The organism is Hydrogenophaga taeniospiralis (assembly GCF_020510445.1).
GTDB lineage: Bacteria > Pseudomonadota > Gammaproteobacteria > Burkholderiales > Burkholderiaceae_C > Hydrogenophaga.
In genome coordinates, this window is record NZ_JAHBAG010000001.1 from 3,295,241 (window position 1) to 3,352,911 (window position 57,671).

Annotated in this window: 44 protein-coding genes and 1 tRNA gene (1 of these 45 cut by a window edge); 28 read left to right on the forward strand and 17 right to left on the reverse strand. The window is 67.4% G+C overall.

All coding sequences use genetic code 11. The features are described 5' to 3' along the window. Positions 1–157: 157 nt before the first annotated feature. On the forward strand, positions 158–514 hold the full coding sequence (gene clpS, locus KIH07_RS15775; RefSeq protein ID WP_068169315.1) for an ATP-dependent Clp protease adapter ClpS: 357 nt from the start codon (positions 158–160) through the stop codon (positions 512–514). 94 nt (positions 515–608) lie between these two features. Beyond that, positions 609–2,945: an ATP-dependent Clp protease ATP-binding subunit ClpA gene (gene clpA, locus KIH07_RS15780; RefSeq protein ID WP_226492877.1), complete on the forward strand. Its 2,337-nt coding sequence runs from the start codon at positions 609–611 to the stop codon at positions 2,943–2,945. 73 nt (positions 2,946–3,018) lie between these two features. On the opposite strand, the gene KIH07_RS15785 is transcribed toward clpA, so the two are convergent. The 3 genes from KIH07_RS15785 to KIH07_RS15795 form a co-directional block, all read right to left on the reverse strand. Continuing rightward, on the reverse strand, positions 3,019–3,792 hold the full coding sequence (locus tag KIH07_RS15785) for an SGNH/GDSL hydrolase family protein (protein WP_226492878.1): 774 nt from the start codon (positions 3,790–3,792) through the stop codon (positions 3,019–3,021). Positions 3,793–3,853: 61 nt separating this feature from the next. Further along, a complete protein-coding gene (locus KIH07_RS15790; protein ID WP_226492879.1) occupies positions 3,854–4,345 on the reverse strand; it encodes a DUF1499 domain-containing protein in 492 nt (163 codons plus the stop codon). A gap of 44 nt (positions 4,346–4,389) precedes the next feature. Then, positions 4,390–5,937 (reverse strand): helicase HerA-like C-terminal domain-containing protein, encoded by a 1,548-nt coding sequence (locus tag KIH07_RS15795; RefSeq protein ID WP_226492880.1) that lies wholly within the window; start codon positions 5,935–5,937, stop codon positions 4,390–4,392. 92 nt (positions 5,938–6,029) lie between these two features. On the opposite strand from KIH07_RS15795, the gene KIH07_RS15800 reads away from it, so the two are divergent. The 9 genes from KIH07_RS15800 (at position 6,030) to KIH07_RS15840 (ending at position 14,613) form a co-directional block, all read left to right on the forward strand. Then, positions 6,030–6,749, forward strand: a complete 720-nt coding sequence (locus tag KIH07_RS15800; RefSeq protein WP_226492881.1) for a YebC/PmpR family DNA-binding transcriptional regulator — start codon at positions 6,030–6,032, stop codon at positions 6,747–6,749. 131 nt (positions 6,750–6,880) lie between these two features. Then, complete coding sequence (gene purD / locus KIH07_RS15805; protein ID WP_226492882.1) at positions 6,881–8,155, forward strand: phosphoribosylamine--glycine ligase; 1,275 nt, start codon at positions 6,881–6,883, stop codon at positions 8,153–8,155. A 49-nt stretch (positions 8,156–8,204) separates the two neighbouring features. Further along, positions 8,205–9,119, forward strand: a complete 915-nt coding sequence (gene hemF / locus KIH07_RS15810; RefSeq protein ID WP_226492883.1) for an oxygen-dependent coproporphyrinogen oxidase — start codon at positions 8,205–8,207, stop codon at positions 9,117–9,119. Positions 9,120–9,136: 17 nt separating this feature from the next. After that, positions 9,137–9,775 carry a nicotinate (nicotinamide) nucleotide adenylyltransferase gene (gene nadD, locus KIH07_RS15815; protein ID WP_226492884.1) on the forward strand — a complete coding sequence of 213 codons (639 nt, stop codon included), beginning with the start codon at positions 9,137–9,139 and terminating at the stop codon, positions 9,773–9,775. Beyond that, entirely contained in the window at positions 9,772–10,530 is a 759-nt protein-coding gene (rsfS, locus tag KIH07_RS15820) for a ribosome silencing factor (protein ID WP_226492885.1), read from the forward strand. Before nadD ends, rsfS begins: the two co-directional genes overlap by 4 nt. Then, the gene (gene rlmH, locus KIH07_RS15825) at positions 10,527–10,994 is read left to right on the forward strand and encodes a 23S rRNA (pseudouridine(1915)-N(3))-methyltransferase RlmH (RefSeq protein ID WP_226492886.1); all 468 of its coding nucleotides are present in this window, start codon (positions 10,527–10,529) and stop codon (positions 10,992–10,994) included. The genes rsfS and rlmH overlap by 4 nt, the downstream gene beginning before the upstream one ends. A 107-nt stretch (positions 10,995–11,101) precedes the next feature. Continuing rightward, entirely contained in the window at positions 11,102–11,719 is a 618-nt protein-coding gene (locus tag KIH07_RS15830) for a Maf family protein (RefSeq protein WP_226492887.1), read from the forward strand. 36 nt (positions 11,720–11,755) lie between these two features. Next, complete coding sequence (locus tag KIH07_RS15835) at positions 11,756–13,312, forward strand: Rne/Rng family ribonuclease (RefSeq protein WP_226492888.1); 1,557 nt, start codon at positions 11,756–11,758, stop codon at positions 13,310–13,312. 212 nt (positions 13,313–13,524) lie between these two features. Continuing rightward, a complete protein-coding gene (locus KIH07_RS15840) occupies positions 13,525–14,613 on the forward strand; it encodes an outer membrane protein (RefSeq protein ID WP_226492889.1) in 1,089 nt (362 codons plus the stop codon). Positions 14,614–14,671: 58 nt separating this feature from the next. Here KIH07_RS15840 and msbA read toward each other — a convergent pair whose 3' ends face one another. Further along, positions 14,672–16,486 (reverse strand): lipid A export permease/ATP-binding protein MsbA, encoded by a 1,815-nt coding sequence (msbA, locus tag KIH07_RS15845; protein ID WP_226492890.1) that lies wholly within the window; start codon positions 16,484–16,486, stop codon positions 14,672–14,674. A 243-nt stretch (positions 16,487–16,729) separates the two neighbouring features. Here msbA and tolB point away from each other — a divergent pair, with 243 nt between their 5' ends. The 6 genes from tolB to KIH07_RS15875 all read left to right on the forward strand — a co-directional run bounded on the left by tolB (position 16,730) and on the right by KIH07_RS15875 (position 21,550). Continuing rightward, positions 16,730–17,995 carry a Tol-Pal system beta propeller repeat protein TolB gene (tolB, locus tag KIH07_RS15850; RefSeq protein WP_226494727.1) on the forward strand — a complete coding sequence of 422 codons (1,266 nt, stop codon included), beginning with the start codon at positions 16,730–16,732 and terminating at the stop codon, positions 17,993–17,995. A gap of 65 nt (positions 17,996–18,060) precedes the next feature. Then, positions 18,061–18,642 (forward strand): peptidoglycan-associated lipoprotein Pal, encoded by a 582-nt coding sequence (pal, locus tag KIH07_RS15855; protein ID WP_226492891.1) that lies wholly within the window; start codon positions 18,061–18,063, stop codon positions 18,640–18,642. Between the two features lie 5 nt (positions 18,643–18,647). After that, positions 18,648–19,415: a tol-pal system protein YbgF gene (gene ybgF / locus KIH07_RS15860; protein ID WP_226492892.1), complete on the forward strand. Its 768-nt coding sequence runs from the start codon at positions 18,648–18,650 to the stop codon at positions 19,413–19,415. Positions 19,416–19,488: 73 nt separating this feature from the next. After that, the gene (locus tag KIH07_RS15865; protein ID WP_226492893.1) at positions 19,489–20,601 is read left to right on the forward strand and encodes a YeeE/YedE family protein; all 1,113 of its coding nucleotides are present in this window, start codon (positions 19,489–19,491) and stop codon (positions 20,599–20,601) included. 6 nt (positions 20,602–20,607) lie between these two features. Next, positions 20,608–21,429, forward strand: coding sequence for a ThiF family adenylyltransferase (locus KIH07_RS15870; RefSeq protein WP_226492894.1), 822 nt, complete (start codon positions 20,608–20,610; stop codon positions 21,427–21,429). Positions 21,430–21,474: 45 nt separating this feature from the next. Beyond that, positions 21,475–21,550, forward strand: a tRNA-Lys gene (locus KIH07_RS15875). Positions 21,551–21,624: 74 nt separating this feature from the next. Here the strand turns inward: KIH07_RS15875 and KIH07_RS15880 are convergent. The 8 genes from KIH07_RS15880 to dapC form a co-directional block, all read right to left on the reverse strand. Continuing rightward, positions 21,625–21,864, reverse strand: coding sequence for a hypothetical protein (locus KIH07_RS15880; RefSeq protein ID WP_226492895.1), 240 nt, complete (start codon positions 21,862–21,864; stop codon positions 21,625–21,627). Between the two features lie 118 nt (positions 21,865–21,982). Beyond that, complete coding sequence (locus tag KIH07_RS15885; protein WP_226492896.1) at positions 21,983–22,231, reverse strand: GlsB/YeaQ/YmgE family stress response membrane protein; 249 nt, start codon at positions 22,229–22,231, stop codon at positions 21,983–21,985. 159 nt (positions 22,232–22,390) lie between these two features. After that, positions 22,391–24,427, reverse strand: a complete 2,037-nt coding sequence (locus KIH07_RS15890; protein ID WP_226492897.1) for an ABC-F family ATP-binding cassette domain-containing protein — start codon at positions 24,425–24,427, stop codon at positions 22,391–22,393. Further along, complete coding sequence (gene prmB / locus KIH07_RS15895) at positions 24,424–25,317, reverse strand: 50S ribosomal protein L3 N(5)-glutamine methyltransferase (protein WP_226492898.1); 894 nt, start codon at positions 25,315–25,317, stop codon at positions 24,424–24,426. Before prmB ends, KIH07_RS15890 begins: the two co-directional genes overlap by 4 nt. 8 nt (positions 25,318–25,325) lie before the next feature. Next, positions 25,326–26,498: a succinyl-diaminopimelate desuccinylase gene (gene dapE / locus KIH07_RS15900; RefSeq protein WP_226492899.1), complete on the reverse strand. Its 1,173-nt coding sequence runs from the start codon at positions 26,496–26,498 to the stop codon at positions 25,326–25,328. Then, positions 26,498–27,658: a PilT/PilU family type 4a pilus ATPase gene (locus tag KIH07_RS15905; RefSeq protein WP_226492900.1), complete on the reverse strand. Its 1,161-nt coding sequence runs from the start codon at positions 27,656–27,658 to the stop codon at positions 26,498–26,500. The genes dapE and KIH07_RS15905 overlap by 1 nt, the downstream gene beginning before the upstream one ends. A 138-nt stretch (positions 27,659–27,796) precedes the next feature. After that, positions 27,797–28,630: a 2,3,4,5-tetrahydropyridine-2,6-dicarboxylate N-succinyltransferase gene (gene dapD, locus KIH07_RS15910; RefSeq protein WP_226492901.1), complete on the reverse strand. Its 834-nt coding sequence runs from the start codon at positions 28,628–28,630 to the stop codon at positions 27,797–27,799. A 51-nt stretch (positions 28,631–28,681) separates the two neighbouring features. Beyond that, the gene (gene dapC / locus KIH07_RS15915; RefSeq protein ID WP_226492902.1) at positions 28,682–29,905 is read right to left on the reverse strand and encodes a succinyldiaminopimelate transaminase; all 1,224 of its coding nucleotides are present in this window, start codon (positions 29,903–29,905) and stop codon (positions 28,682–28,684) included. A gap of 161 nt (positions 29,906–30,066) precedes the next feature. On the opposite strand from dapC, the gene smc reads away from it, so the two are divergent. From smc to ligA, 3 genes are all read left to right on the forward strand, one after another. Continuing rightward, entirely contained in the window at positions 30,067–33,588 is a 3,522-nt protein-coding gene (smc, locus tag KIH07_RS15920; RefSeq protein WP_226492903.1) for a chromosome segregation protein SMC, read from the forward strand. 35 nt (positions 33,589–33,623) lie between these two features. Next, on the forward strand, positions 33,624–34,814 hold the full coding sequence (locus KIH07_RS15925; RefSeq protein WP_226492904.1) for a cell division protein ZipA C-terminal FtsZ-binding domain-containing protein: 1,191 nt from the start codon (positions 33,624–33,626) through the stop codon (positions 34,812–34,814). Between the two features lie 115 nt (positions 34,815–34,929). Further along, a complete protein-coding gene (ligA, locus tag KIH07_RS15930; RefSeq protein WP_226492905.1) occupies positions 34,930–37,035 on the forward strand; it encodes an NAD-dependent DNA ligase LigA in 2,106 nt (701 codons plus the stop codon). Between the two features lie 112 nt (positions 37,036–37,147). Here ligA and KIH07_RS15935 read toward each other — a convergent pair whose 3' ends face one another. From KIH07_RS15935 to KIH07_RS15945, 3 genes are all read right to left on the reverse strand, one after another. Then, positions 37,148–38,116 carry an FHA domain-containing protein gene (locus tag KIH07_RS15935; RefSeq protein ID WP_226492906.1) on the reverse strand — a complete coding sequence of 323 codons (969 nt, stop codon included), beginning with the start codon at positions 38,114–38,116 and terminating at the stop codon, positions 37,148–37,150. Next, positions 38,113–39,513 (reverse strand): S1 family peptidase, encoded by a 1,401-nt coding sequence (locus KIH07_RS15940; protein ID WP_226492907.1) that lies wholly within the window; start codon positions 39,511–39,513, stop codon positions 38,113–38,115. Before KIH07_RS15940 ends, KIH07_RS15935 begins: the two co-directional genes overlap by 4 nt. Positions 39,514–39,606: 93 nt before the next feature. After that, entirely contained in the window at positions 39,607–39,993 is a 387-nt protein-coding gene (locus KIH07_RS15945; RefSeq protein WP_226492908.1) for a hypothetical protein, read from the reverse strand. A gap of 118 nt (positions 39,994–40,111) precedes the next feature. Here KIH07_RS15945 and def point away from each other — a divergent pair, with 118 nt between their 5' ends. The 4 genes from def to KIH07_RS15965 all read left to right on the forward strand — a co-directional run bounded on the left by def (position 40,112) and on the right by KIH07_RS15965 (position 46,501). Further along, complete coding sequence (gene def / locus KIH07_RS15950) at positions 40,112–40,648, forward strand: peptide deformylase (protein ID WP_226492909.1); 537 nt, start codon at positions 40,112–40,114, stop codon at positions 40,646–40,648. A gap of 123 nt (positions 40,649–40,771) precedes the next feature. Next, on the forward strand, positions 40,772–42,193 hold the full coding sequence (locus tag KIH07_RS15955; protein WP_226492910.1) for an efflux transporter outer membrane subunit: 1,422 nt from the start codon (positions 40,772–40,774) through the stop codon (positions 42,191–42,193). Then, complete coding sequence (locus tag KIH07_RS15960; protein ID WP_226492911.1) at positions 42,190–43,323, forward strand: efflux RND transporter periplasmic adaptor subunit; 1,134 nt, start codon at positions 42,190–42,192, stop codon at positions 43,321–43,323. Before KIH07_RS15955 ends, KIH07_RS15960 begins: the two co-directional genes overlap by 4 nt. 10 nt (positions 43,324–43,333) lie before the next feature. Then, entirely contained in the window at positions 43,334–46,501 is a 3,168-nt protein-coding gene (locus tag KIH07_RS15965) for an efflux RND transporter permease subunit (RefSeq protein WP_226492912.1), read from the forward strand. Positions 46,502–46,795: 294 nt separating this feature from the next. Here KIH07_RS15965 and KIH07_RS15970 read toward each other — a convergent pair whose 3' ends face one another. After that, entirely contained in the window at positions 46,796–49,492 is a 2,697-nt protein-coding gene (locus KIH07_RS15970) for a [protein-PII] uridylyltransferase (protein ID WP_226494728.1), read from the reverse strand. Between the two features lie 28 nt (positions 49,493–49,520). Continuing rightward, positions 49,521–50,351: a type I methionyl aminopeptidase gene (gene map, locus KIH07_RS15975; RefSeq protein ID WP_226492913.1), complete on the reverse strand. Its 831-nt coding sequence runs from the start codon at positions 50,349–50,351 to the stop codon at positions 49,521–49,523. Positions 50,352–50,485: 134 nt separating this feature from the next. On the opposite strand from map, the gene purL reads away from it, so the two are divergent. The 4 genes from purL to KIH07_RS15995 all read left to right on the forward strand — a co-directional run. Then, positions 50,486–54,493, forward strand: a complete 4,008-nt coding sequence (gene purL, locus KIH07_RS15980; RefSeq protein WP_226492914.1) for a phosphoribosylformylglycinamidine synthase — start codon at positions 50,486–50,488, stop codon at positions 54,491–54,493. Between the two features lie 35 nt (positions 54,494–54,528). Next, complete coding sequence (locus tag KIH07_RS15985) at positions 54,529–55,509, forward strand: DUF808 domain-containing protein (protein WP_226492915.1); 981 nt, start codon at positions 54,529–54,531, stop codon at positions 55,507–55,509. Between the two features lie 208 nt (positions 55,510–55,717). Then, positions 55,718–57,496 carry a toll/interleukin-1 receptor domain-containing protein gene (locus tag KIH07_RS15990; RefSeq protein ID WP_226492916.1) on the forward strand — a complete coding sequence of 593 codons (1,779 nt, stop codon included), beginning with the start codon at positions 55,718–55,720 and terminating at the stop codon, positions 57,494–57,496. 134 nt (positions 57,497–57,630) lie between these two features. Beyond that, positions 57,631–57,671, forward strand: the 5' portion of a protein-coding gene (locus tag KIH07_RS15995; RefSeq protein WP_226492917.1) for a hemerythrin domain-containing protein. 499 nt of this gene lie beyond the right edge of the window; 41 of the gene's 540 nt are visible here — the first part of the coding sequence; it begins with the start codon at positions 57,631–57,633; its stop codon lies off the right edge, out of view.

Here is a 57,671-nt window from a genome sequence, read left to right on the forward strand (position 1 = left end):
GGCGGTCGGCTCACAATGGGGGCATGCCCAACAGCACCCTCCAGCGCCAGCCAGGCGCCCCCATGCCGGGCCCCTTGGCGGGGGCGGCGAGCGGGCACGGGGATTTCATTTGCCTTCGGATCACAGGGGAAGGGTGTGCACCGCTAGAATCAATTTCATGGCCACCCAGAACCCCAGAAAACCACCCAATCCCGTTGCCCCGCCCAGTGTGGGCAGCGATGATTCCGTGGTGCTCGAGCGCCGCACCCAGCGTGTCAAACCGCCCCAGATGTTCCAGGTGGTGCTGCTCAATGACGACTTCACGCCCATGGAGTTTGTTGTCCACGTCATCCAGGAGTTCTTCAGCAAGGACCGCGAAACCGCGACCCAGATCATGCTCAAGATCCATCTGGAGGGCAAAGGCATCTGCGGCGTGTACACCCGGGACGTGGCCAGCACCAAGGTCGACCAAGTGCTGCAGGCCGCCCGCTCGGCCGGCCACCCGCTGCAGTGCTTGAGTGAACCGGTTGAATAAATAACAACACGCCCCACCTGATGGTCTCCTTCCGCGTAATCTCTAACCCTGAAATCCGCGTTTCCTATCACCCACAGCCCTAAAGGAAGTGACCATGATTGCCCAGGAACTTGAAGTCAGCTTGCACATGGCCTTCGTCGAGGCTCGGCAACAGCGACACGAATTCATCACCGTCGAGCACCTGCTGCTCGCGTTGCTCGACAACCCCAGCGCGGCCGAGGTGCTTCGCGCCTGCTCGGCCAACGTCGACGACTTGCGCAAGTCGCTGGCCAATTTCATCAAGGACAACACCCCGCAGGTGGCCGGCACCGACGAGGTGGACACCCAGCCCACGCTCGGTTTCCAGCGCGTGATTCAGCGCGCCATCATGCACGTGCAGTCCACCGGCAACGGCAAGAAGGAAGTCACGGGCGCCAATGTGCTGGTCGCCATCTTTGGCGAAAAGGATTCTCACGCCGTCTACTACCTGCACCAGCAGGGCGTGACGCGCCTGGACGTGGTCAACTTCATCGCTCACGGCATCCGCAAGAGCGATCCGCCCGAGCCCACCAAGTCGGGCGAGAGCGCGGCCGAGAACGAAGAAGCCGGTGAAGCCAAGAGCAACGAAAAGGCCTCGCCGCTGGAGCAGTTCACCCAGAACCTCAACCAGTTGGCGAAAGACGGCAAGATCGATCCGCTGATCGGCCGCGAGTACGAGGTCGAGCGTGTGATCCAGATCCTGTGCCGCCGCCGCAAGAACAACCCGCTGCTGGTGGGCGAGGCCGGTGTGGGCAAGACCGCGATCGCCGAGGGGCTGGCCTGGCGCATCACCCAGGGGGACGTGCCCGAAATCCTGGCTGAGTCCAACGTGTATTCGCTCGACATGGGCGCGTTGCTGGCCGGCACCAAGTACCGGGGCGACTTCGAGCAGCGCCTGAAGGGCGTTCTCAAGTCGCTCAAGGACAAGCCCAACGCGATTCTGTTCATCGACGAAATCCACACCCTGATCGGGGCCGGTGCGGCCTCGGGCGGCACGCTGGACGCGTCCAACCTGCTCAAGCCGGCGCTCTCCAGCGGGCAGATGAAGTGCATCGGTGCGACCACCTTCACCGAGTACCGCGGCATCTTCGAAAAAGACGCCGCGCTCTCGCGCCGCTTCCAGAAGGTGGACGTGGTCGAACCGACCGTGGAACAGACGGTGGACATCCTCAAGGGCCTCAAGAGCCGCTTCGAGGAACACCACAACGTCAAGTACGCTCTGGCGGCGCTGCAGGCGGCGGCCGAGCTGAGCGCCAAGTACATCAACGACCGCCACCTGCCCGACAAGGCGATCGACGTGATCGACGAGGCGGGCGCGGCGCAGCGCATCCTGCCGGCGTCCAAGCGCAAGAAAACCATCAGCAAGGCCGAGGTCGAAGAGATCGTGGCCAAGATCGCGCGCATCCCGCCGGCCAACGTGTCCAACGACGACCGCGGCAAGCTCCAGACGCTGGAGCGCGATCTCAAGAGCGTGGTGTTTGGCCAGGACAAGGCACTGGAGGTGCTGGCATCCTCGGTCAAGATGGCGCGTTCGGGCCTGGGCAAGAGCGACAAGCCGATTGGCGCCTTCCTGTTCAGCGGCCCCACCGGCGTTGGCAAGACCGAAGCGGCCAAGCAACTGGCCTACATCATGGGCATCGACCTGATCCGCTTCGACATGTCCGAGTACATGGAGCGCCATGCCGTGAGCCGCCTGATCGGTGCGCCTCCCGGCTATGTGGGCTTTGACCAGGGCGGTCTGCTGACCGAAGCCATCACCAAGAAGCCGCACTGCGTGCTGCTGCTCGACGAAATCGAAAAGGCGCACCCGGACATCTTCAACGTGCTGCTGCAGGTGATGGACCACGGCACGCTGACCGACAACAACGGGCGCAAGGCCGACTTCCGCAACGTGATCGTCATCATGACGACCAATGCGGGCGCTGAGACCATGAACAAGGCCACGATCGGGTTCACCAACCCGCGCGAAGCCGGCGACGAGATGGCCGACATCAAGCGCCTGTTCACGCCGGAGTTCCGCAACCGTCTGGACGCCATCGTGGGCTTCAAGGCGCTGGACGAGAACGTCATCATGCGCGTGGTGGACAAGTTCCTGCTGCAGCTGGAAGGCCAGCTGACCGAGAAGAAGGTGGAAGTCACCTTCACCGATGCGCTGCGCAAGCACCTCGCCAAGAAGGGCTTCGACCCGCTGATGGGTGCGCGTCCGATGCAGCGGCTGATTCAGGACACGATCCGTCGTGCCCTGGCCGACGAACTGCTGTTCGGCCGCCTGACCGAAGGTGGGCGGCTCACGGTGGACCTGGAAACCAAGACCGACGAAGCCGGCAAGGAGACCCAGGAGGTCAAGCTCGACATCCAGCCGCTGCCGAAGAAAGAAGGCAAGGCCAAGCCGGAGGAAGCCACAGCGGGTTGATGCCGGGCGCCCTGGCGTACACAAAAAAGAAGGCCCGGATGTCCGGGCCTTCTTTTTTCGGGCTATCGATGGGTCAATGCGTCCGCCACGCCAGCACGGTGTCGGCCCACTTGTTGCCGAGTTTGGCCTCACCGGTGGCGTTCGGGTGCACACCGTCGTAGTTGTCTGCGACCGAATAACCCGCCGCCTGGTTCACCACGGCGATGGGTGAAAGCGCGGTGTTGCGCGACGCCGCCAACGCATCGATGCCCCGGTTCAGGGCGGCAGTTCCCGCCGTGTCGGGGGCGGCGGGAATGATCTTGGCCAGCACGATGTGGGTGTCGGCCTTGCCGGCCCGGATGGCGTCGATCACGCCTCCCAACTCTCCGATGATGCCGGCGGCGCTTTGGCCGTCGAGCACGTCGTTGGTGCCCAGGTGGAGCAACACCACGTCGGGGCGGGCGCTGCCGACCTTGCCCGACACCAGGGGCGCGAGTTCCTGGGCCCGGTAGTCCCAGTAGCCTTCGTGGTCCTGATCGAAATCCGGATTGGGGGCGCTGGTTTGTGGGCTGTCACGGTAGCCGCTGGAGACGCCAGAGCGGCTGCCCACCAGATCCACCGAACAGCCCGCGGCGTTCAGGCGCTGCCAGAGCACCCGGCGGTAACTGTTGTGCCCGGCCTCGGCCTGGGTGATCGAGTCACCCAGGGGCATGATGCGCAGCGGGCCGCCTTCGCCGCCACAGCTCGCGACCCTGAGCGCCGACGTGCCGTCACCCGAGCCGTCGTCGGAGTCGCCGCCGCCGCAGGCGCTGAGCACCGCGGTCAGCACCAGCATGGCGGCACGGGAGGGGGCATTTTTTCGAGGCATGAAGCTTCCAGAAAGGTGGGTTGATCGGGCCCCCCGATGGGGCATCGGCTTCGCCAGGGGTTCATTGACGCAGATAGGCCGCGCGGATGTTTTCGATGCGCCGACGGTTCAGGCCGGTGTCCTCGCGACCCAGGCGGCTTGCGCTGCGCACTTCGATCACGCTCCGCGCCGGGTTGAACCAGAACTCAAGGTCGTCCACGAACCTGAGCCAGCGCGTCTGGGCCTGTGCGTAGAGGTAATCTGGCCGCTGCTCGACCAGCGTGATGCCGGGTTGGGTTTGCAGCACGGCGGCCAGCGTGCGCAGCGAGGCCGTGGCGTCGCCATGCTTGAGGGGCAGGGGCTGTATGAGCGCGTGGGCCCGCTGCGGGTGGTCCGGATACAGATCGGCCTGGCTGGAGACGCTGTTGCGCGTGAGGGACGGCGGCTTCAGGCGCCCTTGCTTCACACCGAGATCGGACGGCGGACGGCCGCTGAACCAGCCGAACTGGACCCCGACCAGCACCAGAACGGCCAAGGCGAGCAGGCCGGACAGCAGAGCCTTCAACAGATGCACGCGGGAAGCCGAAGAGGGCGCGGAATGGGAAGGGGTCCGCTGGTTCAGCGTTTGCCCCCGAACAGGCCACCCAACACCCCCCGCACGATCTGCCGACCAATCCCACTGGCCACGCTGCGCGCCGCGGTCTTGGCCATGGTCTGCACCAGACCGTCGTATTGGCCTCCGCGCGGACCCGTGCGACCGAACAGGGCTTCGTTCAACATGCCGCCGATGCCGCCACTCCCTGCGGCTTCGGCCGGCTGTTTCGCCACGCCTGGAATGCGCGGGGTCTTGGGCGCGTCGGCTGCCTCGGGCTCCGCCGGGGCGGTGCGGGCGTCCACATGGGCACGCAGGATTTCGTGAGCGCTTTCGCGGTCCAATGCCTTCTCATAGACACCGGCCACCAGCGAGCCCTGCAGCAGGCTCTGGCGCTGTTGGGGCGTGATGGGGCCGAGCTGGCTGCCCGGGGGCAGCACGTACACGCGCTCGGTTTCGCTCGGGCGGCCCTTGGAATCCAGCAGGCTCACCAGGGCCTCACCCACGGCGAGTTCTGTGATGGCGGCTTCGATGTCCAGGCCGGCCTTGGGGCGCATGGTCTCTGCCGTTGCCCGCACGGCCTTCTGGTCGCGTGGGGTGAAGGCGCGCAGCGCGTGCTGCACGCGGTTGCCGAGCTGGCCGAGCACGCTGTCGGGAATGTCCAGCGGGTTCTGCGTCACGAAATAGACGCCCACCCCTTTGGACCGCACGAGGCGCACCACCAACTCGATGCGCTCGATCAGCACCTTCGGTGCCTCGTTGAACAGCAGATGGGCCTCGTCGAAGAAGAACACCAGCTTGGGCTTTTCCGGATCGCCGATCTCGGGCAACTGCTCGAACAGCTCGGACAGCATCCACAGCAGGAAGGTGGCGTACAGGCGCGGCGCGTTCATGAGCTTGTCGGCGGCGAGGATGTTGACCACGCCCTTGCCGTCCACCGTCTGCATGAAGTCGCTGATGTCGAGCATGGGCTCGCCAAAGAACTTGTCGCCGCCTTGCTGCTCGACCTGCATCAGGCCGCGCTGGATGGCGCCGATGCTGGCCGCGCTGATGTTGCCGTATTCGGTGGTGAACTGCTTGGCGTTGTCGCCCACGTGCTGCAGCATGGTGCGCAGGTCTTTCATGTCCAGCAGCAGCAGGCCGTTGTCGTCGGCGATCTTGAACACCAGGTTGAGCACTCCGGCCTGGGTGTCGTTCAGGTTGAGCATGCGCGCCAGCAGCAGCGGCCCCATGTCGCTCACCGTGGCCCGCACCGGGTGGCCCTGTTCGCCGAACACGTCCCACAGCGTGGCGGGGCAGGCTTGGCTCGTGGGCAGGGTGATGCCGCGGTCCTTGAGCACGGCGCTGATCTTTTCGCCGAAGCTGCCCAGCTGGCTGATGCCGGTGAGGTCGCCTTTCACGTCCGCCATGAACACCGGCACACCGATGTTGGAGAACTGCTCGGCCAGGGTCTGCAGGGTCACGGTCTTGCCGGTGCCGGTGGCGCCGGTGATGAGGCCGTGTCGGTTGGCCAGACCCGGCAGCAGGTGGCACTGGGTGGTGGCGTTCTGGGCGATCAGCATCGGTTCGGCCATGGTGGAGGTGGTCCTTCAGGGGGCAAGGTGGGTGAAAACGTAAAATCGGCTGCTTATTAGATCAAACCCGAAACGGGGATAAGGAATCTTTCGTGGCCGGACACAGCAAATGGGCAAATATTCAACACCGCAAGGGTCGTCAGGACGAAAAGCGGGGAAAGATCTGGACGCGCGTCATCCGTGAGATCACGGTGGCCGCCCGCACCGGCGGCGGCGACCCTGCGATGAACCCGCGCCTGCGCCTGGCGATCGACAAGGCCAAGGCCGCGAACATGCCGGCCGACCGCATCAAATACAACGTGGACAAGGCCTCGGGCGCCCTGGAGGGCCAGGCGCTGGAAGAAATTCGCTACGAGGGCTACGGCATTGGCGGTGCCGCCATCATCGTCGACACCATGACCGACAACAAGGTGCGCACCGTGGCCGAAGTGCGCCATGCATTCAGCAAGTACGGCGGCAACCTGGGCACCGACGGTTCGGTGGCGTTCCAGTTCAAACACTGCGGCCAGATCATTTTTGCTCCCGGCACCTCGGAGGACCAGGTGATGGAAGTGGCGCTGGAGGCCGGCGCCGAAGACGTGATCACCGATGAGGACGGCGCCATCGAGGTGCTGACCGCCTACACGGATTTCGAGGCCGTGAAAAACGCGCTGGAAGCGGCGGGCCTGAAGCCCGAGGTGGCCGAGGTGACGATGCGCGCCGAGAACACCGTTCCCCTCGCCGGTGAAGACGCTGCCCGCATGCAGAAGCTGCTGGATGTGCTCGAAGACCTCGATGATGTGCAAGAGGTTTTCCACAACGCCGAGCTGTGACCCACCCCCGAGCCGCGCTGTGCGCGTCACCCCCTCAAGGTGGCAACGCGTGCGGTCCGGCAAAGCCGGTTCCGCCGCGTTCTCGATGGGGCATTGCGCTTCGACACTGTGATTGAATTTTGGAGATGGGTTTGAAAGTTCTGGTGATTGGCGGCGGTGGCCGCGAGCACGCGCTGGCGTGGAAGCTGAAACAGTCCGAGGGCGTGAGCCAGGTCTTCGTGGCGCCCGGCAACGCCGGCACGGCGCGCGACCCACAGTTGGTCAATCTGGCGATCACCGACAAGGTGGCGCTGCGCGAATGGGCGCAGGCCAACGGCGTCGCGCTCACGGTGGTCGGCCCTGAAGCCCCGCTGGCCGCGGGCGTGGTGGACGAGTTCCGTGCCCATGGCCTGTCGATCTTCGGCCCCACGAAAGCCGCCGCGCAACTGGAAAGCTCCAAGGCCTTCTCCAAGGCCTTCATGCAGCGCCACGGCATCCCCACGGCCGAGTACCAGACCTTCACCGATCCGGTGCAGGCCCATGCCTACGTGGACGCCAAGGGCGCGCCGATCGTGATCAAGGCCGATGGCCTGGCGGCGGGCAAGGGCGTGGTGGTGGCCATGTCGCTGCCCGAGGCGCACGAGGCGATCGACTTCATGCTGGTGGACAACACGCTGGGCGTGGCGCACAACGAAGGTGGCGCGCGCGTGGTGATCGAAGAGTTCCTCGAAGGCGAAGAAGCCAGCTTCATCGTCTTGTGCGACGGCGTGAATGCCCTGGCGCTGGCCACCAGCCAGGACCACAAGCGGCTGCTGGACGCGGATCAGGGCCCGAACACCGGCGGCATGGGTGCATATTCGCCCGCGCCGGTGGTCACGCCCGAGGTGCACGACCGCGCCATGAACGAGGTGATCCTGCCGACGCTGCGCGGCATGGCGGCCGACGGCATTCCCTATACCGGCTTCTTGTATGCCGGTCTGATGATCACGCCCGACGGCCGTGTGAAGACCCTGGAGTTCAACTGCCGCATGGGCGACCCGGAAACCCAGCCGATCATGATGCGCCTCAAGAGCAACCTGGCGCAGGTGTTGCTGGCCGCCACGCGCGGCGAGCTTGATCGGGTGGCTTTGGAGTGGGACCCACGCGTGGCGCTGGGCGTGGTGCTGGCGGCTGCGGGTTATCCACTGAGTCCGCGCAAGGGCGATGCCATCACCGGCCTGCCGGCGGATGCGGCCGATCTCATGGTGTTCCACGCCGGTACCAGCGCGTCCAGCGGGGAGGTGGTGACCTCGGGTGGCCGGGTGCTGTGTGTCACAGCCCTTGGCGACACCGTGGCCAGCGCCCAGCGCAAAGCCTACGACGCGATCGACCGCATCCGCTTTGACGGCATGCAGTTCCGCCGCGACATCGGTTACCGCGCGGTGTGATGCCGCGCTTGGCCGGGGCGACCCGATTTCCGCACACCCGGACACCCGCATGAGCCAACAGACGCAAGAGGTTCGCGACTACCTGACCGACCTGCAGGAGCGCATCACATCCACCGTGGCCATGATCGATGGCGGCCGTTTCCTGGTGGACAAGTGGAAGAAGGCGCCTGGTGAACCGCTGCAAGGGCAGGGCATCACGCAGATCCTGGAGGATGGCGCGGTGTTCGAACGCGCCGGCTGCGGTTTCTCGCATGTGAAAGGCCCGCGCCTGCCACCCTCGGCCACGCAACACCGGCCCGAGCTGTCGGGTGCGCCGTTCGAGGCCATGGGCGTGTCGCTGGTGTTCCACCCGCGCAACCCTTATGTGCCCACGGTGCACATGAACGTGCGCATGATCGCCGCCACTCCCCGGGGCGGCGCGCCGGTGTGCTGGTTCGGCGGCGGCATGGACCTCACGCCCTACTATGGTTTCGAGGAAGACGCGGTGCATTTCCACCGCAGCTGCAAGACCGCGCTCGACCCGTTCGGGGTGGACAAGTACCCGCGCTTCAAGACCTGGTGTGACGAGTATTTTTATCTCAAGCACCGCGATGAGCAGCGCGGCATCGGCGGCGTGTTCTACGACGATTTCTCCGAGCTGGGGTTTGCCGGCAGCTTTGCCATGACGGCCTCGGTGGGTGACGCGTTTCTCGATGCCTACCTGCCCATCGTGGACCAGCGCAAGAACATGCCTTACGGCGAGCGCGAGCGCAACTTCCAGCTGTACCGTCGCGGACGCTACGTGGAGTTCAACCTGGTCTGGGACCGAGGAACCCATTTCGGCCTGCAGTCGGGCGGGCGCAGCGAGTCCATCCTGTTGTCCATGCCACCATTGGTGAGCTGGGCCTACAACCGCAAGAGCAAAAAAGGCACACCGGAAGACCGGCTGTACAAGGAATTTCTGGTGCGCAAGGACTGGCTCTGATGGCCCCGGCAAGCGCCATGGCCACGAGGCCCCAGCGTGTGGGCATGTTCGGCGGTGCGTTCGATCCACCCCACTGGGCGCATCGGGCCTTGGCCGACGTGGCGTTGAGCCAGCTCGGGCTCGACGTGCTGCACATCCTGCCCACGGGACAGGCCTGGCACAAGGCACGCGTGCTGTCGCCGGCCCAACACCGGGTGAACATGTGTCGGCTGGCCTTTGGCGACCTGCCCAACACCCGCATCGACGAACGGGAGATCCACCGCGCCGGCCCGAGCTACACCGCCGACACCCTGAAAGAACTGGCCACCGAGTACCCGGGCGCAGAGTTGTTCCTGGTGCTGGGGGCCGACCAGTTGCTGGCCTTCAAAAGCTGGGTGCGCTGGCCCGAGGTGCTGGCGCAGGCCACGCTGGCCGTGGCCAACCGCGCCACCAACATCGGCGCCGACGCCACGCTCGACCCGCAACAGGAAACGGATCTTTCGGGCGTTGACCTGCCATTTCGGCGGCTGGACATGCCGTTGAAAAACATCAGCGCCACCGCCGTGCGTGCCCATCTGGGGCAGACCATCAGCCGCAGTGACTCGCTGCAGGTTCTGGTGCCCGAGGCCGTCGCAAGCTATATTTCACTCCATCACCTTTATCAGAATCCTTCATGACCAGCGAAACCACCGGCAAAAAAGACATCCAGAAACTCCAGCGCGCCATTGTCGATGGGCTTGAGGACGTCAAGGGTCAGGACATCGTGGTCTTCAACACGGAACATCTCTCCCCCCTGTTCGAGCGCGTGATCGTCGCCAGCGGCACATCCAACCGGCAGACCAAGGCGCTGGCCGCCAGCGTGCGCGACGCCGTGCGCGAGGCCGGCTTCGACAAACCGCGCATCGAGGGCGAAGACAACGGCGAATGGATCATCGTGGACTGCGGTGCCGCCGTGGCCCATGTGATGCAGCCCGTGATCCGGCAGTACTACCGCCTGGAAGAAATCTGGGGCTCCAAGCCGGTGCGCCTGAAGCACGGCGCTGAAAAGGCGGCCGAAGCCAAGCCAGCCACCAAGACGGCGGCCAAGACCACGAAGAAAGTCGCCGCCAAGGAAGTCAAGCCGATCGACGCCAAGTCGGTGGCGCGCAAGGCCGCCAAGGCGGCTTCTGCCGCCGTGGTCGCCGCGCCAGCCAAGGCCGGTGCAAAGACGGCCACGCGGGCGACCGGCAAAGCCGCGGTCAAGACGGCCACGAAGCCCGCGAGTCGCAAGACGGCCACCAGCGCCGCACCCGCCAAGACCCCGCTGAAGACCGTGGTGGTCAAGCCCAAGAGCGCGACGCGTCCGGCCGCCAAATCGGCCACCAAACCTGCGGTGAAGCGGGCGCCTGCCGCCAAGACCGTGGCCAAAGCGGCACCCAAGAAAAAGGCATGAAGCTGGTGATCGTCGCGGTCGGGCAGCGCATGCCCGACTGGGCCCAGACCGCCTACGACGACTACGCCAAACGCTTTCCGCCCGAACTGCGGGTGGAAATCAAGACCGTCAAGACCGAACCGCGCGGCTCCAAAACCGTGGAGACGCTGCTGGCGGCCGAGCGCGAGCGCATCCAGGCGGTCCTTCCACGCGGTTGCCGCGTGGTGGTGCTCGACGAGCGCGGCACGGCGCTCACGACCAAGGCGCTGGCCCAGCAGTTGCAGCAATGGCAGCTGGAGGGAGACGACGTGGCCCTGGTGATCGGCGGACCCGACGGCCTGGAACCGGCGTTCCGGGCGTCTGCGCACCAGCGCATTCGCCTGTCCGACCTGACCTTGCCCCACGCGATGGTGCGGGTGCTGCTGATCGAGCAGCTGTACCGGGCGTGGTCGGTCAATGCCAACCACCCTTACCACCGAGAGTGAATTCCGTTCCCTGCGCCTCATCGCCGCGCGGGTCGCGGAGGGGGCGTCCCCCTGCGATCCGGTGGCGGCACCTCCTTCTGCGTTGATCCACAGGTCTTGGTTTTCATATGTCCGATTTCATCTACCTTGCCTCCCAGAGTCCGCGACGCCTGCAACTGCTCGAACAGTGGGGCGTGCGCTGCGAACTGCTGCTGCCCGATGCCGACGAAGACGTGGAGGCACTCGAAGCGCTGCTCCCCGGCGAGGCGCCTGCGGCCTATGTGCAGCGGGTGACCGGTCTCAAACTGGAGGCTTCTCTGGCCAGGCTCCAACGCCGCGGCCTGCCGCCCGCGCCGGTGCTCTGCGCCGACACCACGGTGGCGCTGGGCCGGCGCATCCTGGGCAAGCCGGCCGATGCGGCCGAGGCCTGCCGCATGCTGGCCGATCTGGCGGGCCGTCGCCACCGGGTGCTCACGGCGGTGGCGGTGGGCAAGCCCGGTGCGCGGGGTGCGCGGCGATGGAGCGCACTGTCCACCTCGTGGGTGAGTTTCGATGCGCTCACGCCTGCGCAGATCCGGCGCTACGCCGACAGCGGCGAGCCGCTGGGCAAGGCCGGCGCGTATGCGATCCAGGGGCGCGCTGCGCTGTGGACGCACCACATCAGCGGCAGTTATTCGGGCATCATGGGCCTGCCCGCGCACGAGACGGCGCAGGTGCTGGGCGCCGCTGGCGTGCGGCTGGTCTGAGCCGCCGATCCGATCACAACCGAGACAAGCGATTCCATGAGCCAGGACATTTTGATCAATTGGGCGCCCCAGGAAACCCGTGTGGCGGTGGTGGAGCAGGGCGCGGTGCAGGAAGTGCATCTGGAGCGTACGCTGGAGCGCGGCCTGGTGGGCAACATCTACCTGGGCAAGGTCTCGCGGGTGTTGCCGGGCATGCAGTCGGCTTTCATCGACATCGGTCTGGACCGCGCCGCGTTCCTGCACGTGGCCGACCTCATGCCCAACATCGCGGCCAAACACGCCGCGCCGCGTGAGCGTGGCCAGGCCGCGCCCACGAACGAGGCGTCGGCCCAGCCTGCGCCGAACGGCGGCAACGCCCGTGTGCTCACACCCGATCCGGTGTTGCCGATCGAACGGCAGATCTTTGAAGGCCAGGCGCTCATGGTGCAGGTGCTCAAGGATCCGATCGGCACCAAGGGCGCGCGCCTGACGGCGCAGATGAGCATTGCGGGGCGGCTGCTGGTGTTCCTGCCGCAGGACAACCACATTGGCGTGTCGCAGAAGATTCCGCCGGCCCAGCGTGAAGCGCTGCGCCAACGCCTGGTGCGGCTGACCGCCACGTCCGACGGCAGCGCTGCGGGCGGCTTCATCCTGCGCACCAATGCCGAGGACGCGACCGACGAAGAGCTGATTGAAGACACAGCCTACCTGCGCAAGACCTGGTTGCGCATCAAGGAGGCGTCCACGCGCCAGCCGCCCGCCACGCTGCTGCACGAAGACCTGAACCTGATGCAGCGCGTGCTGCGCGACCTGGTGAGTGCGCAGACGCAGTCGATCCGCATCGATTCACGCGAACAGCATGGCCTGCTGAAGGCCTTCGCGGCCGAGTTCATGCCCGATACGGTGGGCAAGCTGCAGCACTACAGCGGCGAGCGCCCGATCTTTGACCTGTTCAACATCGACGAAGACATCGTGCGCGCGCTCAGTCGCCGGGTCGATCTGAAATCCGGCGGGTATCTGGTGATCGACCAGACCGAGGCGCTGACCACGGTGGACGTGAACACCGGTGGTTTTGTGGGGGCGCGCAATTTCGACGACACGGTGTTTCGCACCAATCTCGAAGCCGCCCAGACGATCGCGCGCCAGTTGCGCCTGCGCAACCTGGGAGGCATCGTCATCGTGGATTTCATCGACATGGTGCGCGAGGACCACCGCGAGGCCGTGCTCACCGAGTTCCGCAAACAGCTCGCGCGCGACCGTGTGAAGACCATGATCGGCGGTTTTTCGCAACTCGGTCTGGTGGAGATGACGCGCAAGCGCACGCGCGAGTCGCTGGCGCAGATGCTCAGCGAACCCTGCGCGGCCTGCAGTGGCAAAGGCGTGGTCAAGACCGCGCGCAGCGTCTGCTACGACATCCTGCGCGAGATCCTGCGCGAGGCGCGGGCCTTCAACCCGCGCGAGTTCCGTGTGGTGGCTGCCCCCCAGGTGGTCGAGCTGTTTCTGGACGAAGAAAGCCAGCATCTGGCCGGCCTGAGCGACTTCATCGGCAAGCCGATTTCGCTGCAGGCCGAAGGGTCCATGACGCAGGAGCAGTACGACATCGTGCTGCTGTAGCCGCGGGTTGCCGCCGCGCTCGCACCGGACGCTTCTGGCGCGACTCTGTGACCGGAATGACACAGCCAACACGCTGAACTCTTTTTTTCCCCGATTCATGGGCTTGTCGCTGCGTGTCTTCGTGACAATCGGGCGCTGTGCGCAAAACCTGGGGTTTTCCCCGAGGCGCTTGCGGACAATTTGCCGTTTTCACTCTGTTTTTGGATAACAACATGCTCAGGAATTCCCTCAAGCCACTTTTGCTCCTGTTGGGTGGCACTCTCTTTACGTTTCATGCCCACGCGGGCCAAGTCTCTGACAAGAACGGCAACGTCGGCTACGACACCGCTGCCGAGTGCGATGCGGCCGTTCAGGCGGGAACCGCCAAGTTCTACCAGCCCAGCACCAAGATGAGCCCGTTGCGCCGCAAGGGCGAGACCGCTGTGCGCACGGCACGCCTGGCCGATCTGGGACCCCAGTACCGGCTCGGCGCTTGTGATGTGGGCGTGGGCCGCAAAAATGGCCGCAACGGCGTCGCCAAACCGTTGCAGGGCAAGTTCGTGCCCTACAGCCCGGACATGCCCGTCAACCAGTACCTGAACAAGTCGGGCGAGGGCGTGCGCGCCACCATGGCCCAGTGCGACAACCGCTTCTCGGACGTCGTGCCCCGCGCGGTGCCTATGCCCGCTCCAGCACCGGTGGCCGCACCGGTAGCGGCCGCGCCCGCTCCCTCGCCTGCACCGGTCGCTGCTGCGCCGGTGGCCGCACCCGCTCAGGCCGCGTCACCCGCCGCGCGCATGACGCCGTACGTGTTTGGCACGGTCGGCTCGGTGCACGACAGCGTGATCCACCTCGAGAACAATCCGGCCCACAGCGTGGGTGCCAGTGGCACCGAAACCGGCCTCCAGCTGGGCGCGGGTCTGCAGTTCAACGACTTGCTGGGCGCCGAGGTGTTCTACCAGGGTGGCAAGAGCCTGGAGTACCCCGCGGCGAATGGCTATGTGAACGCGCTCTCCACACGGGTCTTCGGTGCACGCGTGACCGTGGGCGCGAACGTGACCGACGATCTGCGCCTGTTCGCCAAGGCCGGTGTGGCCAACGTGAAGCACAGCAGTTCCAAAGGCACGCATTGGACCCAGGCGGCTGGCGCCTCCCACTCGGACAGCCAGACCCGTCCCCTGATCGGCTTTGGCGCCACCTACGGCCTGACGGAAAATCTGTCGGTTCGTTTTGATGCCGACCACACCTTCAAGCGTCGCGTGAACAACGCCGGCTGGGGCAACCTGGACTACTTCGGCGTGGGCCTGCAATACAACTTCTGAGCCCGCTCAGAGGTCTGAACCGAAACCGGAGCCGCCTGCACAGGTGGCTCCGGTTTTTTCATTCCTGTTCGACTTCCGGTTTGAAGCCCTGCGCATGCAACCGGGCATACAGGCCGTCGGCATGCAACAGCTCACGGTGCGTGCCCTGTTCCATGATCTGTCCGTTGGCCAGCACCACCACGCGGTCGGCGTGTTCGATGGTGGACAGGCGGTGCGCGATCACCAGCGTGGTGCGGCCCTTCATGAGGCGGGCCAGCGCGTCCTGCACCAGCCGTTCGGATTCGTTGTCCAGCGCAGACGTGGCCTCGTCCAGGATCAGGACCGGCGCATCCTTGTAGATCGCCCGCGCGATCGCCAGCCGCTGGCGTTGGCCGCCGGAGAGTTCGGCGGCGTTGTGGCCCACCGTGCTGTGCACCCCTCTCGGCAGTCGCTCGACCAGATCGCCCAGGTTGGCCGAGTCGAGCGCGGCGCGCACGCGGGCCTCGTCGATCTCGTCGTCCGCGGCACCCAGCGCCACATTGGCCGCCAGCGTGTCGTTGAGCATCACCACGTCCTGGCTGACCATGGCGAACTGGCGGCGCAGGCTGCGCAGGTCCCAGTCGGGCAGCGCCACGCCATCGAGCAGCACCTCGCCACGCTCGACTTCCACGAAGCGGGGCAACAGGTTGGCCAGGGTGGTCTTGCCCGATCCCGAGGGGCCCACCAATGCCAGCACTTCACCGGGGCGGATGTGCAGATCGATGCCCCGCAACGCGGTGCGGCTGGCATCGTCGGCCTCGTTCGGAGTCGCTCCGTCCTTGGCCGGGTAGCGCACCCACACCTGCCGGAGCGAAATATCGCCCTGTGCGTGCGTGGCGGTGTGGGTGCCGCTGGTTTGCTCCGGTGTGTGGTCGATCAGGTCCAGGCCGCGCTCCAGCGCGGCCAGGCCGCGCGTGATGGGGCCGGCGATCTCAGCCAGGTGGCGGATCGGCGCGATCAGCATCAGCATGGCGGTGACGAAGGCGACGAAGTTGCCCACCGTCACCCCGCTGCTGCTGCTCTGCCACAGCGCGACCGCGATCACCGCCGACAGCGCGGCAGCCGCCAGCAGCTGCGTGAGCGGCGTCATGGCGGCCTGAGCGATGGTGGATTTCAGGGCCAGCCGCCGCAGCGCCACGCTCAGGCCATCGAAGCGGTGGGTCTGGCGCTGCTGCGCACCATGAAGCCGCACCACGCGGTGGGCCAGCGCGTTTTCCTCGACCACATAGGCCAGTTCATCGGTGGCGTCCTGGCTCGACTTGGTGAGCTTGTAGAGGCGGCGCGAGAGCACGCGCATGATCAGGACCAAGCCTGGAAACAGCAGCAGCACGATCAGGGTGAGCTTCCAGTTCAGGTACATCAGATAGCCCATCAGGGCCAGCAGGGTCAGGCTGTCCTTGGTGAGCGTGAGCAGCGCCGACACCAGCATGGTGGAGCCCGTCTGGACCTCGTAGACCAGGGTGTTGGAAAGCTTGCTCGCGCTCTGGCGGGCAAACAGCGTCATCTGCGCATGGTTGAGCTTGACGAACATGGCCCGGCGCAGATTCAGCAGGCCCAGGCTGGCGGTGTAGGACAGCGCGTACTGCGCCACGAAACCGGCCATGCCCCGGATGCCGAACAGCCCCATGAGGGCCACGGGCACCATCCACAAGGCGATGTTGCCTTCGGCGAAACCCCGGTCCAGCAGCGTCTTGAGCAGCGCTGGAATCATGGGTTCGGTGGCCGCGCCCAGCAGGGTTCCCATGGCAGCGAGCGCGATGCCGGCGCGGGCGGAGCGGAAATACGGCCACAGCCGCTTCAGGCGTTGCCGGATCGTCTCTGCCGGCAGGGAGCGCGTGGGAATCGATGGGGTCAAGGCGGTGTGGCCTGGCGGCTTTTGGGGGTGTCGAAAGATCGGTTCGGGCCAACAGGAAGTGCCCGGTCATACCGCAGGAAAGAAGGGGTGACGGCACATCTTGTCACGGGGCCCGTGCCCGGTTCCGTTATTATCCGTTGTCGGACCCGCAGGACGCGCCTGTGGCGTCGTTTTCGCCCCTCCCCAACCTTGTGACGAATGCTGGATTTGAACCCATCTGACTGGCGACTTTCCCGACGCGGCATGCTCAGCGGCGCCGCAGCCCTCCCTCTGATGGCGATGCCTTGGCAGGCAGCCCAGGCCCAGTTCCGCGTCGAAGTGTCCGGCGCGGGCATGACGCAGATACCGTTCTCTGCCGTCAGCTTTCGAGAGAATGCGCAGATCGATCAGGACATGGCCGCCATCGTGCGCGCCGATCTCGAGCGCAGCGGGCAGTTCCGTTTTGTCGAACCCGTGGCCGCACGGCTGGACGAAACCTCCCGGCCGGACCTCACGCCCTGGCGCAGCAAAGGGGCCGACTCCCTGCTCACCGGCAGCGTGACGCGCCTGGCCGATGGCCGCTACGACGTGCGGTTCCGCCTGTGGGACGTGGTTCGTGGGCAAGACCTCGGCGGGTTGAGCTACCCCGTGGCCACACAAGATCTGCGCCTCGCGGCCCACCGCATTGCCGACTACATCTACGAAAAACTCACCGGCGAAAAGGGTGTCTTCTCGACCCGCATCGCTTATGTGACCAAGGCCGGCACGCGCCACAGCCTGTGGGTGGCCGATGCCGATGGCGAAAATGCGCGGGCCGCGCTGACCAGCGCGGAACCCATCATTTCCCCCAGCTGGGCACCCGGCGGGGCGCAGTTGGCCTACGTGTCGTTCGAGTCACGCAAGCCGGTGATCTATTCGCACGACGTGGCCACGGCCAGGCGCCGGCTGCTCGCCAACTTCCGCGGCTCCAACAGCGCCCCTTCGTGGTCGCCCGATGGCCGGCAATTGGTGGCCACGCTCTCGATCTCCGGCAACGCGCAGATCTACGCCATGGAGTCCGACGGTGGCGAGCCCCGCCGGCTGTCCCAGAGCTCCAGCATCGACACCGAGCCGGTGTTCAGCGCCGACGGCCGGACCATCTTCTTCGTCAGCGATCGCGGTGGATCGCCACAGATTTACAAGATGGGCGCGCAGGGCGGCAACCCCCAGCGCGTGACCTTCACAGGCAACTACAACATCTCGCCGTCGCCGAGCCCGGACGGGCGCTGGCTGGCTTTCGTTTCGCGCGTGGGGGGGGCCTTTCGCCTGCACGTGATGGAGCTGGCCAACGGCAATGTGACCGCTGTGACGGACACCAGCGCCGATGAAAGCCCGAGCTTCGCGCCCAACAGCCGCATGATCATCTATGCCACCCGCGACAAAGGCCAGGAAGCGCTCATGACCACCACCGTGGATGGCCGCATCAAGACCCGGCTTGCCGGCGCACGCGGCGACATCCGCGAGCCCGAGTGGGGCCCCTTCACACGCTGAGGGCTGCCGGCCCCTGGTTCACCGCATCCATTCCATTGCATACCCGTTCAGAAAGGGACATCCTCATGTTGAAAAACGCCAAACCCGACGCTCACTCCTCGACCCGCAACACGCCTCGCTGGCTGACTTGGCTCACCGGCGCCGTGCTGGTGGTTTCTCTGGCCGCCTGCGGCTCCAGCGTGAAGCTCGACGACGTGCCGGTGGAAGATCGCGGCACCTCCACCGGCGCGGGTGGCCAGGGCGGGCAGGGCAGTGGTGTGGACCCGCGCGGGGTTGCCGGGGTCGAAGTGCCCGGCATGGACTCCCAGCAGCCAGCGGGGATGGCCCGCGTGATCTATTTCGACTACGACAGCTACGAAGTGCGCGCTGATTTCACCGCCACGCTCGAAGCCAACGCCCGCTACCTCAACGCCAATCGCAATCGCAAAGTGGCGCTCGAAGGCCACACCGACGAACGTGGTGGACGTGAATACAACTTGGCACTGGGTCAGAAACGCGCCGAAGCCGTGCGCCGCGCGCTGACCTTGCTGGGCGTCCCCGAGACGCAGATGGAGCCCGTGAGCTTTGGTGAAGAAAAGCCTGCGGTGCCGGGTTTTGATGAAGAGTCGTTTGCCAAGAACCGTCGCGTTGAACTGACCTACCGCTGAGCACCATGCGTTTTTCCCTGACATCCGCGGCGGCGATGCTGACCGTTGCCGGTTGGTGGCCGCTGCAGGCGCATGCCCTGTTCGATGACGACGAAGCGCGCAAGGCCGTCATCGAACTGCGACAGAAGTTTGAAGCCAAAAGCCAGGCCACCGATGCCGCTCTGGCCGAAGCGCGGGAAAGCGGTGCGGCCCACCGCCGCAGCCTGCTTGAACTCTCCAACCAGATCGAGGAGCTGCGCGGCGAACTGGCCCGGCTGCGCGGGCAGAACGAGCAGCTCGCGCGCGAGGTCTCCGAATTGCAGCGCCAGCAGAAGGATGTTCAGGTCGGGATCGACGAACGCCTGCGTCAGGTGGAACCGGTGCGGGTGTCTCTGGATGGCCTGGAGTTCACGGCGACACCCGAGGAAAAGCGCGATTTTGATGCGGCCATGGAAGTGCTGCGCCGCTCCGACTTTGTGCGGGCGTCGCAGGCTTACGCGGCCTTCATGCGCCGTTATCCGGACAGCGGCTACACCCCGTCGGCACTGTATTGGCTGGGCAACGCGCAGTACGCAAACCGGGCCTACAAAGACGCCATTGACAGCCATCGCCGCTTGGTGACGCAGTACCCCACACACCTGCGTGCGCCCGAAGCCATGCTGGCCATGGCCAACAGCCAGATCGAGATGAAAGACAGCAAGACGGCACGCCGCACGCTGAACGATCTGGTGAAACAGCATCCGCGGTCCGAGGCCGCGGCAGCGGCCCGCGAACGGCTGGCGGGTCTGCGCTGACGCGCCAGCGCCCGCCCTGGCGGGCACCGTGATGCAGCAGGCCCCTCGTGGGCCTGCTCCTACAATGGCGGCCATGGAAATCGCCGACCTTCACAAACTGCAGACTCTGGTGCTCTGGGCCGCATTCGCGGTGTCCGCGGCGTTTGGGTTCATCGCCCAGCGCACCCACTTCTGCACCATGGGGGCCATCAGCGACATCGTCAACATGGGCGCGTGGACGCGCATGCGCATGTGGGGCATGGCCGTCGGCGTGGCCATGATCGGTTTTTACGCCATGGGCTGGCTGGGCTGGATCGACACCAGCAAAACCATCTATTCGACGGGCCGCATCATCTGGTTGTCGGCGCTGGTGGGTGGTGCGCTGTTCGGTTTCGGCATGGTGCTGGCATCCGGTTGCGGCAGCAAGACTTTGGTGCGCATCGGCGCGGGCAGTCTCAAGTCGCTGGTGGTGTTCTTCGTCATGGGGTTTGCCGCCTTCGCCACATTGCGCGGCGTGTTGGCGGTGGCCCGTGTCAACACGCTGGACCAGGTGGCTTTCGACATCACGGCGGGCGGCACCGTGCCGGTCTGGGTCGCGGGCGCCTTGGGCGTCAAACCCGCGTTGGCGGGGTTGCTGCTGGCTTTGCTGGTCGGCGGCGCCCTGGTGCTGTGGGCGTTGACCGAGCCGGAGTTCCGCACCGGCAGCAATCTGTCCGGTGGCGTGGGCATCGGGCTCATGATTGTGGCCATGTGGTGGGTCAGCGGCCACCTCGGGTTTGTCCAGGAACACCCAGAAACCCTCGATTCGGTCTACCTCGCCACCAACACCGGGCGCATGGAGTCGCTGACATTCAGTGCTCCGATGGCCTACGCGCTGGACTGGCTCATTCTGTTCAGCGACACCTCCAAGGTGCTGACGCTGAGCGTCATCAGTGTGGCCGGGGTGGTGGTGGGTGCTTTTGTGCAAGCGCTGGTGGGGCGCAGTTTCCGCTGGGAAGGTTTTCGCGGCACGCAGGACACGGCGCTGCACCTGGTGGGCGCGTTCTGCATGGGTGTGGGCGGGGTCACGGCGCTGGGTTGCACCGTGGGCCAGGGCCTTTCCGGACTCTCCACCCTCAGCCTGACGAGCATGATCGCTGTCACGGGCATCGTGCTGGGCGCGATCGCCGGTTTTCGCTTCCAGATGTGGTTGATCGAGCGTGAGTGACCGCGCATGAGCATCGATTTCGAGCGCCGCTTTGGGGGCCTGCGCCGGCTCTACGGCATGGAGGGGTCCCAGCGCATCTTCGACGCACATGTGGTGGTGGTCGGCATCGGGGGCGTGGGCTCCTGGGCGGTCGAGGCGCTGGCGCGCAGCGGCGTGCGGCGCCTCACACTGATCGACATGGACCATGTGTCCGAGTCCAACATCAACCGGCAGATTCACGCGCTTGACGCCACCTTGGGTCAATCGAAGGTGCTGGCCATGCGTGAGCGGATCGCCCAGTTCCACCCGGCCTGCGTGGTCGATGTGATCGACGACTTTGTGACCCCGGAAAACTGGCCCCAAGCGCTGGAGGCACTCGGCGTCGAGGCTGACGCGGGCGGCCTGGGCCTCATCGATGCCTGCGACCAGGTGCGGGCCAAGACCGCCCTGGCCGCCTGGGCGCTGAACCAGCATGTGCCCTTGGTGACGGTGGGCGCCGCGGGTGGAAAACGTCAGGCCCACGCGGTGGACATGGCCGATCTGGCCGACACCACCCACGATCCGCTGCTGGCCCAGTTGCGCTACCGCTTGCGCAAACATCACGGCGCGGCCCGGACGGGGCGCATCGGCGTGAATTGCGTGTTCAGCCGAGAGACCGTGGCCGCTCCCGATGCGTCCTGCCAGCTGGATGCGGGGGATGGATCACTCAATTGCCACGGTTACGGCTCGGCCGTGAGCGTGACCGCCACGTTTGGTTTGTGCGCGGCGGGGGCGCTGATGAATGTGCTGGCGAACAACGCACACAAGATTCCATTGGGTCTTCAAAAAGACCCAAAAATGACGCTATAATTTGAGGCTTCGCAACAAGGCTGAAAGCCAAAGTTTCGAAACCGTGGGACGTTAGCTCAGTTGGTAGAGCAGCGGACTTTTAATCCGTTTGTCGTGGGTTCGACCCCCGCACGTCCCACCAAAATCATGGCGTAAAGCCTGAAAAGCCTGCTATCGCATCGGTAGCAGGCTTTTTTGTTTGTGCAGATCAAAGGCTCAGAGGCCCAGGATTTTCTTGGCCTGCGCCAGCGCCTTCATCGAGGCGTCGTGATCGCCCGCCTTGTGCAGGCGTTCACCGTCGGCGCGCAAAGTCATCACCTTCTCCTGGTCGGCCGCCGCCAAAGCCGGTTTGGTTGCCAGCTTGGCATCGATGGCCTTCATCTCGGTCGGGCAACTATTGGCCAGAGCCACGCCCGAGAACAACAGCGCGCAGGACGTCAACAACAGCTTCTTCATGACAAACCCCTCAAACGACCAGCACATGCTGGGGTCGGGATTGTTTCAGAGCTGTCCGGTGGGCACCAGTGCCCCGCATTAACCGCGTTGCGATCCCAGGATTCGCATCAGGTCCGGGTCACTTCTTCTTGACGAAGCCGTAGACCACGAGCAGCAGTACCGCGCCGATCACGGACGCAATGAAGCCGGCCGCCTGTCCCGGCGCATACAGCCCGAGCGCCGCGCCCAGGTAGCTGGCCAGAAACGATCCGGCCACGCCCAGGATGGCGGTCATGATCCAGCCCATGCCGTCGTCGCCGGGTTTGAGGGCACGTGCGACAAAGCCTGCGATGAGGCCAATGAAGAGGGTTCCAAGCAGGGACATCATGGGCGGTCTGCCTTTCGGGCAAAGGTGGTTGAGAAGACGCGCTCAACTGTAGCGCCGAGCTGGTGTTTTCGCCGTGCTTGGCGGTGCCAGGGCCGGGCCGCCGTGATGGGCGTCGCCCAGGTGTGGCGTCCAGCGCACGCGCGCCAACCCCGCCCGGCTTCAACCCGCGTTCATCGCATCAATGGCTTCCGTGAGCTCCAGCCAGCGACCTTCCAGCGTGTCGATTTCGTCGTTGACAGCCTTGAGTCGGCGGCCCGAGTCGGCCATGGCCGCGGGGCTGGTGGGCTGGCTCAGGAGGGTCTCCAGTTGCGCTCTTTCCTGTGCCAGTGCCGCGGTTCGCTTCTCGTTCTGTTCCAGCTCCTTCTTCAGGGGGCGGGCCTGTTCGGCCAACTGCTGGCGGCGCTGGGCATCCTGCCGACGTTGCTCGGGGCTGCGGGTCGCCGCGCTGGAGGGCGCGGCCACCGGAGCCTGCGGCGCCGGGGCAGTGGCCTTGGGAGCGGGCGTCGCCACGGCGGGGGCAGCGCCTCGCGCCTGGTCGCGCTGTTCCTGGCGCTGGGCTTCGCGCGACTGCTTGGCCATGTCCAGCAGGTAGCGCTGGTAGTCGTCCAGATCGCCGTCGAAGGGTGCGATGCCACCGCGAGAGACCAGCCAGAACTCGTCGCACACGGCGCGCAGCAGGGCACGGTCGTGGCTGACCAGCATGACGGTGCCTTCGAACTCATTGAGCGCCATCGACAAGGCCTCGCGGGTTGCCAGGTCCAGGTGGTTGGTGGGCTCGTCGAGCAGCAGCAGGTTGGGGCGCTGCCAGACGATCATGCACAGCACCAGCCGCGCTTTTTCGCCACCGCTCATGCTGCCCACGGCCTGCTTCACCTGGTCGCCGGTGAAGTTGAAACTGCCCAGGAAACTGCGCAGATCCTGCTCGCGGGTGGATTGGCCGCTGAGGCGGCCCTGCGCCGTGCAGTCGCGTACCAGCCGGATCATGTGCTCCAGCGGGGTGTCGGCCGGGCGCAGCACATCGAGTTCCTGCTGCGCGAAGTAGCCGATGTTCAGGCCCTTGCCTTCGATGATGTCGCCACTGATGGCGGCCAGATCGCGCGCGATGGTCTTGACCACCGTGGACTTGCCCTGGCCGTTGGCGCCCAGGATGCCGATGCGCTGCCCGGCCAGCACCGAGCGGCTGACGTTGCGCACGATCACGGTGGGCTCGCCACCGTCTTCCAGCGGCGGGTAGCCGAAACTGACCTCGTGCATCGCCAGCATGGGGTTGGGCAGGTTCTGCGGTTCGCTGAACTCGAAGGTGAACTCGGCGTCGGCCAGCACCGGGCCGATCTTTTCCATGCGCTCCAGCGCCTTGACCCGGCTCTGCGCCTGTTTGGCCTTGCTGGCCTTGGCCTTGAAGCGGGCGATGAACTTCTGCAGGTGCGCCACCTTGTCCTGCTGCTTGGAATACGCCGTGGCCTGCAGCGCCATCTGCTCGGCGCGCATGTCTTCGAACTTGCTGTAGTTGCCGCCGTATCGCGTGAGCAGGGCACGTTCGATGTGGATGGTGACGTCGGTCACGGCATCGAGAAACTCGCGATCGTGGCTGATCACGAGCATGGTGCCTTCGTAGCGCTTGAGCCAGGCTTCCAGCCAGACCAGGGCGTCCAGGTCCAGGTGGTTGGTGGGTTCGTCGAGCAGCAGCAGGTCGCTCGGGCACATGAGCGCGCGAGCGAGCTGCAGGCGCATGCGCCAGCCGCCCGAGAAGCTGTTGACCGGGCGTTCCAGCTCGTCGGTGCGGAAACCCAGGCCCAGGATCAGGGCCTGCGCGCGCGCCGGCGCATCGTGTTCACCCGCGTCGTGCAGCGCCATGTAGGCGTGGGCCATGCGCTCGCCATCGCCGCTGTCTTCCGAGGCCTGCACCTCCTGGCGCGCGGCCAGCAGGGTCACGTCGCCTTCGATGACGAACTGCGTGGCCGGCATGTCGGTCTCGGGCATGTCCTGCGCCACCTGCGCCATGCGCCACTGCGCAGGCACGTAGAAATCGCCCTTGTCTTCGTGCAGGGTGTGGTTGAGCAGGCCGAACAGGCTGGACTTGCCCGCGCCGTTGCGGCCGACGAGGCCGACTTTTTCGCTGGGGTTGATGGTGGCGGACGCGCCATCGAGCAGGACCTTCGTGCCACGACGAAGGACCAGGTTTTTCAGAGTGATCATGGGTGGGGCGCAGGCTGGACGGCCAGCGCCGAAAGGGATTCGGAGGTGAGAAGAAGAACCTGGTCGTCGCCGGCACTGGTGGACAGCCACACGGCTTCGAGCTGCGGAAGGGCCGCTTCGAAGTGCTCGCGTTCGTTGCCGATTTCGAGCACCAGCACGCCATGCGGACCCAGCCGCGCGGGCAGGTCGCGCAGCAGCGCACGAACGAAGTCCATGCCGTCGGCACCGCCAGCCAGGGCCAGCGCGGGTTCGGCGGTGTATTCGGCGGGCAGCTCGCGCATGCTCTGCGCGTTCACGTAGGGCGGGTTGCACAGCACCAGGTCGTAGGGGCCGGGGCAGGCCTTGAGCCCGTCGGATTCGATGAGCGTGACGCGGTCCTGCAACCGGTGGCGGTCCACGTTGATGCGGGCCACGGCCAGCGCGTCGGCAGAGATGTCGGCGCCGGTGACCTGCACCTCGGGCCAGGCCATGGCGGCCAGCACGGCCAGGCTGCCGTTGCCGGTGCACAGGTCCAGCACGCGCGTGGTGTGTTCGCCCAGCCAGGGGTCGATGCCACCGTCGGCGATCAGCTCGGCGATGAAGCTGCGCGGCACGATGGCCCGCTCGTCCACATAGAACGGCACGCCTTGCAGCCAGGCCTCGCGCGTGAGGTAGGCAGCGGGTTGGCGGGTTTCGATGCGGCGGGTGATCAACGCGGCGACGGCCTGGGCGGCCTCGTCGGTCACGGGCAGCGTGGCCAGCGCATCGAGGTCGCTGTCGAGGGGCAGCCCCAACTGCCACAGCACCAGCCAGGCCGCTTCGTCGTGGGCGTTGGTGGTGCCATGCCCATAGGCCAGCGAGGCGGCGGCGAGGCGGCGCTGCGCCTCGGCCAGGGTGTGTTGCAGGTTCATGGGGCGGGTCAGCGGCCTGCGCCGGCCCGTCGGGCCAATTGGTCCAGGGTGCGGCGGTAGATGTTCTTGAGCGGCTCGATGTCGGCCACCGCGACGTGTTCGTCGATCTTGTGGATGGTGGCGTTGGGGGGGCCGAGTTCGATCACCTGGGGGCAGACCTGGGCGATGAAACGCCCGTCGCTGGTGCCGCCGGTGGTGGAGAGCTGGGTGTCGATGCCGGTCTCGGCCCGGATCGCCGCGCGCACGGCGTCGACCAGAGGGCCGGGTTCGGTGAGAAAGGGCAGGCCACCCACGGTCCACGCCAGATCGAAGTCCGTGCCGGCCTGCAGTCCCTGGCGCTGCAGGATGTCCACGACACGCTGCTGCAGGCCGTCGGGTGTGGACGCGGTGGAGAAACGGAAGTTGAAATCGATCACCACGGTGCCGGGAATGACGTTGCTCGCGCCCGTGCCGCCGTGAATGTTGCTGACCTGCCAGGTGGTGGGCGGGAAGAAGGCATTGCCCGTGTCCCAGACGGTGGCCACGAGTTCGGCCAGCGCGGGCGCCACCATGTGAATCGGGTTCCTGGCGAGCTGCGGGTAGGCGATGTGACCCTGGATGCCCTTGACCGTGAGCTTGCCGCTCATGGTGCCGCGGCGGCCGTTCTTGATCATGTCGCCGGTGCGCTCCACCGAGGTGGGTTCGCCGACGATGCACCAGTCCAGCCGTTCGCCGCGCTTTTGCAGTTCGCGGCAGACGATCACTGTGCCGTCGTTGGCCGGGCCTTCTTCGTCGCTGGTGAGCAGGAAGGCCACGTCGATCAATGGCTCGGGGTTGGAGGCGATGAATTCTTCGCAGGCCACGACCATGGCCGCCAGCGAGGCTTTCATGTCGCTGGCCCCACGGCCGTAGAGCTTGCCGTTACGGTGCGAGGGCACGAACGGGTCGCTGGCCCAGGCCTCCAGCGGGCCGGTGGGAACCACGTCGGTGTGGCCGGCGAACACCAGGGTCGGCTGGTCGCCGCGGCCGCGGCGGGCCCAGAGGTTGGTCACGCGGAAATCGGCCGGGCCGCTCTCCAGCGTTTCGCAGGCGAAGCCCAGGGCCGACAGGCGCGACGCGATCAGCGCCTGACAGCCCGCGTCCAGGGGGGTGACCGAGGCACGGGCGATCAGTTCTTCGGTCAGGCGCAGGGTGGCGGTCATCAGAATTTGACGTCGAGGGTGAACTCGGTGAAGGTGGCGCTGTCGCCGTTCTCTTCTTCGCCCGGCGTGGCCTGCTGGTTGGTGCGCGTGGTGTTGAAGTCGTTCTGCAGCCGCCACATGAGGTTGCTGGGCGAGTCGGCGTGGGCCAGGCCCTCGTTGCGAGACACCAGGCCGTCCACGATGAGCCGGGACAGGTCCTGCTCGAAGCTCTGCGAGCCTTCGGCCAGTGACTTTTCCATCGCTTCACGCACGCCGGAGAAGTCGGCTTTCTGGATCAGGTCGGCGATCAGCGCGGTGTTGAGCATCACTTCCATGGCCGGCACGCGCCCGCCGGTGTGGGTGCGCAGCAGGCGTTGCGAGACGATGGCGCGCAGCGCCGAGGACAGGTCGCCCAGCATGGTGGGGCGCACTTCCACCGGGTAGAAGCTCAGGATCCGGTTGAGGGCCTGGTAGCTGTTGTTGGCGTGCAGCGTGGCCAGACACAGGTGGCCCGACTGGGCATAGGCGATGGCCGCCGACATGGTTTCGCGGTCGCGGATTTCGCCGATCAGGATCACGTCGGGTGCCTGGCGCAGAGCGTTCTTCAGGCCGATCTGCAGCGAGGCGGTGTCGGTGCCGATCTCGCGCTGGTTGATCACCGATTTGCGGTTGCGGTAGACGTACTCGATCGGGTCCTCGATGGTGAGGATGTGGCCGGTGGAGCGGTCGTTGCGGTGATCGATCATGGCCGCGAGCGTGGTGGACTTGCCCGCGCCGGTGGCACCCACCATCAACACCAGTCCGCGTTTTTCCATGATCAGCTCGGACAGGATCGGCGCCACGTTGAGCGAGTCCAGGCTGGGCACGTCCCCCGGTATGAAGCGGATCACCACGGCGTAGTTGCCGCGCTGGCGAAAGGCACTGACGCGGAAGTTGCCCACGCCTTCCAGCGGCACGGCCATGTTGAGCTCACCGGTCTCATGCAGCTCTTCGATGCGCGTGGCCGGCACGATCTCGGCGAGCAGGTTGCTGGGTGCGTCCGGCGGCATCACCTGGCTGTTGACCGGGATGGTCTGGCCATTGATCTTGATCATGGCCGGCGCATGCGCCGAGAGATAGACGTCCGAGGCCTTCTTCTCGGCCATCAGGCGCAGGATGCGCTCCATTGTTCCGCTGCTCATGCCGTGTCCTTATCAGAAGAAAAAAAACAATACGTGACCGGAGTCCGTGCCTTCACCCAGAACACCGCGGAACTGGCTTTGCCAGGCCGCTGGTGTTGTCCCCCTGGGGAAGACGCGAAGCGGCGCAGGGGGAGTTCATCAATCCCGCAACAAGTCGTTCAGGCTGGTTTTGGAGCGCGTCTGGGCGTCCACCGTCTTCACGATGATCGCGGCATAGGTGCTGTAGTCCTGGCCGGCCTTGGTCTTCTTGGGCAGGTTGCCGCTGATGACCACGCTGCCTGCGGGCACGCGACCGTAGGTGATTTCGCCGGTTTCGCGGTTGAACACCGGGGTGCTCTGGCCGACATACACGCCCATGCCCAGCACGGAGTTTTCTTCGATCACCACGCCCTCGACCACTTCGGAGCGCGCCCCGATGAAGCAGTTGTCTTCGATGATGGTGGGGCCGGCCTGCAGCGGCTCCAGCACGCCGCCGATGCCCACGCCGCCGGAGAGGTGCACGTTCTTGCCGATCTGCGCGCACGAGCCGACGGTGGCCCAGGTGTCAACCATGGTGTTTTCGTCGACATAGGCGCCGATGTTCACGTAGCTGGGCATCAGGATCGCGCCCTTGGCGATGAAGCTGCCGCGGCGCGCCACGGCCGGCGGCACCACGCGCACGCCGGTGGCCTTCATCTCGGCTTCGCTCAGGTCGGCGAACTTGGTGGGCACCTTGTCGTAGAACGCCAGGTCGCCGCTGCGCATCAGCTCGTTGTCCTTGAGGCGGAACGACAGCAGCACGGCCTTCTTGATCCACTGGTGCACGGTCCACTGGCCCACGCCTTCGCGCGTGGCCACGCGCAGCGTGCCGGCGTTGAGTTCGCTGATCACGTGTTCCACGGCGTCCATCACCTCCTTGGGGGCGGAAGCGGGGGAGAGGTCGGCGCGGTTGTCCCAGGCGTTGTCGATCAGGGTTTGCAGTTGGAGGGTCATGGTGTCTCGGACGATGGGGGTGAACGGAGAGGAAACGAAGATAAGAAGGGGTCAGTCGTTGTGGAACACAAACGCCTTGATGCGCCCGGCGGCCTCCAGGCATTCGGCGGGTTCGGCCACCAGCGCCATGCGCACGCGGCCCCGGCCAGGGTTGACGCCCCCCGCCTCGCGGGCAAGGTAGCTGCCCGGCAAAACCGTGACATTGTATTGAGCCAGCAGCTCACGCGCGAAGGCCTCGTCGGCGCTCAGGCCGGGCACCCGGTCGACAAAAACCTCCGGAACGCCCGCCCAGAGGTAAAACGCCGCGTCGGGCAGGGCCACGTCGAGCACGGAGGCGAGCAGGGGCGTGACCTGGGCGAACTTCTCGCGGTACTGGCGGCGGTTGTCCACCACGTGCGCTTCATCGCCCCAGGCCACCCGGCTGGCGGCCTGCACGGCCGGGCTCATGGCGCCGCCGTGGTAGGTGCGGTAGAGCAGGAAGGGCTTGATCAGCGCCGCGTCGCCGGCCACGAAACCGCTGCGCAGGCCGGGCACGTTGCTGCGTTTGGACAGGCTGGTGAACATCATCAGGTTCTTGAAGTCGGTCCGCCCGAGCTTCATGGCCGCTTCCAGCCCGCCCAGGGGCGGCTCGTCGCGGAAATAGATCTCGCTGTAGCACTCGTCCGAGGCGATCACAAAGCCGTGGCGGTCGCTCAGCTCGAACAGCTTTTGCCACTCGTCCAGCGGCATCACGGCGCCGGTGGGGTTGCCGGGGGAACACACGAAGATCAGTTGCGTGCGGGCCCAGACCTCGTCCGGCACGCTGTCCCAGTCGACCGCGAAGTTGCGCGCCGGGTCGCTCGCCACGTAATACGGCTGGGCGCCGCCGAGCAGGGCCGCGCCCTCGTAGATCTGATAGAACGGGTTGGGAAACACCAGCGTCGCGCCGGGCTGTGTGGGGTCGATCACGGTCTGGGCAAACGAGAACAGCGCCTCGCGCGAGCCGTTGACCGTCAGCACCTGGGTGGCCGGGTCCACCGTGACACCGTAGCGCCGCTGCAACCAGCCCGCGCAGGCCTCGCGCAGGGACGGTTCGCCGGCGGTGGCGGGGTAACCGGTCAATCCGGTGTCAAGCGCGGCGGCCAGCGCGTCCTTGAGCATCTGGGGTGTGGCGTGCCTGGGTTCGCCGATGCCCAGGCTGATGGGCCGGTGGTCGGGGTTGGGTGTGACGCCCGCAAACAGCTGGCGCAGCCGTTCGAAAGGATAAGGCTGCAAGAGGGACAACTTGGGATTCATGGGGCCGATTATCCCGGGGGCGTGCGCAGCGGCCTCGGCGTGGGGTCGGGTGGCGGTCCAGGGGTGGGTGGACACGGTATCATGCGGCTTGCGATCCGGCCCCGGGTGTGGCCGGATTTTCGTTTCAAATCAAACAGTTAGCTTCCTGCGACCGAATTCCCGTGCGCCTCAATTCGATCAAGCTCTCCGGTTTCAAGTCGTTCGCCGAACCCACCAACTTCATGCTGCCGGGTCAATTGGTGGGCGTGGTGGGTCCCAACGGCTGCGGCAAGTCCAACATCATGGACGCGGTGCGCTGGGTGCTGGGCGAGTCCAAGGCCTCCGAGCTGCGTGGCGAGTCCATGCAGGACGTGATCTTCAACGGCACCAACAACCGCAAGCCGGCCAGCCGTTCCAGCGTGGAACTGGTGTTCGACAACAGCGACCACCGCGCCGGCGGCCAGTGGGGCCAGTTCACCGAAATCGCCGTCAAGCGCGTGCTCACCCGCGACGGCACCAGCAGCTACTACATCAACAACCAGCCGGTGCGCCGCCGCGACGTGCAGGACGTGTTCCTCGGCACCGGCCTGGGGCCGCGCGCCTACGCCATCATCGGCCAGGGCACCATCAGCCGCATCATCGAGAGCAAGCCCGAAGAGCTGCGGCTGTTCCTCGAAGAAGCCGCCGGGGTCTCCAAATACAAGGAGCGCCGCCGCGAGACCGCCAACCGGCTGGCCGACACGCGCGAAAACCTCACGCGGGTGGAAGACATCCTGCGCGAGCTCAACGCCAACCTGGACAAGCTGGAGAAACAGGCCGAGGTGGCCGCGCGCTACAACACGCTGCAGACCGGCGCCACGCTCAAGCAGCACCAGCTCTGGTTCCTCAAACGCAGCGAGGCCGAGGCCGATCAGGTCAAGGTGAAGAACGACGCCGCCCAGGCCCTGAACGATCTGGAGTCGCGCACCGCCGACCTGCGCCGCGTGGAAGCCGAGCTGGAGACCATCCGCCAGGCGCACTACGCCGCCGGCGACCAGGTGAACCAGGCGCAGGGCAAGCTCTACGAGGCCAGTGCCGAGGTCGGCAAGCTCGAAGCCGAGATCCGCTTCGTGGTCGAGGGCCGCACCCGCGTGGAACAGCGTCTGGTGCAATTGAAAGAACAGATGGCCTCGTGGTCCACGCGCAGCCAGGACGCCAGCGTTGAACTGGAGCAACTGGCCGAGGCCGTGGTCGAAGCCGAAGAAAAGTCGGTGGTGCTCGCCGCCCAGGGCGAGGAGCAGGCCGGGGCGCTGCCCGCGCTGGAAGACGGCCTGCGCCAGGCACAGAACCGCGCCAACGAGCAGCGCGGCAGCGTCACCCAGGTGCAGCAGCAGATCCAGGTGCTGGCGGCCGAACAGCGCAACGTGGAAGAGCAGAGCCGCCAGCTCAACCAGCGCCGCGAACGCCTGATGGCCGACCGCAACGCCCTGGCCGCGCCCGACGAGGCGCGCCTGCTCAGTGCGCAAAGCCAGTTGGCGGAGGCCCAGGAAGCGGCCGATGTGGCCGATGCCGTGCTGCACGAACTGCAGGACAGCGTGCCCCAGCTCGACGAAGTGCGTCGCGCCGCCCAGCAGGCGGTGAACCAGGAGTCGGCGAAACAGTCCGACCTGTCGGCCCGCATGGAAGCGCTCAAGGCGCTGCAGGACAAGGTCAAGACCGACGGCAAGCTCCAACCCTGGCTGGCCAAACACGGGCTCGACGGCCTGCAGGGCCTGTGGAGCCGCATCCACATCGAAACCGGCTGGGAAAACGCGCTCGAAGCCGCGCTGCGCGAGCGCCTGGGCGCGCTCGAAGTCTCACGGCTGGAGATGGTGCGTGCCTTCGCCAACGATGCGCCCCCGGCGAAACTCGCGTTCTACAGCCCGGTGTCCGCAGGGGTTGCCACGGGCAGTGCCAGCGGCCTCAAGCCCCTGGCCGACTGGCTGCGCCTGAACGACGCCGGGCAAAAGGCCCTGCTGGCCGACTGGCTGCAAGGCTGTCTGACCGCGGCGAATCTGGACGAGGCGATGGCGCAGCGCGCCCAGTTGCAGGCCGGCGAGGTGATCTACGTGCCCAGCGGCCACGCGGTCAGTGCCCACAGCGTGAGCTTCTACGCGCCCGACAGCGAGCAGGCCGGTCTGCTGGCCCGGGCGCAGGAGATCGAACACCTGGAGAAACAGCTGCGCGCCCAGGCCCTGATGGCCGAGCAGGCCCGCACGGACTTGGTGCGCGCGGAAGCGGCCTACACCGACGCCTCGCAGCGCCTGGTGAGCGCGCGCCGCGAAGGCGCCGAAACGCGGGGCAAGGCCCACGAGCTGCAGGTCGAGGCCCTGCGCCTGACCCAGTTGGCCGAGCAGACCCGTGCGCGCAGCGAACAGATCGCCGCCGACCTCGCCGAGGTGGACGCCCAGCTCGATGAGCTGCAGGAGCGCCGGGTCACCGCCGAAGCCCGCTTCGAAGAACTGGACATGCAGCTCGCCGACAGCCAGGAGCGCCATGCCCAGCTCGACGACAAGGTGATCGACGCCGAACGTGCGCTGAACGCCGCCCGCGAGCAGCAGCGCTCGCTGGAGCGCAGCGCGCAGGAAGCCACCTTCGCCCTGCGCAGCCTGCAGGCGCGCCAGGGCGAGCTGCAGCGCTCGCTGGAAACCGCGGCCTCGCAGGAAAAGGCGCTGGTCGACGAAGAACAGCGCGCCACCGACGAGCTGGCCCGGCTGAGCGCCGCCGCCGCCGAGGCCGGGCTGCAGAACGTGCTGGCCGTGAAGCTCGAGCGCGAGCAGACCCTGGGCGCCCTGCGCAGCCAGTACGACGACCTCACGATGAAGCTGCGCGCCAGCGACGAGCGCCGCCTGCAACTGGAGCGCGAACTCGATCCGCTGCGCAACCGCATCACCGAGTTCCAGCTCAAGGAGCAGGCCGCGCGCCTGGGCGTGGAGCAGTACAGCCAGCAGCTCGAAGAGGCCCAGGCCGACCTGGCCGCGGTGGCGCAGAGCATCACCGAGGGCAACGTGCGGCTCGCGGGTCTGCAGGGCGAGATCGACCGCATGCACCGAGAGATCCAGGCGCTGGGTGCGGTCAACCTCGCCGCGCTGGACGAGCTTACCGCCGCGCGAGAGCGCAAGACCTTCCTCGACGCGCAGTCGGCCGACCTGAACGACGCAATGAACACGCTGGAAGACGCGATCAAGAAGATCGACGCCGAGACCCGCGACCTGCTGGGCAGCACCTTCAACACCGTCAACGAGCACTTCGGCCGCATGTTCCCCGAGCTCTTCGGCGGCGGCAACGCCCGTCTGGTGATGACCGGCGAGGAAATCCTGGACGCGGGCGTGCAGGTGCTGGCACAGCCGCCCGGCAAGAAGAACCAGACCATCCACCTGCTCTCGGGCGGCGAAAAGGCGCTCACCGCCATCGCGCTGGTGTTCGCCATCTTCCAGCTCAACCCGGCGCCGTTCTGTCTGCTCGACGAGGTGGACGCGCCGCTGGACGACGCCAACACCGAGCGCTACGCCCGGCTGGTGACCAGCATGAGCAAGCAGGGCACCCAGTTCCTGTTCATCAGCCACAACAAGATCGCCATGGAAATGGCCGAGCAGCTGATCGGTGTGACCATGCAGGAGCAGGGCGTTTCGCGTATCGTCGCGGTGGACATGGAGTCCGCCGCCGGCATGCTCGAACCCTCCTGAGCACCCAACCCCCATCTCCCACTTCTCCTCGCACCATGAGCACACTGCAACTCAGTCTGGCCATCATCGGAGGGCTCGTGCTGGCGGGCGTGGTGGCCTACAACGCCTGGGTCACCAGCAAGAGCGCGCCCCGCACGGCGCGCGAGCGCGGGCCGCAGGACGCCGCACCCGGCGCCTACGAGGGCGGCACGCAAGCCGGGCGCTTCGACGACACCACCCCGGCGGCGCTCGCCGAGCGGCCCCAGACCGGGCCGGGGCTGGACATCGCGCAGCGCATCGAACCCGTGCTCGACGATGGCCCCGCACCGGACACCGCCAGCGACGCACCGCCCCAGGAGGACCGCCACCCGGGGCCGCCGGTGGTGCCCGTGACCCTCAACAACGTGGTCCACGTGCCCGAGAAAAAGCCCGCGCTCGACGCCCTGATCGACGTCATCACGCCGATGCTGCTCGAAGGCGAGGTCTCGGGCGACGCCTTGCTGGCGGCCCTGCCGGGCACACGCCGCGTGGGCAGCAAGCCGTTCGCGGTGGAAGGGCAGAGCGAGAGCTCCGGCGAATGGGAAAGCCCGCGCCCGGGCCAGCGCTACCGCGCACTGCAGGCCGGGGTGCAGCTGGCCAACCGCGCCGGCGCGCTCAACGACATCGAGTTCTCCGAGTTCGTCGTCAAGGCCCAGGCCTTCGCCGACGCCGTGGGCGCCACACCCGATTTCCCGGACATGCGGGCCGAGGTGGCCCGCGCGCGCGAACTCGACGCCTTCGCCAGCGGACACGACGCCCAGCTCGGTTTCGTGCTGCGCGCGCGCCGCGCCGCCTGGAGCCCGGGCTATGTGGCGCAGAACGCGGCCCGGCTGGGCTTTGTGGCCGGCGCCTTGCCCGGGCGCATGGTGCTGGCGGGCAGCCAGAACGGGCAGGCCCCGGTCCTGAGCCTGGTGTTCGACCCGCAGGCCGCCATGGCCGAAGACCCCGAACAAAGCGCGCTGCGCGAGATCGCGCTGTCGCTGGAAGTGACGCACGTGCCGCGCAGCGAACAACCGTTCGTGCGCATGCGCCAGGCCGCCGCCGCGCTGGCCGAAGCCATGGATGGTGTGGTCACCGACGACGCCGGCCAACCGCTGTCCACCGACACCATGGACCGCATCGGGGCCGACCTGGAAAGCCTGTACGACGCGCTCGACAGCCGCGATCTGTCGGCGGGTTCACCACAGGCGCGACGGCTGTTTAGTTGACCCCCCCCGCCACGCTTCGCGTGACCCCCCAAGGGGCGATGCTGGCGGCCCGGCGAAGCCGGTTCCGCGGCATCCTCGGTTGACTTCCCCTCATTCGCTGTGTGATCTTGTCTGCATGAGCACTTCTGATCTTTTTTCCTCTGAGCCCGCTCCGGCCGAACGCGCGGCCGAGCTGCGCGCGCTGTTGAACCGCCACGCCCACCTGTACTACACGCTGGACGCGCCGGAGATTCCGGATGCGGAGTACGACCGTCTGTTCCGAGAATTGCAGGCGCTCGAAGCCGCGCACCCGGAGCTGTTGACGCCGGATTCGCCGACGCAGCGGGTGGGGGGCTCCGTGCTCGATGCCTTCACGCCGGTGCGCCATGCAGTGCCCATGTTGTCGATCAACACCGAGACCGACACCGAGCCGACCGGTGCGCGCAGTTTCGACACCCGCGTGCGCCGTGCGCTGGGACTGACCGAGGCCGATCCGCCGGTGGACTACGTGGCCGAGCTCAAGTTCGACGGCCTGGCCATGAGCCTGCGCTATGAAAACGGCGTGCTGGTGCAGGCCGCCACGCGCGGTGACGGCGAGGTGGGCGAGGACGTGACGAACAACATCCGCACCATCGACCAGATTCCCCTGCGCCTGCCGGCCGACGCCCCGCCGCTGCTGGAGGTGCGTGGTGAGGTCTACATGCGCCGCGACGATTTTGATGCGCTCAACGAGAAGCAGCGCGCGAAGATCGCCGCCGGTGCCAAAGGCGAAAAGACTTTTGTGAACCCGCGCAACGCCGCCGCCGGCGCGGTGCGCCAGCTGGACTCGGGCATTGCCGCCCAGCGTCCGCTGAGCTTCTTCGCCTACGGCCTGGGCCAGACCACGCCGCCGGAGCAGGGTGGCCCGGCGTTTGACACCCACTTCGCGCTGCTCATGCAGCTCAAGGCCTGGGGCTTTCCGGTGGCCGAGCAGACCGCCATCGCCACGGGGGCCGACGAGCTGGTCGCTTTTCACCAGCGCATCGGCGCCAGCCGCGACCAGTTGCCCTACGACATCGACGGTGTGGTCTACAAGGTCAACGCGCTGGCGCTGCAGCGCCGGCTCGGTTTCGTCACGCGCGAGCCGCGCTGGGCGGTGGCGCACAAATACCCGGCGCAGGAACAGCTCACCACCGTGCTGGCCATCGACGTGCAGGTGGGCCGCACCGGCAAGCTCACGCCGGTGGCCAAGCTCGCGCCGGTGTTCGTGGGCAACGTGACGGTGACCAACGCCACCCTGCACAACGAAGACGAAGCACGCCGCAAGGACGTGCGCGTGGGCGACACGGTGATCGTGCGCCGCGCGGGCGACGTGATCCCCGAGGTGGTGGCCGTGCTGCCCGAGAAGCGGCCCGAGGGCGCGGAGGTGTTCACCATGCCGCAGGTCTGCCCGGTCTGTGGCAGTGCGGCGGTGCGCGAGGAGGGCGAGGTGGACACCCGCTGCACCGGCGGCCTGTTCTGTGCCGCCCAGCGCAAGGAAGCCATCCTGCACTACGCCCACCGCCGCGCGGTCGAGATCGAGGGCCTGGGCGACAAGCTGGTGGAGCAACTGGTGGACTCGGGCGTGGTCAAGACCTTGCCCGACCTCTACCGCCTGGGCTTCACCGCGCTGGCCGGCCTGGAGCGCATGGCCGACAAGTCGGCGCGGAACATCGTGGCCGCGCTGGAGAAGTCCAAGCACACCACGCTGCCGCGTTTCCTGTTCGGCCTGGGCATTCGCCACGTGGGCGAGGCCACGGCGAAAGACCTGGCGCGGCACTTCGGCCAGATCGACCGCATCATGGACGCCACGGTGGAGCAACTGCTGGAAGTGAACGACGTGGGGCCGGTGGTGGCGCAAAGCATCCACACCTTCTTTGAGCAGCCGCACAACCGCGAGGTGGTGGAGCAGTTGCGGGCCTGTGGCGTCACCTGGGAAGAGGGCGAGCCCGCCGCACAGGCTCCCAAACCGCTGGCGGGCAAGACCTTCGTGCTCACCGGCACCTTCCCCACGCTCAGCCGCGACGCGGCCAAGGACCTGCTGGAAGCCGCCGGCGCCAAGGTGGCGGGCTCGGTCAGCAAGAAGACCGACTACGTGGTGGCCGGCGCCGAGGCCGGCAGCAAGCTGGACAAGGCGCGCGATCTCGGCGTGGCGGTGCTCGACGAGGCCGCCATGCTGGCTTTGCTGGCCCCAGGCGCGGACGCCTCAACCGGCGGTAAGTGAGAGCGATGCAGCCCAGGGGCACCGCCGGGCCGGCTTTGCCGGACGGCCAGTGCCGTCCCCCTCCCGCCGAAGGCGAGAGAGGGGGGTGACGCGAAGCGGCGCGGGGGGTGTTTCACTCCTCGTCTCCCGACCACCATTCATCCTCATCAGCCGGCGCGCTGCGCGCCGCGTCCACGCGCTGTTGCAGCGCGGCCGAGCGCTCGCTGAAATCACCCACCGGCACGGGCCGGGCCAGGCGCCAGCGCGGGTGGGCGATTTTTCCCATGGTCTGGATGTCGGTCAGCCGCTGCTGCGAAATCCAGGTCTGGCCCAGCGGCACCAGGAAGGCCCCCACCGTGACCACCAGCACGCCCCAGCGGGTGGTGGGCCAGTGCCGAGGGTCGGCCAGGCGCAGGTGCTGGCGCACCACCAGCGCCACCACCACGATCAGCACGTAGGGCGCGATCTGCAGCGGCCACAGCCAGCCGGTGGAAAAGGCCAGCGACTCCAGCCCCGCGTGGATGGCCTCCGCGCACAGGTAGCCACAGCAGGCGATCAGCAGGTGGGAAAAGAAGCGGTCCACGCCGCCGATGAGCCGGCCAAACAGCGCGTAGGCGGCGCTCCAGATGCCAAACACCGCGGCGATGCTGCTCAGCATGTAGAGGTAGGGCGGCGATTTGTCGTTCAGATCGGAGAGCCAGACCTCCCAGGCGCTGTAGCCCAGCACCGCCGACAAGGCAAGCAGGGCCCAAGGCCACACGGTGCGTGAGGACAGCGGTTTTTCGGGCGCCAGGGGCCAGTCGCTGGAGCGCACCCGCAGCAGGCTCTGCCCGACGCGCAGCGGCTGGTCGGTGGTGACGGAGATGGCCTCAGTGGCGGGCCTGCCCGGGTGCCGTGCGATGCCGTTGACGCTGCCCAGGTCTTCCAGCACGGCGCTGCCGTCGGCCTGGAGCCGCAGGCACGCGTGGTGCGCCGCGCAGTGCGCGTCGTCCAGGATCAGGTCGTTGTCCAGCGCGCGGCCGATCCGCAGGGCATCGCCAGGCACCGCCACCCGGGCCAGCACCGAACCGTCGCGGTGCACGTGTTCGACAAACCAGGTCATTGCAGGCGCTCCAGGAACATGCGGCCCAGGCGCTGGGCGTTGTCGAACGAAAAACCGCGCAGGTCGATGTGGCTGCTCAGCCGCTCCCGGGCGTCGTCCACCTGGGTGGCCTGCACGCTGTAGTCGTACACGCCTTCGAACTTGCGGTAGGCCCGCGCGCAGATGGCCACGCGGTACACGTGGCTGGCCGTCTGCACGTAGTCGTCCTGGCATTCGGCCCGTGTGAGCTCGCCCGTGCCCTGGCCGACGCCGCGCCAACCGGGGTTGCCGTGGGCACCCAGGGCGATGAACTGGGGGGTGGCCAGCCGGTCGTTGCGCAGCAGGGTGTGGCCGATGCTCAGGCTGCCGGTGTGCAGGTTGCCTCGCACGAACAGCTCGGACTGCAGGTCGCAGTCCAGGCGATCGCGCTGGTAGCGCAGGCGCTCGCCGTCCATGCCACTGGCCCAGCACTTGGTGAGGTTGCCGTCCAGCGTGGGCACCGGGCGGCCGCTGAGCACCTGGCTGGAGAAACCCGCCTGCGCCCCGGCGCCGCTGGCACCGGCGCTGGGGTCGAGCAGCTTGCCGGCCACGAAGCGCTGGTGGGCCAGCAGTTGGCGGGCGATCTCGCTGCGCCATTCCGTGCGCGCGCCGCCGCCGCCGCGCCAGGCGGTCTGCAGCAGCTCGAGCGCATAGCGCTTGGGCACGAGAAAGCTCAGCTGTTCACCGTCGCGGCGGGTGGCCACGTTGACGCCCACCACCTGGCCGTTGTCGTCGATGGCCGGGCCGCCGCTCATGCCCGAATTGAGCGCGCCCGAAAACAGCATCTGTTCGTAGATCCGGGACTCCACCGAGCCGTTGTAGATGCCCTCGGAGATCAGGAACCCGAGCTCCAGCGGGTTGCCGAGGGAAAACACCTTGCTGCCCTGCACCAGCGGGGCATCGCGCAGCGTGAGCACCTGCCAGGCGGTGGCGGTGTTGCTGGCCTCGGGTTCGGTGCGCAGCACCGCCAGGTCGTGCACCACGTCCAGGGCCACCAGCCGGGCCCTGGCCACGCGCTGGTTGCTGCCGCGCAGCTCGATGCGGTACTTCTGCGGGTCGATCGCGAGCGCCGACACCACGTGGTAGTTGGTCACCACCCAGGCGCCCTCGGCGCCGTCGTCGCGCACCAGAAACCCGGAACCGAGCGAAGACTGCTCACCCGCGCTGGCCAGCAGCACCCGCACCTGCACGATGCCGTCCTTGGAGCGGGAAAACAGCGCACGCGCCGACGACGAGGGTTCGGGGATGGAAGGCTGTGCCGCCGAGGGGGCATCGGCGGCGGTGTCGGCCGGCGGCTTGTCCTGGGCCAGGGCGGCCGGTGTGCTCAAGGCGAGCCCGATGGCAAGACAGGCGGACGCAAACGGTGAAAGAAGGGACATGGAGGCGTGCTGTAACAAGCGGTGGGCCAGTCTAAAGCAGGGCCACTTCGCCTCTGTCTGCGGCACGCCACACCGGGTGTGGCTCGGAAGGCCTTATTTGAATTTGTAGTGGTCGCGGTTGAGCACCGCGGCCACGGCGGTCACGTCTTCCGGAAACATCTGCAGGTTCATCGTGGTGTTGCACTGCTCGACCATGCCGCGCAGCAGCCCGGCGGTGTTGATCCGGCCCCGGGGTTTGTAGATGCCGCTGCCGTCCCCGCCGATCTTGCTGGCGTGGCATTGCGCACAGCGGTGTTCGGCGATGAGCTTTTCGCCCAGCGCGAGGTCGGCACCCTTGAAGATCTCGGCGCCTTGCGCACGGGCCTGGGCGCTCCACAGCGCCAGGCCTGCGGCCAGCAGGAAACCGGTGGCGAGCGCCCCGAGCCCAAGCCTGGACGGTGCGGCCGGTGCCAAGGGGGGCGCAGAACGGGGTGAATGCATGGAAAATCCTCCTGAAACGCCCCGGGCACACCGTGTCCGGTCAGCGAAAGTCAATGTACCGCGCCCCCGCCAGACACCCTACGGGGTAAACCTTGAACCGCCACCCCATTTCCGCACCATGACCGTTCAAACCATCCTGAAAATGGGCGATCCGCGCCTGCTGCGCGTGGCGCGTCCCGTGACCACGTTCGACACCCCCGAGCTGCACCAGCTGGTGGCCGATCTGCTCGACACCATGGCGGCCGCCAACGGCGCGGGCCTGGCCGCGCCACAGATCGGCGTCGACCTGCAGGTGGTGATCTTCGGCAGCGGCGCGCCCAACCCGCGCTACCCGGACGCGGCGCCCGTGCCGCGCACGGTGCTGGTCAACCCGGTGATCACCCCGCTGGGCGACGAGGAGGAAGAGGACTGGGAGGGCTGTCTGTCGGTGCCCGGCCTGCGCGGGGTGGTGCCGCGCTGGCGGCGCATCCGCTACCAGGGTTGTGACATCATCGGCCACCCGATCGACCGCGAAGCCGCCGATTTTCATGCGCGGGTGGTTCAACACGAATGCGACCACCTGTTGGGCAAGCTCTATCCCATGCGCATGCGCGATTTCAGCCGGTTCGGGTTCAACGACGTGCTGTTTCCGGGGCTCGCGCCCGAGGACGACTGAAGGCGCGCGGGAACCAATACCCGATACGACAACAGGGGCGTAACACCTGGTCACGCCCGTGACGCAAAAACAGCCGAGAGTCAAGCGCCCAAAAAGCAATCCAACGGGGGAGTTCCGAGTTTGATGAAGAGAACATTTGCCGTGGTGGCACTGGCCGCCGTGCTGGCCGCCTGCAGCACCACCACACCGCCCACCGAACCAGCGGTGGCCTTGCCCGAAGCCTGGTACGCGCCACCGCTGGCGCACCAGGGCAGCGGCCAGAACCTGGCGCAGTGGTGGAACCAGTTCGATGACCCGGTGTTGACCGGTTTCATCCAGAGCGCCCAGACCCTGAGCCCCAGCATCGCCGCTGCGCGGGCGCAGGTGTTTGCCGCGCGCGCCAGTCTGGCGGGCGTGCAGAGCGCGGCCGGCCCCCAGGTCTCCGTGCTGGCCAACGCCTCGCGCGGCGAGACCCCGGGCCAGCAGCCCCTGGGCAACAGCCTGAGCGCGGGCGCCCAGATGTCGTGGGCGCTGGACGTGTGGGGCGGCCAGGCGGCCAGTGCCCAGCGCGCCCGGGCCCAACAGGATGCGGCCAACGCGGGCTGGCACGAGGCGCGCGTGCTGGTGGCGTCCGAGGTGGCCCAGCTCTATTTCGCCCACCGCCTGTGCCTGGCGCAGCTCGCCGTGGCCAGCAGCGACCGCGACTCGCGCGCCGCGACGGCCAATGCCAATGCGCAGAGCGAGCGCGCCGGACTCACCGCGCCCGCCGTGGCCGCCCTGGCGCGCGCCAGCGGCGCCGACGCCGCCAGCCGCACCGAGCAGCAGGCCGAGCAGTGCGAGCGGCAGCTCAAGTCGTTGGTGGCGCTCACCGGCCTGGCCGAACCCGAGCTGCGCGCCCAGCTGGCCGCCGCGCCCGGCCTGCCGGCCAGTCCCCGGCTTGAGGCCATGCTGGCCGTGAGCGCCGTGCCGGCGGAGGTGATCCGCCAGCGCCCCGACGTCTACCGCGCGCAGCGCGACCTGGTGGCCGCCAGCGAGGGTGTGGGCGTGGCCCGCGCGGCGCTGCTGCCCAGCCTGAGCCTTTCGGGCAACGTGCTGCGCAACCGGTTTTCCAGCGGAGGCATCACCACCTCCTTCAACAGCTGGTCGGTCGGGCCGCTCACGCTGAGCCTGCCGGTGATCGGGCGTGCCGGTCTGCGCGCGAGCGCGGACGCCGCCGTGGCCCAGTACGACGCCGCCGGTGCGGCCTACGCCGGCACGCTGCGGCGCGCGGTGGCCGAGGTGGAGCAGGCGCTGGTGAGCCTGGCCAGCCTGCGACAGCGGGTGGACGCCACCCAGACCGCCGTGGAGGGCTATACCCGCTCGTTCAACGCCACCGAGGCGCGTTACCGCGTGGGCCTGGCCAACCTCAACGAGCTCGAAGAGGCCCGCCGCCTCAAGCTCAACGCCGACAGCAGCGCCGTGACGCTGCAGCAGGAACGCATCAACGCCTGGATCAGTCTGTATGTCGCCCTGGGCGGCGGCTTTGATCCGCTGGACACCCTCAACGCATCCAAAGAGCCGTCATGAATCCCGCAACGCTGCACACCCCATCCCCCCGCAGACGCTGGCTCTGGCTGGCCATCGCCCTGGCGGCCCTGTTGCTGCTGGTCCTTGCCGTGTTCCTGCGCCAGCCCGCGCAATCGGCCGAGGCAACCCTGCCGGCCGACGAGGTCGGACCCAAGCCGTCCATGACGGTCACGGTGGCCCGGCCCTCCAGCGAGAGCCTGGCCCTGACCCTGCAGGCCAACGGCAACATCAGCGCCTGGCAAGAGGCCAGCGTGGGTGCCGAGGTCAACGGCTTGCGGCTGTCGTTGGTGAACGTCAACGTCGGCGACGTGGTGCGCAAGGGCCAGGTGCTGGCGGTGTTTGCCAACGAGACCACCCACGCCGAGAGCCTGCAGAGCCGGGCCAGCCTGATGCAGGCCGAGGCCAGCTATGAAAACGCCAAGGCCGATGCCGAGCGGGCGCGTTCGATCCAGGACACCGGCGCCTTGTCGGCCTCGCAGATCGCGCAGTACCTGACCCAGGAAAAGGTGGCCCATGCCCAGTGGGAAGCGGCCAAGGCCGCCCTGGGTGCGACCCAGGTGCGCCTGGGCAATACGCGGGTGCTGGCGCCGGACGACGGCATCATTTCCGCGCGCGGCGCCACCGTGGGCGCGGTGGTGGGCGCCGGGCAGGAGCTGTTTCGCCTGGTGCGCCAGGGGCGCATGGAGTGGCGTGGCGAGGTCACGCCCAGCGAGGTGGGCCGCATCCAGGTGGGGCAGAAAGTCCGGGTGACTGCCGCCACCGGGGTGGAGATCGCCGGCACGGTGCGCGCCATCGCCCCCACGGCCGACCCGCAGACCCGCAACATCCTGGTGTTCGTGGACCTGCCCCGGCACGGCGACCTCAAGGCTGGCACCTTCGCCAAGGGCAGCTTCGCGCTGGGCGAGAGCGCCGCGCTCACCGTGCCCACGCAGTCCATCGTGGTGCGCGACGGCACCACCTTCGTGTTCGTGATCGACGCGCAGAACAAGGCGGGTCAGCGCAAGGTGACGACCGGACGGCGGATCGGCGAGCGCGTGGAGGTGCTCACCGGGCTCAAGGCCGACGAGACCGTGGCGGTGCAGGGCGCGGGTTTCCTGAACGAAGCCGATTTGGTCAAAGTCGTCCAGTGAAGGTCCGGTCATGAACGTTTCCGCCTGGTCCATCAGAAATCCGATTCCCGCGGCGATGCTGTTCGTCATGCTCACGCTCGCCGGGCTGTTCTCGTTCCAGTCGATGAAGGTGCAGAACTTCCCCGATCTGGACGTGCCCAACATCACCATCGTGGCCAGCCTGCCCGGTGCCGCGCCAACGCAGCTCGAAAACGACGTGGCGCGCAAGATCGAAAACAGCCTGGCCGCGCTGCAGGGGCTCAAGCACATCTACACCAAGGTGCAGGACGGCACGGTCTCCATCACGGCCGAATTCCGCATCGAAAAGAGCACCCAGGAGGCGCTGGACGACGTGCGCTCGGCCGTGGCCAAGATCCGGGGCGACCTGCCCACCGATCTGCGCGAACCCATCATCAACAAGCTCGAACTCGCCAGCGGCGCGGTGCTGGCCTACACCGTCAGCTCCGACAAGATGGACGACGAGGCCATCTCCTGGTTCGTGGAAAACGACATTGCCAAGCTGCTGCTGTCGGTGCGTGGCGTGGGGGCGATCAACCGCGTGGGCGGCGTCAACCGCGAGGTGCAGATCCTGCTCGACCCGCTCAAACTGCAGGCGCTGGGCGCCACGGCGGCCGACATCTCGCGCCAGCTCGCCAAGGTGCAGATCGAGAGTGCCGGTGGCCGTGCCGACGTGGGGGGCAGCCAGCAGCCGCTGCGCACGCTCTCCATGCTGACCTCGGCCGAAGAGCTGTCGCGGCTGGAGCTCTCGCTCCCGGACGGGCGCAGCATCCGCCTGGACCAGATCGCCGAGGTGAAGGACACCGTGGCCGAACCCACGGCCGCGGCCTTCCTCGACGGCAAGCCGGTGGTGGGTTTCGAGGTGGCGCGCAGCCGTGGCGCCAGCGAGGTCGAGGTGGGCCACGGCGTGCGCGCCAAGCTCAAGGAGCTGCAGGCCAGCCGCCCCGACCTGAAGATCACCGAGTCGTTCGACTTCGTGACCCCGGTGGAAGAGGAATTCAACGGCTCCATGCTGCTGCTGTACGAGGGTGCCATCCTCGCGGTGCTGGTGGTCTGGCTGTTCCTGCGCGACTTCCGAGCCACCGTGGTCTCGGCCGTGGCGCTGCCGCTGTCGGCCATTCCCGCCTTCATCGGCATGCACTACATGGGCTTCACCATCAACGTGGTGACGCTGCTGGCCATGTCGCTGGTGATCGGCATCCTGGTGGACGACGCCATCGTCGAGGTGGAGAACATCGTGCGCCACATGCGCATGGGCAAGTCGCCCTACCAGGCGGCCATGGAGGCGGCCGACGAAATCGGCCTGGCCGTGATCGCCACCACCTTCACCCTGATCGCGGTGTTCCTGCCCACCGCTTTCATGTCGGGCATTCCGGGCAAGTTCTTCAAGCAGTTCGGCTGGACCGCCTCGTTCGCGGTGTTTGCCTCGCTGGTGGTGGCGCGTGCGCTCACGCCCATGATGGCGGCCTACCTGCTCAAGCCGGTGGTGCTGGCCAAGGACCGGCCCGCCTGGGCGCGCCGCAACCGCGTGCTGGGCGCCATCTGGGGCTGGATGACCAACCAGAGCGAGCCGGCCTGGCTGCACACCTACGGCACCTGGGCGGCCTGGTGCATCCGCCACCGCTGGATCACCATGGCGGCCGCCGGCGCGTTCTTCGTGGGTTCGCTGATGCTGATCCCGCTGCTGCCACAGGGCTTCATCCCCGCCGACGACAACTCGCAGACGCAGGTCTACCTGGAGCTGCCGCCGGGCGCCACGCTCAAGCAGACCGTGGCCACGGCCGAGCGCGCGCGCCAGTTGGTGAGCGCGGTGTCCCACGTCAAGTCGGTCTACACCACCATCGGCTCGGGCTCGGCGGGCAGCGATCCGTTCGCGCCGCAAGGCGCGCAGGAGTCGCGCAAGGCGGCGCTCACGATCCAGCTCGATCCGCGCGGCACACGCCCGCGCAAGCAGGTGATCGAAAACCAGATCCGGGCGGCCATGTCCAACCTGCCGGGCGTGCGCAGCAAGGTGGGGCTGGGTGGTTCGGGTGAAAAATACATCCTCACCCTGACCGGCAACGACGCCAGCGCGCTGGGCACGGCGGCCATGGCGATCGAGCGCGACTTGCGCACCATCCCGGGCGTGGGCAGCATCCAGTCCACCGCGGCGCTGGTGCGCACCGAAATCAGCGTCGCGCCCGATCTGGCCCGCGCCGCCGAGATGGGCGTGACCAGCAGCGCCATCGCCGAGACCCTGCGCATCGCCACCGTGGGCGACTACGACAGCGCCTTGCCCAAGATGAACCTGCCGCAGCGCCAGGTGCCCATCGTGGTCAAGCTCGACGCCGCCGCGCGCGAGAACCTGGAGGTGCTGGGGCGTCTGGCGGTGCCGGGCAGCCGCGGGCCGGTGATGCTGGGGCAGGTGGCCACGCTGTCGTTTGGCGGGGGCCCGGCGGTGATCGATCGCTACGACCGCTCGCGCAACATCAATTTCGAGGTCGAGCTGGCCGGCATTGCGCTGGGCGACATGAAGACCGCGGTGAACAAGCTGCCCAGCATCAACAACCTGCCCGCGGGCGTGTCGGTGCTGGAGATCGGCGACGCCGAGGTGCAGGGTGAGCTGTTCGCCAGCTTCGGCCTGGCGATGTTGACCGGCGTGCTGTGCATCTACATCGTGTTGGTGCTGTTGTTCAAAGCCTTCCTGCACCCGGTCACCATCCTGGCGGCGCTGCCGCTGTCGCTGGGTGGCGCTTTCGTGGCGCTGCTGCTGACCAACAAGGCGTTTTCCATGCCTTCGCTGATCGGTCTGATCATGCTGATGGGGGTGGCCACGAAAAACTCCATCCTGCTGGTGGAGTACGCGATCGAGGCGCGGCGCGAGCACGGCATGGACCGGGTGCACGCCATCCTGGACGCCTGCCACAAACGCGCCCGCCCGATCGTCATGACCACCATCGCCATGGGCGCGGGCATGCTGCCGATCGCGGTGGGTTGGGGCGCGGCCGACGCCAGTTTCCGCTCGCCGATGGCGGTGGCCGTGATCGGCGGCCTGATCACCTCGACCTTCCTGAGCCTGCTGGTGATTCCGGCGGTGTTCACCATGGTGGACGACGTGGCCAACTTCTTTGGGCGGCTGTTCTTCGGTCGTAGACCGGCGCACGTGGAGGTGCCGCCAAGGGTGGAGCCTGCGAGTGCCTGATACCTTGCTGGGCTGCTGGTTGGCGGGATCAGGAAGACTGCAGGCTCAGCTCCGCTCATGTCCCCCGGAACGGCTGCGCCGTTCCTCCTCCTTTACTTCGCTGCGCTGAACCTGCAGCCTTCCTGATCCTGCGGGCTTGGTGGGTCCGCCGTGCGCCAATCACCTTGCCAAGCCGATGAGGCTGGGTGGGCGACGCAGCGAAGTAAAGGAGGAGACGCGGGCGAAGCCTGCGTCGGGGGACATGAGCGGAGTCGACCGCCCAGCCTCATCGGCTCGCCCAGGTGTTGCCGGGCTTCACCCCTCCAAAGTCTCCAGCAACTCCGTCTCGATCTCGATCTGGCGCTTGTTCACCTGCAGCTGCGGGCCGCTGATGAGGAAGGTGTCTTCCACGCGCTCGCCCAGCGTGGTGATCTTGGCCAGTTGCACGCTGATGCCGTTTTTCGCCAGCACGCGCGAGATGCAGTAGAGCAGGCCGGCGCGGTCGCTGGCCGACACGCTGAGCAGCCAGCGCTGGGCCTTTTCGTCGGGCCGCAGGTCCACCCGCGGCGTCACCGGGAAGCTCTTGACCCGGCGCGACAGCCGGCCCTTGTTCGGCGTGGGCAGCGGGCCGCGCTGGTCGATGGTCTGGGCCAGGTTGTTTTCCACCATGGCCGTGAGTTCTCGGTAGTGATCCGACAAGGTGGGCGCCACCACCTGGAAGGTGTCGAGCGCATGGCCGTTGTGGGTGGTGTGGATGCGCGCGTCCAGGATGCTGAAGCCCGAGGCGTCGAAATAGCCGCAGATGCGGGCAAACAGGTCGCTCTGGTCGGGCGCGTACACCAGCACCTGCAGACCTTCCCCTTCGGGCGACAGCCGGGCGCGCACGATGCAGTTTTCCGTGGCGGCGGCGGTCTCGGTTCCCGGGGCCTCGGCCGGGCGCTGCGCCGCGGCGCGCGCGTGTTGTGTGGCCAGTTGCGACGGCGTCTGGGCCGCGTTGAGCGCGAGCTGGCGCGTCAGCACCCGGGTGTGCCAGGCGATTTCGTCGGCCTGGTGGCGCATGAAATAGCTCACGTCCAGCGTGTCCCACAGCGCCTTGTGCGCCAGGTGGGGCAGGGCGTGCAGCGCCAGCATGGACAGGGCCTCGCGCTTGCGCGCCTCGATCACGGCGCCGGGGTCGGGCGCGCGGCCACCGAGCGCGCGCAGGGTGTAGCGGTACAGGTCTTCCAGCAGCTTGCCCTTCCAGGCGTTCCACACCTTGGGGCTGGTGCCGCGGATGTCGGCCACGGTCAGCAGATAGAGCGCGGTCAGGTAGCGCTCGTTGCCCACCCGCTGGGCGAAGGCGTTGATGACGTCGGGGTCGCTCAGGTCTTCCTTCTGCGCCATGCGGCTCATGGTCAGGTGCTCGGCCACCAGGAACTCGATCAGCTTCGCGTCTTCGCGGTCCAGCCGGTGCTGGCGGCAGAAGGTGCGCACGTCGCGCGAGCCGAGTTCGGAGTGGTCGCCGCCGCGGCCCTTGGCGATGTCGTGGAACAGGGCCGCGATGTAGAAGATCCAGGGCTTGTCCCAGCCGGCGGCCAGTTGCGAGCAGAACGGGTACTCGTGCGAGTGCTCGGCGATGAAGAAGCGGCGCACATTGCGCAGCACCATCAGGATGTGCTGGTCCACGGTGTAGACGTGGAACAGGTCGTGCTGCATCTGGCCCACGATGTTGCGGAACACCCAGAGGTAGCGCCCCAGCACCGAGGTCTGGTTCATCAGCCGCATGGCGTGGGTGATGCCTTCGGGCTCCTGCAGGATGCGCAGGAACAGCGCCCGGTTGACCGGGTCGGCGCGAAACTGCGCGTTCATGACCGGGCGGGCGTTGTAGAGCGCGCGCAGCGTGCGCGCCGACAGGCCCTTGATGCCGACCGTGGTCTGGTAGATGTGGAAGGTCTCCAGGATCGCGTGCGGCTGCTGCACGTACAGGTTGTCGCTGGCGACCTCCAGCATGCCGGCCTTGTCGAAGAAGCGCTCGTTGATCGGACGCAGGCGGTCCACGCCGATGTCGTCGCTGTTGAGGCGCTCCTCGATGTTGAGCAGCAGAATCTGGTTGAGCTGGGTCACCGCCTTGGCGGCCCAGTAATAGCGCTTCATCAGCTCTTCGCTGGCACGCCGCGCGCCACGCACGGCGGGCGCCTGGGCCTTGTAGCCGAACGACTCGGCCACCACGTTCTGCAGGTCGAACACCAGGCGGTCCTCGCGCCGGTTCGACAACAGGTGCAAGCGCGCGCGGATCAGGCTCAGCAAGGCCTCGTTCGACTTGATCTGGCGCGCTTCGAGCGGCGTGGCCAGGCCCCGGCGCGCGAGCTCGTCCCAGCTGCGGCCCAGACCGGCGGCCTTGGCCACCCAGAGCACGATCTGCAGGTCGCGCAGGCCACCGGGCGACTCCTTGCAGTTGGGCTCCAGGGAATAGGGCGTGTTCTCGAACTTGTTGTGGCGCTGGCGCATCTCCAGCGTCTTGGCCACGAAGAAGGCCTTGGGGTCCATGGCCTCGTTGAGCTGGTTGACCAGCGCCGCGAACTGGGCCTTGCCGCCGCGGATCAACCGGCATTCCAGCAGCGAGGTCTGCACCGTCACGTCTTTCGACGCCTCGGCCACGCAATCGGCCGTGGTGCGCACACTGGAGCCGATCTCCAGACCCACGTCCCAGCAGGCGCCGATGAAGGTCTCCAGCCGGGTCTTGAGAGCGCTGTCCTCATCGGGCTGGGCGCCGTCGGGCAGCAGCACCAGCACGTCCACGTCGGACGACGGAAACAGTTCGCCACGGCCGTAGCCACCCACGGCGATGAGCGAAAAACCCGGGCCAAAGCCGGCGCGCGCCCAGAGTTCCCGCAGGGTCTGGTCGGTCAGGCGCGAGAGCTTTTGCAGCGCGCTGCGCACGCCACGGGTGGACGACCCCTGCACGCCCAGCTGGGCCAGCAGAGCGGCTTTGTCGCGGCGGTACTGCAGCCGCAGTTCACTGAGATCGCCCATGGCGGTGGCGTGTTGGCCCTTCACGGGCTTACGCGGCAAGGCCGTTGGCCGGGGTCACGAAGGCCGGCGCTGCGGGACTGCCCGCCGACAGCGTGAGCACTTCGTAGCCGGTTTCGGTGACCAGGATGGTGTGTTCCCACTGGGCCGACAGCGAACGGTCCTTGGTGACGATGGTCCAGCCGTCGCCCATTTCCTTGATGTCGCGCTTGCCCGCATTGATCATGGGTTCGATGGTGAAGGTCATGCCGGGTTTGAGCTCTTCGAGCGTGCCCGGGCGGCCGTAGTGCAGCACCTGCGGTTCCTCGTGGAAGCGCCGCCCGATGCCGTGGCCGCAGAACTCGCGCACCACCGAATACCCATTGCCTTCGGCAAAGACCTGGATCGCGTGGCCGATGTCGCCCAGGTGCAGGCCGGGTCTGACCATGACGATGCCCTTCCACATGGCCTCGTAGGTCACGCGGCACAGGCGCCGGGCCTGGATGCTGCAGGCGGCCTCGCCGCCGATCATGTACATGCGGCTGTTGTCGCCGTACCAGCCTTCGGGCGTGATCACGGTCACGTCCACGTTCAGGATGTCGCCCTTCTTGAGCGGCTTCTCGTTGGGGATGCCATGGCACACCACGTGGTTGATCGAGGTGCAGAGATGGCCGGGGTAGGGTGGGTAGCCGCTGGGCTGGTAGCCGATGGTGGCGGAGACCGTGCCCTGCTGTTTCATGTACTCGGCCGCCAGTCGGTCGATCTCCAGCGTGGTCACCCCCGGCTGGATCAGCGGCGTGAGGTGGTCCAGCACTTCGGAGGCCAGCTTGCAGGCCACACGCATGCCCGCAATGCCGGCTTCGTCTTTGTAGGTGATGCTCATGGGAGGCGATTATCCTGCGGACCGCAACGCCTTGAAACGACAGGGGAATCGGGCGCGGAGCCCCGGGTAAAATGCCGGGTTTCCACCCATCCCCCCGGGCCACCCCGCGCCCGCCAGCCCCAAGGCCACCCACCGTGACCCTGCACCTGCGCTTCTTCGATGGCGGCAACGCCGTCAGCGACTTCAAAGTCCAGCAAATCCTGCCCCGTCTCGTGGGCATTTCCGACAAGATCACCGGCCTCTCGGCCCGCTTCGTGCACCTGGCGTCGTTCGACGCCGCGCCCGACGCGGCCACGCTGGACCGCGTGGGCCAGCTCATGGCCTATGGCGAGCCGGCCACCGAAGCCCACCTGGCGCTGGAAAAAGCCGGCGCCCCGGCGCTGCTGGTGATGCCGCGCCTGGGCACGGTGTCGCCCTGGGCCTCCAAGGCCACCGACATCGCCCACAACTGCGGTCTGGCGCTGCACCGCGTGGAGCGGCTGGTGGAATACCGCATTGGCCTCAAGAGCGGCCTGCTCGGCAAGGCCAGCCTGAGCGCGGACCAACTGCGCGCCGTGGCCGACGTGCTGCACGACCGCATGACCGAGGCCGTGACCACCGAACGCAGCCAGGCCGAGGCCCTGTTCACCGAGCTGCACCCCGCGCCCATGGAGCACGTGGACGTGCTGGCCGGTGGCCGCGCGGCGCTGGAAAAAGCCAACCTCGCATGGGGCCTGGCCCTGGCCGATGACGAGATCGACTACCTGGTGGCTGCGTTCAACGGCCTGAAACGCAACCCGACCGACGTCGAACTGATGATGTTCGCGCAGGCCAACAGCGAACACTGCCGCCACAAGATCTTCAACGCGCAGTTCACCATCGACGGCGTGGCGCAGGACAAGAGCCTGTTCGGCATGATCCGCCACACCCACCAGACGGCGCCGCAACACACCATCGTCGCCTACTCCGACAACGCTTCCATCATGGAAGGCAGCGAGGTCGAGCGTTTCGTGGCGCGCGCCGGGCAGGGCGCCTCGCCCGCCTACGCCAGCCAGGCCGCGACCAACCACGTCCTGATGAAGGTGGAAACCCACAACCACCCGACCGCGATTTCCCCGTTCCCCGGTGCCGCCACCGGCGCGGGCGGCGAGATCCGCGACGAAGGCGCCACCGGTCGCGGCTCCAAGCCCAAGGCCGGCCTGACCGGCTTCACCGTCTCCAAACTCTGGGGCGGCCTGAGCGACCAGCCGGGCGGCAAGCCCGAGCACATCGCCAGCCCGCTGCAGATCATGACCGAGGGCCCGCTGGGCGGCGCCGCGTTCAACAACGAATTCGGCCGGCCCAACCTGCTGGGCTATTTCCGCGAATACGAGCAGGACGTGGCGGGCGTGACCCGCGGCTACCACAAGCCCATCATGATCGCGGGCGGCCTGGGCGTGATCGACTCGAAGCTCACGAAGAAGATCGACTTCCCGGCCGGCACGCTGCTGATCCAGCTCGGCGGCCCGGGCATGAAGATCGGCATGGGCGGCGGCGCCGCCAGCTCCATGGCCAGCGGCACCAACGCCGCCTCGCTGGACTTTGACTCTGTGCAGCGTGGCAATCCCGAGATCGAGCGCCGCGCGCAGGAAGTCATCAACCACTGCTGGGCACAGGGCGAGCAGAACCCGGTGCTGTTCATCCACGACGTGGGCGCGGGCGGCCTGTCCAACGCTTTTCCCGAGCTGGTGAACGACGCCGGCCGGGGCGCGCGCTTCGACCTGCGCGCCGTGCCGCTGGAAGAGAGCGGCCTGGCGCCGAAAGAAATCTGGTGCAACGAAAGCCAGGAGCGCTACGTGTTGGCCATCGCGCCCGAGTCGCTGGCGCAGTTCAAGGCCTTCTGCGAGCGCGAGCGCTGCCCTTTCTCGGTGGTCGGCGTGGCCACCGAAGAGCGTCACCTGTCGCTGGTCGATGAAGGCCATGAAAGCCCAGTCGACATGCCCATGGACGTGCTGCTCGGCAAGCCGCCCAAGATGCACCGCGACGTGACCACCGTCGAACGCACCGGCCAGCCCATGGACCTGACCGGTGTGGACCTGCAGCAGGCCGTGATCGACGTGCTGAGCCACCCGACCGTGGCCTCCAAACGTTTCCTCATCACCATCGGCGACCGCACCGTGGGCGGCCTGTCGCACCGCGACCAGATGGTCGGCCCCTGGCAGGTGCCGGTGGCCGACTGCGCCGTGACCCTGGCCGATTTCGCCGGGTTTGCGGGCGAAGCCATGAGCATGGGCGAGCGCACGCCGCTGGCCGGCATCAATGCCGCGGCTTCGGGCCGCATGGCCGTGGCCGAGGCCATCACCAACCTGCTGGCCGCACCGATCGAGCTGCCGCGCGTGAAGCTGTCCGCCAACTGGATGGCCGCTTGCGGCGAGCCGGGCGAAGACGCCGCGCTGTACGAGACCGTGAAGGCCGTGGGCATGGAGCTGTGCCCGGCGCTGGGCATTTCCATCCCCGTGGGCAAGGACAGCCTGTCCATGCGCACGCAGTGGAGCGACGGCGCGGACAAGAAAAAAGTCACCTCGCCGGTGAGCCTGATCGTCACCGGCTTCGCCACGCTGGCCGACGTGCGCGGCACGCTCACGCCACAGTTGAACAACCAGATCGAAGACACCACCCTGGTGCTGATCGACCTCGGCAAGGGTCAGAACCGCATGGGCGGCAGCGTGCTGGGCCAGGTGCTGGGCCAGTTCGGTGACACGGTGCCCGATCTGGACGGTGCGCAAGACCTGGTCAACCTGGTCAACGCCATCAACGCCCTGCGTACCCAGGGCCGCATCCTCGCCTACCACGACCGCAGCGACGGCGGCCTGCTCGCGACCGTGGCCGAAATGGCCTTTGCCGGCCACGTGGGCGTGGCGCTGAACGTGGACATGCTGGTGCTGGAGGGCGACGGCATCAGTGACAGCCGCATGGACAGCGGCGACGCCAAGAACTGGGCCACCCAGGTGGCCGCGCGCCGCCAGGAGCTCACGCTCAGGGCCCTGTTCAGCGAAGAGCTGGGCGTGGTGCTGCAGGTGGCCACCGAGCACCGCAACGAAGTGATGCAGACCCTGCGCGAGCACGGCCTTTCCAAACACAGCCACTTCATCGGCAAGACCCGTCCTCAGTCATCCAGCATGGACGTGGGCAAGGGTCAGCTGCAGGTCTGGCGCGACACCAAGGCCGTGTTCAGCGCCAGCCTGTTCGACCTGCACCAGGTCTGGGACAGCGTGAGCTGGAAGATCAACCAGCAGCGCGACAACCCGGCCTGCGCCGATGCCGAACACGCCGCGGCTGGTCTGCCTGCTGACCCCGGCATGCACGTGTCGCTGACGTTCGACCCGGCCGACAACGTGGCCGCGCCGTTCCTGAACCTGTCGAAACCCAAGGTCGCCATCCTGCGCGAGCAAGGCGTGAACTCGCACGTGGAGATGGCCTACGCCTTCACCCAGGCCGGCTTCGAGGCCTACGACGTGCACATGACCGATCTGCAGACCGGCCGCGCGAAACTGGCGGATTTCAAAGGTGTGGTCGCCTGCGGCGGCTTCAGCTATGGCGATACGCTGGGCGCCGGCATCGGCTGGGCGCGCAGCATCACGTTCAACCCACTGCTGTCCGAACAGTTCCAGGGCTTCTTCGGCCGCGAAGACACCTTCGGCCTGGGCGTGTGCAACGGCTGCCAGATGTTCGCCGAGCTGGCCGACATCATCCCCGGCGCCGAAGCCTGGCCGCGCTTCACCACCAACCAGAGCGAGCGCTTCGAGGCGCGCCTGTCGATGGTGGAAGTGCTCGAATCGCCCAGCCTGTTCCTGCAGGGCATGGCCGGCAGCCGCCTGCCCATCGCCGTGGCGCACGGCGAGGGTTACGCCAACTTCAAGCACCGCGGCAACCCGGGGCAGGCCATCGCGGCCATGCGCTTCGTGGACAACCACGGCACGGCCACCGAGCAGTACCCGTTCAACCCCAACGGCAGCCCGGGCGGCCTGACGGCGGTGACCACGGCCGACGGCCGCTTCACGGCCATGATGCCGCACCCCGAACGCGTGTTTCGCAACATCCAGATGAGCTGGACCAGCGGCGACCTGAACGCCCACAGCCCGTGGATGCGCATCTGGCGCAATGCGCGCAAATGGGTGGTTTGATTCGTTGTTTCTCTTGACCTGACCGAACGCACACCATGGCCGCCTCCAGCCTCTTAGCCCTCATCGACGACATCGCCACCCTGCTGGACGACGTGGCCGTCATGACCAAGGTCGCCGCCCGCCAGGGCGCGGCCGCCGCCGACGACGTGGCGGCCATGACGCAACTGGCCGCCAAGAAGACGGCCGGTGTGCTGGGCGACGACCTGGCGCTCAACGCGCAACAGGTCACCGGCGTCAAGGCTGACCGGGAGCTGCCCGTGGTCTGGGCGGTGGCCAAGGGTTCCTTGAAGAACAAGGCGATTCTCGTGCCCGCCGCGCTGGCCATCAGCGCCGTGGCGCCCTGGGCCATCACGCCGCTGCTGATGCTGGGCGGTCTGTTCCTCTGCTACGAAGGCACCGAAAAGGTGGTGCATGCGCTGGCCCATCGCAAAGCCGAAGACCAGCAGCACCACGCCGAGCTGGTGCAGGCGGTCAACGACGAGCAGATCGACCTGGTGGCTTTCGAGAAAGAGAAGATCCAAGGCGCCGTGCGCACCGACTTCATCCTCTCGGCCGAGATCATCGTCATCACCCTGGGCAGCGTGGCCGAGGCCAGCTTTGCGCGCCAGGTGGCCGTGCTGGTGGGCATCTCCATCATCATGACCATCGGCGTCTATGGCCTGGTGGGCGGCATCGTCAAGCTCGACGACGCAGGCCTGTACCTCAGCCGCCAGGCGGCGGCCTGGAAACAGGCCATCGGGCGCGGCATCGTCGGCATGGCGCCGTGGCTGATGAAAGGCCTGTCGGTCGTCGGCACGGCCGCGATGTTCCTGGTGGGCGGCGGCATTCTGGTGCACGGCGTGCCCGCCATTGGCCACGGCATCGAAGATTTCGCGCACACGCTGGGCTGGCTCGGCCCCATCGTGTCCAGCCTGGCCGGTGCCCTGATCGGGCTGGCCGCGGGCGGTGTGGTGCTGGCGGTCGTGGGTCTGTGGGGGCGATTCCGCGCCTCCGGAAAATCGGCTGCGGCGCACTGAGCGCACGCAGCTTGCGCCGCCCGGTGGCGGGCCCGCCGGGCGCATCCCCCATCAGAGGGGCAGGGGTGCGCCGCCTGCACTGGCAAGCCCTTGCAAATTGCGGGTGATGGGCCCCTAATACGCCTTGATCTGGCGCTGGCAGGGCGCGCCCGGCGCAGCGCCCGAGGCCGGGGTACCGCCAGTTGTGAAGAACGGGGGTCGAGCGCCCATGGACGGGATCTTCATCAGCTACCGACGCGACGACTCGGCGGGCTACGCCGGGCGCCTGTACGACCGGCTGGCCAGCCACTTCGGTGGCGAGCGCGTGTTCATGGACGTCGAGGGCATCGAACCCGGTGCCGATTTCGTCAACGCGATCGAAGAGGCGGTGAGTTCCTGCCGCGTGCTCATCGTCATGATCGGTGACGAATGGACCCACGGCACCGACGCCGCCGGGCGCCGCCGGCTCGACGACCCCAACGACTTTGTCCGGCTCGAAACCAGCGCGGCGCTCCAGCGTGGCATCCGTGTGGTGCCGGTGCTGGTGGGTGGCGCGGTCATGCCGCGCGCCGAAGAATTGCCCGAAGACCTCAAGCTATTGACGCGCCGCCAGGCGGTGGAGATCAACCACAAGCAGTGGGACGCGTCCTCCAGTGAACTGATACGCACGCTGGAACGGATTCTGGCCCACGAGGGCGGCCCTGAGCCGGCGCCGTTCAAAGCGAAAGCGGCCAACCGGGGCCCGGCCGTGGTGGCGAACAAGGCCGGCGGGCGGGCGCTACCCTGGGTCTGGCCGTCCGCCGCAGTGGGCGCCGTGCTGCTGGGTGTGGGCGTGTGGTGGTGGCTGCCGATGGGCGGGCCACCTTCCGAGAGACCCGAGCCAACGACTGCGCTGGTGGCGGCCAAGCCCGAATCGGCCGCGCCCGTGGTGGTGGCCAGCGCGCCGAAGACCGATGCGCCGGCCCCGGTGGCCGCGGCGGTCCCCAGTGCGACCACCCGGCCGGTGGCAACACCACCGGTGGTCGCGGCCGCATCGGGTGACACTGTGAAGCCATCTCCATCTCCATCTCCATCCCCGCCAACACCGACACCGACCCCTGAACCGGCGGTCACGCCGCCACAGATCCACGAGTTCCGAGCCGAGGCGGGCGAGGGCGGTACGCGCCTGTGTTACCGGGTCAGCAATGCCGACAGCGTCACGCTGTCACCGCGCCCCGGCGAACTCGAACGCGCCGGCCGCGACTGTGTGCCGGTGGACGTGGACGTTGCCACCACGTTCACGCTCACCGCGCGCCACGCGGACAAGGCGGTGCGCAAGACCCTGCTGGTGTCGCCCCCCCGGGTGGTCGTGGCCAGACCTGTGGCGCCAGTCACTCCCGTGGCACCGGTGGCGCGGCCCGCCGTCACCGAGCCCGCGTCGTCGGCCTCGGGCCTGCCGCGCCGCGGAGAGCGCTGGGTCTACCAGTCGTCCGGCAAATGGCGCACCAGCCCGAAGCGCCGGTTCGAGATGGTGATGCAGTCCTTGGTCGACGGCCTGGCCACCGACGCCCTTCGCCCACTCGATCCCGACGCCGGCCCGAGGGCCGAGTCGCGGCGCTCGCGCAGCGGCGCGCCCGGCTTCGTCACCTGGAGCGAGATCGGCTTCGAGTTCAGCCCCTACCTCGGTGCCTCCGTCTCGCTGGCCGAGATGGGCTCGCAGCGCGGCTTCGCCACCCCCGACTACGACCCGCAGTGGGGCGACTGGTATTCGCAGGCCAAGGTGCTGGGGCAGGAGTCGGTCAGCGTGCCCGCCGGCACCTTCTCGGCCCACAAGGTCGAGGTCTGGAGCAGCCGCCGCGCCACCGGCGGGCCCACCGTGGCGCAGGTCGAACCGGTGCGGGTGCACTACCTGGTGTGGTACGCGCCCGAGGTGAAACGCTACGTGAAGATGCAGCGCCGCATGCTCTCTGCGGCCAGCCTCGAAATGGAGAAAGACGTGTTCGAACTGGTGGAACACCGCCAGCCCTAGTGCTGGTTGACGTGCATCAATCCTTGCTCACGCCCCGTCCCGGAACACCCGGTCATGCGGTACAAAGAACCATCCACAGCGGTTGGGCGCCATGCGCCGCGCTGATCACCCCCATACCCTCTCAGGAGCCCCCCATGATCACCCAGCCCCCGGTCGATGCCGACGCCCCGCTGAA

Bases quoted from the DNA above. Each gene is read 5' to 3' on its own strand.
- KIH07_RS15785 (WP_226492878.1), bottom strand. From the start codon at position 3,792: ATGCCTCGAAAAAATGCCCCCTCCCGTGCCGCCATGCTGGTGCTGACC.
- KIH07_RS15955 (WP_226492910.1), top strand. From the start codon at position 40,772: ATGAAGAGAACATTTGCCGTGGTGGCACTGGCCGCCGTGCTGGCCGCC.
- KIH07_RS15870 (WP_226492894.1), top strand. From the start codon at position 20,608: ATGAGCATCGATTTCGAGCGCCGCTTTGGGGGCCTGCGCCGGCTCTAC.
- def (WP_226492909.1), top strand. From the start codon at position 40,112: ATGACCGTTCAAACCATCCTGAAAATGGGCGATCCGCGCCTGCTGCGC.
- dapE (WP_226492899.1), bottom strand. From the start codon at position 26,498: ATGACCGCCACCCTGCGCCTGACCGAAGAACTGATCGCCCGTGCCTCG.
- KIH07_RS15935 (WP_226492906.1), bottom strand. From the start codon at position 38,116: ATGACCTGGTTTGTCGAACACGTGCACCGCGACGGTTCGGTGCTGGCC.
- KIH07_RS15885 (WP_226492896.1), bottom strand. From the start codon at position 22,231: ATGATGTCCCTGCTTGGAACCCTCTTCATTGGCCTCATCGCAGGCTTT.
- KIH07_RS15965 (WP_226492912.1), top strand. From the start codon at position 43,334: ATGAACGTTTCCGCCTGGTCCATCAGAAATCCGATTCCCGCGGCGATG.
- KIH07_RS15945 (WP_226492908.1), bottom strand. From the start codon at position 39,993: ATGCATTCACCCCGTTCTGCGCCCCCCTTGGCACCGGCCGCACCGTCC.
- ligA (WP_226492905.1), top strand. From the start codon at position 34,930: ATGAGCACTTCTGATCTTTTTTCCTCTGAGCCCGCTCCGGCCGAACGC.
- KIH07_RS15990 (WP_226492916.1), top strand. From the start codon at position 55,718: ATGGACGGGATCTTCATCAGCTACCGACGCGACGACTCGGCGGGCTAC.
- rsfS (WP_226492885.1), top strand. From the start codon at position 9,772: ATGACCAGCGAAACCACCGGCAAAAAAGACATCCAGAAACTCCAGCGC.
- KIH07_RS15960 (WP_226492911.1), top strand. From the start codon at position 42,190: ATGAATCCCGCAACGCTGCACACCCCATCCCCCCGCAGACGCTGGCTC.
- dapD (WP_226492901.1), bottom strand. From the start codon at position 28,630: ATGACCCTCCAACTGCAAACCCTGATCGACAACGCCTGGGACAACCGC.
- ybgF (WP_226492892.1), top strand. From the start codon at position 18,648: ATGCGTTTTTCCCTGACATCCGCGGCGGCGATGCTGACCGTTGCCGGT.
- prmB (WP_226492898.1), bottom strand. From the start codon at position 25,317: ATGAACCTGCAACACACCCTGGCCGAGGCGCAGCGCCGCCTCGCCGCC.
- KIH07_RS15905 (WP_226492900.1), bottom strand. From the start codon at position 27,658: ATGAGCAGCGGAACAATGGAGCGCATCCTGCGCCTGATGGCCGAGAAG.
- clpA (WP_226492877.1), top strand. From the start codon at position 609: ATGATTGCCCAGGAACTTGAAGTCAGCTTGCACATGGCCTTCGTCGAG.
- KIH07_RS15865 (WP_226492893.1), top strand. From the start codon at position 19,489: ATGGAAATCGCCGACCTTCACAAACTGCAGACTCTGGTGCTCTGGGCC.
- KIH07_RS15835 (WP_226492888.1), top strand. From the start codon at position 11,756: ATGAGCCAGGACATTTTGATCAATTGGGCGCCCCAGGAAACCCGTGTG.
- hemF (WP_226492883.1), top strand. From the start codon at position 8,205: ATGAGCCAACAGACGCAAGAGGTTCGCGACTACCTGACCGACCTGCAG.
- tolB (WP_226494727.1), top strand. From the start codon at position 16,730: ATGCTCAGCGGCGCCGCAGCCCTCCCTCTGATGGCGATGCCTTGGCAG.
- rlmH (WP_226492886.1), top strand. From the start codon at position 10,527: ATGAAGCTGGTGATCGTCGCGGTCGGGCAGCGCATGCCCGACTGGGCC.
- map (WP_226492913.1), bottom strand. From the start codon at position 50,351: ATGAGCATCACCTACAAAGACGAAGCCGGCATTGCGGGCATGCGTGTG.
- KIH07_RS15925 (WP_226492904.1), top strand. From the start codon at position 33,624: ATGAGCACACTGCAACTCAGTCTGGCCATCATCGGAGGGCTCGTGCTG.
- KIH07_RS15970 (WP_226494728.1), bottom strand. From the start codon at position 49,492: ATGGGCGATCTCAGTGAACTGCGGCTGCAGTACCGCCGCGACAAAGCC.
- nadD (WP_226492884.1), top strand. From the start codon at position 9,137: ATGGCCACGAGGCCCCAGCGTGTGGGCATGTTCGGCGGTGCGTTCGAT.
- KIH07_RS15890 (WP_226492897.1), bottom strand. From the start codon at position 24,427: ATGATCACTCTGAAAAACCTGGTCCTTCGTCGTGGCACGAAGGTCCTG.
- KIH07_RS15880 (WP_226492895.1), bottom strand. From the start codon at position 21,864: ATGAAGAAGCTGTTGTTGACGTCCTGCGCGCTGTTGTTCTCGGGCGTG.
- KIH07_RS15940 (WP_226492907.1), bottom strand. From the start codon at position 39,513: ATGTCCCTTCTTTCACCGTTTGCGTCCGCCTGTCTTGCCATCGGGCTC.
- KIH07_RS15840 (WP_226492889.1), top strand. From the start codon at position 13,525: ATGCTCAGGAATTCCCTCAAGCCACTTTTGCTCCTGTTGGGTGGCACT.
- KIH07_RS15985 (WP_226492915.1), top strand. From the start codon at position 54,529: ATGGCCGCCTCCAGCCTCTTAGCCCTCATCGACGACATCGCCACCCTG.
- clpS (WP_068169315.1), top strand. From the start codon at position 158: ATGGCCACCCAGAACCCCAGAAAACCACCCAATCCCGTTGCCCCGCCC.
- KIH07_RS15795 (WP_226492880.1), bottom strand. From the start codon at position 5,937: ATGGCCGAACCGATGCTGATCGCCCAGAACGCCACCACCCAGTGCCAC.
- dapC (WP_226492902.1), bottom strand. From the start codon at position 29,905: ATGAATCCCAAGTTGTCCCTCTTGCAGCCTTATCCTTTCGAACGGCTG.
- KIH07_RS15830 (WP_226492887.1), top strand. From the start codon at position 11,102: ATGTCCGATTTCATCTACCTTGCCTCCCAGAGTCCGCGACGCCTGCAA.
- pal (WP_226492891.1), top strand. From the start codon at position 18,061: ATGTTGAAAAACGCCAAACCCGACGCTCACTCCTCGACCCGCAACACG.